This is a genomic window from Luteimonas sp. TWI662, assembly GCF_039673825.1.
GTDB lineage: Bacteria > Pseudomonadota > Gammaproteobacteria > Xanthomonadales > Xanthomonadaceae > Luteimonas.
Genome location: NZ_JBDJMI010000012.1, coordinates 1 through 55,599, shown reverse-complemented (window position 1 = coordinate 55,599; position 55,599 = coordinate 1). Strand labels below are relative to the sequence as shown.

Sequence of the window (55,599 nt, the reverse complement as noted above, 5' to 3'; positions counted from 1 at the left end):
CGAGCACGGCTTTCCCCTGATCACCAGCTCGCTGGGCATTTCGCGCTGGAAGAACATGGCGCAGATCAACGACTGCGGCCATCGTGCCGCCGCGCCCTACGATGGCCTGAGGTACTGGGACTACAACTGGCGCAAGGGAGGCGGATCGTCGCGGATGATCGACATCAGCAAGCGCGAGCGGTTCTACCAGCAGGAGTACTGCGGTTGCGTGTACTCGTTGCGCGACACCAACCGCCATCGTCGGGCGCAGGGCCGCGAGCGCATCCGCATCGGCATCCAGTTCTACGGCGATGCCGAGGATTGAGACGCGCCGCGCGGCGCGACGGGCCGGCAATGCGCTACTGTCGCCGATCACCCGAAGGAGACCCACCATGCGCCTTGTCCTGGCCGCCTGCGCCGCCCTGGCCATCGCGCTGCCCGCCGCCGCCGCCGACCGCATCACCGGGCGGACGTTCGCGACCCGCAGCGAAGTCCTCGCGCCGCACGCGATGGCCGCGACCTCGCACCCGCTGGCGACCCAGATCGCGCTCGACACCATGCGTGCGGGCGGCTCGGCGGTCGATGCCGCGATCTCGGCCAACGCTGCGCTGGGGTTGATGGAGCCGACCGGCAACGGCATCGGTGGCGACCTGTTCGCGATCGTCTGGGACCCGAAGACGCGGCGCCTGTATGGCTATGACGGGTCCGGGCGCTCGCCGCAGTCGCTGACCCTGGCCGAGTTCGCGCGTCGTGGCCTCACCGATATCCCCTCGCACGGCCCGCTGCCGGTCACCGTGCCCGGCGCGGTCGACGGCTGGTTCGCGCTGCATGGCCGCTTCGGCCGGCGCGCGATGGCCGACAACCTCGCACCGGCAATCCGCTACGCGCGCGAGGGCCATCCGGTGCACGAGGTCATCGCCTATTACTGGGGCCGGTCGGTGCCGCGACTGTCGCGGTGGCCCGGCTTCACCGAGCAGTTCACGATCGATGGCCGTGCGCCGCGCAAGGGCGAGACCTGGCGCAACCCCAATCTCGCCAATACCTTGCAGGCGATCGCCGACGGCGGTCGCGACGCGTTCTACAAGGGGCAGATCGCGCGCACGATCAGCGACTACTTCGCCGCCAACGACGGCTTCCTGTCGTACGAGGACCTCGCCGCGCACACCGGCAACTGGGTCGAGCCGGTGTCGACCAACTACCGGGGCGTCGATGTCTGGGAGCTGCCGCCCAGCGGGCAGGGCATTGCGGCGCTGCAGATCCTCAACCTGCTCGAACCCTACGACCTCGCGTCCTACGGCTTCGGCAGTCCGGAACACGTGCACCTGTTCACCGAGGCCAAGAAACTCGCGTTCGCCGATCGCGCCCGCTGGTATGCCGATCCGGCGTTCCATCCGGCACCGGTCGCACGGCTGATCTCCAAGGACTACGCGCGTGAGCGCGGGCAGCTGATCTCGATGGACCGCGCGCTGCGCGAGGTGCAGCCCGGCACGCCGCGCCAGCTCGACGAAGGCGACACGATCTATCTGACCACCGCCGATGCCGACGGCATGATGGTCTCGCTGATCCAGTCCAACTATCGCGGCATGGGCAGCGGCATGGCGCCGCCGGGCCTGGGTTTCATCCTGCAGGATCGCGGCGAGCAGTTCGTGCTCAAGGCCGAGCATCCCAACGGCTACGCGCCGGGCAAGCGGCCGTTCCACACGATCATCCCCGCGTTCGCGACCCGCGACGGCGAGCCGTGGCTGAGCTTCGGCGTGATGGGCGGTGCGATGCAGCCGCAGGGCCACGTGCAGATCCTGATCAACATGATCGACTTCGGCATGAACCTGCAGGAGGCCGGCGATGCGCCGCGGATCCAGCACGACGGCTCGACCGAACCGACCGGGCAGAACACCGCGATGACCGACGGTGGCGAGCTCGACCTGGAAAGCGGCTTTTCGTACGAAACCGTGCGCGCGCTGATGATGAAGGGCCATTCGGTGCGCTTCTCGCACGGCCCCTACGGCGGCTACCAGGCGATCATGAAGAACCCGCACGGCGGCTGGATCGGCGCCAGCGAATCGCGCAAGGACGGTCAGGCCGCCGGCTACTGAGCGAAGGTCGACGCCCCAAGTCACCTCCCCCGCTCGCGGCAGTGTTCGACACACAAATGTCGCGCGCGCCCCCGGGGGAGGGAGCGCAGCGCTGCGGTGCCGAAGGACCGAAGATCGCGCCACCTCCCCCGCCTGCGGGGCGAGGTCGACGCGCGCAGCGCGGCGCGTGGGGGGCGGGGCATTTCCCGACATCCAAACGACGTTTCCTCGTGGCCGATCGCCCCCACCCCAACCCTCCCCCGCACGCGGGGGAGGGAGCACGGCGCTGCAATGCCGAAGATCGTGGCACCGTCCTGCACGCGGAAGAGAGGGCCGCGCCGCAGCGCCGGCGATCGCGACACCTCCCCCGCTTGCGGGGGAGGTCGGCGCCGCAGGCGCCGGGTGGGGGCATCCCGCGATCCCCACCGCGTATCCTGCACCGATGACCGACATCCGGAAGTCCTCGATGCGCCCCATGCTGCTCGCCGTCCTGATCGCGACGTGCGCGGCCCCCGCCGCCCAGGCGCAGGCGCCGTACACCCGCTTCGACGAGGCGCCGCAGGTCGAGGCCCCCTCGCAGGCCGAACAGCGCGCCTGGACCGATTGGCTGCAGCGCAGCGCCGCCGCCCTCGCCGAGCGCGGCCAGCCGCGCGATCTCGCCCTGGCGGCGATGCTGCGCTCGGCGACCACGATGGCGGGCGATGCCCTGCGCGATGACGACGACGCGCCGTCGGCGGCGGCGCCCGTCGACGCGCAGGCCGACGCCTGGCGCCGCAGCGCGGCGGACACGGCCGGTGGCGACGCGCTCGCCAACGCACTGCTGATGGCCGGCGGCGACGCTCCGCTTCGACTGCGCGCGGCGCAGCGCTGGCTCGGCAGCGACCCGGAGAATCTCGCGCCGCTGCTGTATCGCGGCGGGCGTGTCGACACCCTGCTGACCGATGCACGCGGCGCCCGTCGCTTCGACCTGGGCATGCTCGAGCAGGTCCGATGGATCCAGGCCGCACTGCTGCGCCACCCGCCGACTGCGGCCGAACGCGCCGCATTGGCCGATGCCGGCGACGACATCGCCGACGAGCACGCGGCGACGATCGCGATGTCCCTGTGGGCCGCGTTCCCGCCGCCGGGCCTGGCGCCGATGCGGCAGGCCTGTACGCCGGACGCGCTGCGCGGCGACGCCGCCCGCCTGCGCGATTGCCGCCATATCGGCACGCTGATGGCCGACACCGCCGACACGCAGCTTGGTCGCATGCTCGGTCTCGACCTGCTGGCGCGCACCGCGGCCACCGCGGCCGAGCGGCGCGATGCGCAGTCGCGTCAGCGCACGCTCGACTGGCAGATGCTCGAATGGGGACGCATCGCCGGGTCGCAGCCGCGCGACGGCGCCGCGCAACTCGTGCGCCTGCTCGCCGACCCGTCGATCCGCAGCGAGGTCGCGCTGGTGGAGCGTTTGCTGCAGGAGGCAGGCGTGTCGCCGACGCCGCCCGCGGACTGGCAACCGATGCGCTGATCCATCGCGTCGCGTGCGCGTGGTCAGTCGCGTCTGATCGCACGCCCGCGCACGGTGTGCGCGTCGAACACGAACGCGTAGGTCAGACGCACGGGCACGGTGACGGCGACTGCGTCGTCGCCGCGACAGTCCGGATCGGCATCGGCGGCCGCCACGTCGGGAAACGTACAGGCCGCCGCACAAGGCCCTCCCTCGCTTGCGGGGGAGGGTTGGGTGGGGGCGATGGCGTCGAGAGGACGCTGGCCTGCCGCGAGCTGGCGGTGTCTCTCTCGTCCGGGACGGATTGTTACAACCGCTGCGCCTTGCCGGCGGCCAGCGCGTCATCGAGCAGGCGCGGCAGCGCCGCTTCGATCTGGCGGCTGGCTTCAGCCTGGCGTTCCCCGAGCGCACCCTGGCGACGGCCCAGTTCGGCTTGCTGCTGCCCCAGTGCGCGCTGACGTTCGGCGAGGTCGCGCTGGCGGGCGGCGATCTCGTCCAGGTCGCGCTGATCGCTGGCGGGCACGTCACCGTCGCCGGCCAGCGCGCGTTGCGTGGCGGCGGTGGCCAGGCGGGCCTGCCGTTGGCCGAGCACCCCCTGTTCGGCGCCGAGCCGGCCTTGCTCCCCACCCAGGCGGCCTTGCTGCGTGCCCAACTCGCTCTGTTCGCGGCCGAGGCGGGTGACGGGCTCGAACAGCGTGTCGAACCGGCGCAGGGTGGCGGGGTCGCGGATCAGATAGCGGTCGTTGCCACGCCGCAGCCACAGGGCATCGCCGCCGCCGGTCTGGCGCCTCGCGTCCTCGAAATCGTCCGTCGAGCCGCTCATGACGAAATCGGCGCCGCCGCGGGTGCGCACATAGGCCTGGGGCGTCCGGCCGGAGATCTGGACCTGACGGGTGCCGGACGTCGTCGCCGAGGCGACCGATGACGCGATTGCCGGCGCGGCGGCGGCCAGGGCCTCGGACGTCGCGGCGGCCGTGATTTCGGCGATCTCGGCCGAACTGAGTGCGGCTTCGGCCGCCTGCGCCGCCGAGGTGGCGATCTCGGCGATCTCCGCCGGGCTGAGCGCGGCGGCCGCTGCTGCGCTGATCGCCGGGCGCGCAGGCGTTGCAGGCGCTGCCGGTGCCACCGGCAGCACGGGGCGCGTGGGGGTTGCGGCCGCGGCCGGCACCGGGGGGACCGCGGAGGCGGCCGGCGCGGCGACCAGCCGCAATGGCAGCACGCCAGCGACGGCGACGCCGAGCAGCAGCAGTGATGCGCCCAGGCGCGAGGAGGAATGCGTGGTCTGGAGCATGGTCAATCTCCGCTTGAGGCTCAGGAAGGTGGGCGATGCGCTGGCCAGGCACGCAGGCCGGCCAGGTGTGACGCCCAGGCGCACCAGCAGGCGGCCGTAGCCGTGTCGGCAGCGATGGTCGCCGGCGACCACCGCAGCGTCGCAGGCGGCCTCGCGGGCGATGCCGTACTCGCGCACGGCCAGATGCACCAAGGGATGGAAGAACAGCAGGTGGCGCGCCAGCGTCGGGACCCAGCCCAGCCACAGGTCGCCGCGGCGCAGATGCACCAGCTCATGCGTCAGCGCCATGTCCAGTTCGTCGCTGTCGAGCGCGGTCTGGTCGGGCAGCAGCAATGTCGGGCGCAGTGCACCGACCAGTTGAGGCGAGGCAATCTGTGCGGAGATCCGCAGCACCGGCGCGCGGCGCAGGCCGTGGGCCTCGCACGCCAGCGCCAGCGCCTGGGTCAGCGAGGCATCGGTGCAGGGACGCGCGCTGCGGACCAAGGCGCGGGCCTCGCGCCAGCCGCGCAGCGTGCCGACGGCCATCACCAGGACACCGGCGGCCCACAGCGCCGCGATTGCGATCGGCCACAGCGGCGCGACGACCTGCGGTGCCTGTACGGCGACGATTGCGACGCCGCTGGCGGGCAGGTCCAACGCCGGCATCGCCGGCGGGGCTGCGGCCGGCAGCCACGGCAGTTCCATCCGGCCGACGGCCAGGCCCAGCACGGCCTGCAGGCCCACCAGCCACCACAGCCAGCACTGGCTGGCGGCGGACAGCCGCGGCAGCCAGCGGCACAGCCCCCAGACCACGGCGGCGAGCACCAGTGTGTGCAGGCTGGTCGCGGCCAGGCGTTCGAGCAGTGTCGCGATCATGGTGTCCATGCTCAGTCCTCTCCGCGCTCGGATTGCAGGCGTGCGACCAGTGCCTCGAGTTCGGCCAGTTCGTCATCGCTGACCTTGCCGCGCTTGGACATGAAGGCCACGAACGGGCTGACCGAGCCCTGCAGGGTCTTCTCCACGAAGGCCGCGACCGCGCCCTGGACCACGTCGTCCTCGCCGCGCGTGGCGGCATAGCGATAGACGCCGTCAACGCGGTGGCGCCGCAGATAGCCCTTGGCGCGCAGCCGCTCCATCATCGTGAGAACGGTCGAGCGCGCCAGGCCGCGCGCCTCGCCGAAGTCGGCGGCGACCTCGCCGACCGTCGCGTCGCCTTGCTGTCCGATCGACTGGAGCAAGGCGAGCTCCTGGTCTCCGATCGTGGATCTGGCCATGGTGGTGTTCCCTGTTGACTACAGATGTCGTCAGGCTAGTCGTGACGACAGCTGTCGTCAAGCATGACCGATGGCATGGGCCGACATTGCGCGCCTGCGGATTGGCCGGGGCTCCACACACGCCCGTCCGCTTGCCGGTGTACGCTGGCCTCGACCGGACCTGCGGAAGACGTCGATGAAGACCGTGCTGGTGGCCAGTTCCAAGGGCGGCGTCGGCAAGACCACGATCGCCACCCATCTCGCCGCGCATGCGGCGCTGGCGGGCGAGTCGACCGTGCTGATCGACGCCGACCCGCAGCATTCGTCCACTCGCTGGGCCGAGCGCCGCGCCGGCCTCGACAGCGCGGTGCTGCCGATCGACGGCAGCGCACGGCACCGCAAGGTCCTGGCGGCAATCCCCGAGGGCACCACGCGGCTGATCGTCGATGCCACCGCCGGTGCGATGGCCGACGATCTCGACGCCTATCTGGAAGCCGCCGACGCGATCGTGGTGCCGGTGCTGCCGTCGGCGCTCGACATCGATGCGACAGTGGGCTTTCTCAACTCGCTCGCCCGCCACCCGCGCGTGCGCCGCGGCAACACCCGCGTGGGCCTGGTCGCCAATCGGCTGCGGCCGTGGACCAACGCGTCGCAGCAGGCACTCGACCTGCTTGCGCAATGGCCATATCCGGTGGTCGCGCAACTGCGCGACAGCCAGGCCTACGTGATGCTCGTGGGGCTGGGCCGCAGCCTGTTCGACTACCATTCGGCGCAGGTGCGCGAGCATCAGGACGATTGGACACCGCTGCTGAAGTGGCTGAAGAAGTAATCGCGCACCCGATCCCGACCCGACGACGAGACCGCCACGCCCATGCGCGAACTGATCCTGCTCCGCCACGCCCACGCCGACCCTGCGCTGCCCGGACAGGCGGACATCGACCGTCCGCTGTCGGCCGAGGGTCTGGCCGAGGCCGAGGCGGCTGGGCGCTGGCTGCGCGACAAGGCGCTGGTCCCCGATTGCGTGCTCTGCTCGCCGGCCAGGCGCACGCGCGAGACGCTCGAAGCGGTGCTGGGCGTGGTCGGCTATGTCGATCAGCGTCTGGAACCGGCGATCTACGAAGCCACACCCGGCACGCTGGCCGGCCTGGTCGACGACCATCGCGAGGTCGGGCGGCTGCTGCTGGTTGGCCACAACCCGGGCTTCGAACGGCTTGCGGCGTTGCTGCACAGCGGCCAGTCGGGCGACTACCGCGGCATGCCGCCAGGCGGCATCGCGGTGTTGAGCCTGCGCGACGACGCCGCGGTCGAGCCGGGCGTCGCCGACCTGTCGGCGTTCTGGTGGCCCTGACCGTCACGTTCGGAACGATGTCAACGACACCGGCGTGCATTGCGTGTGCAGGTCACAGGCCTTCGCCGGTTGCACCGTGGCTGCTGTCGGCCGGTCTGTGGCTGTCGGCGATCGCGGCCGTGCCGGCGTTGGCCGGCGAGACCCGCGCGCTGGTGCTCGACACCGCGCGCTCGGACATCGGCTTCCAATTGCGCACGCGCTGGGGCCAGCAGCTCGAAGGCCGGTTCGACGATTGGCACGGCGAGATCGTGTTGCTGCCTGACGGCCACCATCAGGTGCGCTTGACGCTGCCCACCGGCGGCGTGGAGATCGTCGGCAGCCGCAGCTACACCCGCATTACCCGGGGTGCCGGTTTCTTCGATGTCGAACGCCATCCCGAAGTGAGGTTCGTCTCCGATCCCTATCCGCCGACGCTCGCCCGCGAGGGGGGCGCGATGACCGGTGTGCTGAGCATCCGCGGGATCGCCCAGCGCGAGACGTTCCGGATCGCGCCGGCCGAGTGCGCGCGGCCGGCCGTGGACTGCGACGTCGTCGGCGAGGGCGATGTCCGCCGGAGTCGTTACGCGATGGACCGCTGGGGCTACGCGCTGTCCGACCAGGTCCGCTTCACACTGCGGATCCGGGCGGTGGAGCCGCACTGATGCGCTGGATCGGACGTGCCTTGCTGCTGGCGGCGACGCTGGCCACCGGCGCCTGTACGACGCTCACGTCCGCGCAGCGCGAGCGCGCGGCGCAGATCGCGCTCGAGGCGCGCGACACCACGATCGTGTGCGAGCGCGCCGACGCCTGCGCAACCCCGTCGCCGTTGCGCGAACTGGGCGTGCGCGCATTCGCGCGCAGCGCGCCGGAGGCGCCGCATCATGCCGCGCTGCTGCTCGAGTACGGGCAGGATGCATTGATCGCGCGGCTGGACCTGATCCGCGGCGCGCAGCGCACGCTCGATGTGCAGACCTACATCTTCGACGAGGACGATTCGGGTCACCTGGTGCTCGAGGAGCTGTTGGCCGCCGCCCGTCGCGGTGTGCGCGTGCGGCTGCTGGTCGATCAGCTCTCGGCGCTGCGCACCGTCGAGACCCTCACCGCCCTGGCCGGTGCGCATGTCGGTTTCGAGCTGCGCATCTACAACCCGGTACTGGGCCGCGCGCGCATCAGTTATCCGCGCTACGCACTGGCTGCGGCGTGCTGCTGGCGCCGGCTCAACCAGCGCATGCACAGCAAAGCGCTGCTGGTCGACGGTTTGGTCGGCATCACCGGTGGCCGCAATTACCAGGACGACTATTTCGATTGGAACGACAGCTTCAACTTCCGCGATCGCGATGTCCTGGTCGCCGGCCCGGTGGTGGCCGACATGGCCGAGAACTTCGAGGCGTTCTGGCAGTCGTCGCTGAGCACGCCGGTCGAGCAGCTCACCGATGTCGGTCGCCAGCTGCTGCGCGGCGGCGTGCCCGATGTGTCGTTCCTGGACTATGCGCGGCCCGAGCGCGTGGCTTCGGTCTCGGCCGACGCCAGCGACGCGGTGCTGGTGCAGCAGCGCCTGGCCGCGGCCGCGCTCGAGGTGGGCGAGGTGGAATTCATCGGCGACCTGCCGGCCAAGCACAAGCGCGACCACGAGCGCGCGCAGGACGCGACCGCCGCCACGCCGCGGCTGCGCGAGCTGATCGAGTCGGCCGACCAAGACGTGCTGCTGCAAACCCCGTACCTGGTGCTGTCCAAGCCGGCCGAGCACATGTTCGCGGACCTGCGCGAGCGGCCCGATCCGCCGCAGGTGACCGTGTCGACCAACAGCCTGGCGGCGACCGACTCGTTCATCACCTACGCGCTGTCCTACAAGTACAAACGCCGGCACCTGCGCGATTTCGGCTTCCACATCTACGAGTACAAGCCGTTTCCCGAGGACGCGCCGATCGACCTGGAAGCGACCGGCGCGGTCGGGATCTCCTGGAACGCCGATGGCAGCGTCAACATCGAGCGGAGCGGAGCGGAGGGCGTGGCGACGACACGTGAGGCTGCGCTGGCGGCCAGGCCGGCCAGTGCGCCACCGCTCACGCGCGAGTACTCGGCGCTGCGCTACGCCGGCATCGGCGTGAACCGGCGCGTGCCGCTCAACCGCGCCGGGGTGCGGGTCGGGCTGCATGCCAAATCGATGGTGATCGACGATCGGGTCGGCGTCGTCGGCACGCACAACTTCGACCCGCGCGGCGACACGCTCAATACCGAAAGTGCGATCGTCATCGCCGACCCTGCATTCGCGCGCCGGCTGGCGGCGAGCATCCATCGTGACATCGCGCCGGCGAACTCGTGGACCATCGCCCGGCGCGACAAGCCGGCGTTCTTCTCCGGCATCGATTACACGATGGCGAAGATCTCCGAGCGATTGCCGGTGTTCGACCTGTGGCCCACGCGCTATGCGACCAGCTACGAGTTCCAGCCCGGACCCGATTGCCCGGCGCCACTGTCGCCCGACGATCCGGGCTTTCGCGCCTGCTATGCGCCTGTCGGCGATTTCCCCGAGGTCAACCTCGGCTGGCGCAGCCTGCTGACCCGGATCTCGACGGCCTTCGGGGCGGGTCTGGTGCCGATCCTGTAGCGAACGCAGGCCACGGCGCGCCCGCCGTGGAGACGTCTTGCGCGGGCCGCGGGCGTGACGTGCGTGCTCTGATCCCGTTGGGATGCCCCGTGCGTCCGCAACGTGCGCCGCGCCCGGCTTGGAGGGCGCCTTGCTCGTGGCGCGGACGTGCCGGATGGCCGTCTTGAATAAACGAAAGCTGAACAATCGCTGCGGCCGGGCCGAGTATGACGTCCGGCACATGGTGTTCTCGAACGGTGGTGTTGTAGTCTACCAACACACCGAATCACAACCACACCGGAGCACGACCATGCAGACCCAGACCGCCCCCGCCCGCACCGCCCCCAACGCTGCCTATGTCCGTCCGTTCGGCATCGGCTACGGCCGCAGCAGCGGTTACGGCACGCCGCGCAGCTACAGCCAGTCGTCGGTGCCCAGCCGCTTCCGCGTGGCTTGACCGGCTCTTCCGCCTTCGTCTCCTGGACCTTCGCCATGACCCGCATGCTCGCCATCGTTGACGCTGCCGCCCGCCTTGCCCCGATGTCTTCATTGCCGCGCCAGATCGGCCGCGCGCAGGCCGCCCGCCGCTGGCGCGGTACCGGAGCCCGCGGTCGCGATGCCGGTTCGCTGCCGCAGCGGTTCCGTTTCGCCTGATCCGCCGGACCGACCGCGACGTCCAGGCCGCGCGACGCCGACCCGTCGCTGACGCCCGGCCGCACCGCAACGCAGCGGTGCATGCGCCACGTCGAGGAACGGCCTAAGCTGGCGCGTTCCCGCCCGGAGTTCCGCGCCGCATGTTCCGCAGCGACACCACGGTCGAGCAGCTCAACGCGCTGTCGGCCAATACCGCGATCGTCGCGCTCGGCATCGTCTTCACCGAGATCGGCCCCGATTACCTGTGTGCGACCATGCCGGTCGATGCGCGGACCCACCAGCCCTACGGGCTGCTGCACGGCGGCGCATCTGCGCTGCTGGCCGAGACGATCGGCAGCACCGCCGGCGGCCTGGCCGCGCCCGAGGGCTGCGGCGTCGTCGGCATCGAGATCAACGCCAACCATCTGCGCGGTGTGCGCAGCGGCACCGTCACCGGGACCGCGCGCGCGCTGCACGTGGGTCGCAGCACGCAGGTCTGGGACATCCGCATCGAAGATGCCGACGGTCGGTTGGTCTGCGCCTCGCGGCTGACGCTGGCGGTGATCCCCAAGCCGTGAGCGCGTCCCTGCCCGGCAGTGGCGCGTCCAGGACCGGTTTGGGTATGGTGCGCGCATGACGTCCTTCCCCATTCATGCCGGCACCGGCGGCCCGTCGGTGCGCGCTTTGCGCTATGCGTATCGCGTGCCGATGCTGCTGTGGCACGTCTTCGTGCACTTGCCGCTGGTGCTGTTGTCGATGGTGCCGCCGATCGGCGCGCGCACGCTGCGCAGCGGTGAGCGGATCGATCACCGGATGATCCGCTGGTGGCAGGGCGGGCTGATGCGGGTGTTCGGTTTCCGGATGCGTCGGATCGGCACCCCGTTGCCGGGTGCGACGCTGTTCGTCGCCAACCACGTGAGCTGGGTCGACATCGTCGCGCTGCACAGCCAGCGGATGATGGGCTTCGTCGCCAAGCGCGAGATCGCCGGCTGGCCGGTGGTGGGCTGGCTGGCCGCGCGCGGGGAGACCATCTTCCACCAGCGCGGCAACCAGGAGTCGCTGGGCGGGGTGCTGCAGGAAATGCTCGCGCGGCTGCGCGCCGGACGCCCGGTCGCGGTGTTTCCCGAAGGGCGCACGCGTGGCGGCACGCATGTCGGCCCGTTCCACGCGCGCATCTTCCTGGCCGCGGTCGAGGCCAATGTCGCGGTGCAGCCAGTCGCGTTGCGCTACGGCGTCGGCGGCGCGGCGCAGACGATCGTGGCGTTCCGTGAGCGCGAGTCGTTCTTCGCCAACTTCCTGCGTTTGCTGGGCGAGGCGCCGCGGCAGGCCGACGTGATCTTCCTCGAGCCGATCCTGCCGGGCGAAGGCGAGGGCCGGCGCCGGATCGCCGATGTCTCGCGCGAGCGCATCGTCGCCGCGCTGGAGGCGGCGGGATGAGCGCGGCGCATCCGTCGGCGACGGCGGATGCGGACCGGCTGCCGGGCGCCGATGGCGGCCTGCGCGGCAGCGACTACGCGCCGCCGGCTTGGCTGCGCAGCCCGCATGTGCAGACCGTGCTGGGCAGCAGCCCCTGGCGCCGCCGACGCGGCGCCCGGCTGCTCGCGGCGACCGGCGCGGTGACCACCGAGCATCTGGTCGACGGCGGCGAGGGCGTGCGCCTGCACGGTCTGCATTCGGTGGTGCCCGGCACCGCGTCGCGCGGGCTGGCCCTGCTGCTGCACGGCTGGGAAGGCAGCACCGAATCGAGCTACATGCGCCTGACCGCGGCGCGGATGCTCGAGCGCGGTTACGAGGTGTTCCGGCTGAACTTCCGCGATCACGGCGGCAGCCATCACCTCAACGAGGCGATCTTCCATTCCAACCGGATCGACGAGGTCGTCCATGCCGCGCTCGACGTGGCGCGGCGCTTTCCTGCCCGGCCGATGGTTGCGGCCGGCTACTCGCTCGGTGGCAACTTCGTGCTGCGCCTGGCGTTGCGCGCGCCGGCGGTCGGCCTGCAGCTGGCCGGCGTGGCCTCGGTGTGTCCGGTGGTCGATCCGGCGCGCACGATGGTGTACATGGAGCGCGGTCATCGGCTGTACCTGCGGCATTTCGAACGCACCTGGCGTGCGTCGCTGCGGCGCAAGCGCGCGCTGTTCCCCGACCGCCATGCATTCGACGATGCCACCTTGCGCCTGGGCATGCGCGAGCTGACCGAGTGGCTGGTCCAGACCCACACCGATTTCGGCACGCTCGACAACTACTTCGATGGCTACTCGGTCGCCGGCGACCGCCTGGCCGGCCTGCAGGTGCCGACGGACATCCTGATGGCGGCCGACGATCCGGTGATTCCGCTCGACGCGTTCCACACTCTGGCATTGCCGGCGCATGCCCGCATCGAACTCAGCCGCTGGGGCGGGCACTGCGGCTTCCTGCTCGACGCCCACCTCGACGGGTTCGCCGAACGCTGGGTCGCCGCGCGACTCGACGCACATGCCGACGCGGCACGCGAGACGGGCACCCGCACCCGCCTGGCGAGCGCGATCGGCAGCGACCTGGCGCCCGGCGCCGGTTGAGCGGCGCCGCGCAGATCACTTCCCCGCATCGCGGACGTCGGCGCGCGCAGCGCGACGGACGGAGGCACGCGCTCCGGCCGTCAGCAGATGGCCCGCTACAATGGCCGGCCCAGCCAGACGGACGGCGCCACGCCGGCACCAGCATGCAGCAACAGATCCTCGATGCCCTGCGCCGCGGCGCCCACGATGACGCCGCCGCGCTCGCGCGCCAGGCCCTGGCCGATGCGCCCCGCGATGTCGGCCTGTTGCGCGCCGCCGCGCTTACGTTGCGCACGGCTGGCGACCGCGATGGCGCGCTGGCGGCGATCGACGCCGCGCTCGCCGATGCGCCCGACGAGGCCGAGCTGCACTTCCAGCGTGCGGGCATGCTGCTCGACGCACGCGACATCGAGGCCGCGCAGGCGGCGTTGTCGCAGACGGTGTCGCTCGATCCCAACCAGTTCGGCGCCTATGTGATGCGCGCGCAGCTGGCGATCGGCCGCGGCGATCTCGACGAAGCCGAGCAGCAGCAGAAGCTGGCCGAGCGCGTGGCGCCCGAGCATCCCTGGACGACGATGCTCGCCGGCGCGATCGCCTCGCGCCGCGGCGACCACGACCGCGCCCTGGGCCTGCTGTCGCATGCGTCCGGCCAGGCGCCGGACGACCTGCAGGTGCTGCACGCGCTGGCCTTCGGCTATCTCGCGGCCGGGCACCTGGCGTTCGCCGAGCAGGCGTTCCGCCGCGTGATCGAGAAGACCGGCCAGGCGCCGCTGCGCGGGCTGCTGGCGCAGATCGTGCTGCAGCAGGGCCGTCCGGCCGACGCCGCCGACGTGATCGCCGAACTGCTGGCCGATCCGGCGCAGGTCACCCCGGCGTGGCAGACGCTGGGCGGCGAGCTCGAACTGGAGGCCGGGCGCCCCGAGCGCGCCGCGCCGCTGCTCCACGCCGCGTTCGCCGCGCATCCCGAGTCGCGCCGTGCAACCAATGCGCTGGTCCAGCTGTGGAGCAGGACCGACGCTGCGGACGATGCCCGCAGCACGCTCGATGCCGCGCTCGCCGCCGCGCCCGAGCACGATCACCTGTGGCTTGCGCGGCTGGCGTTCGAGCCGTTCGCCGGTGAGGCCGCGCGCAGCATCGTCGAGCGCTGGAACGCGCGACGTCCCGATCATCTGCCGGCGTTGCAGGCGCGCCTGTCGCTGGAGACCGGCGCCGGCGACATGGAGGCGGCCGAAGCGGTCGCGCGTGCGGTCACCGCACTGCAGCCCGGCCATGGCGCAGCCAATGAGTTCCTGTTCAACCAACTGCTCGCACGCGACCCGGATGCGGCGGTGACCTTTGCCGAAGGCCTGCAGGCGACCGCGCACGACGGCGCCCGCCTGATGCTGCGCCGCTGGGTCGGCCTGGCCCAGGACGCGGCCGGCCGCTACGCCGATGCGGTCGCGACCTGGACCGCGGTCAGCGTCGAGGCCAGCGCCGCGGCGAGCGCACCGCCCGAGCCGACGGCTGCGCCGGCGCAGTGGCCGGCGGTCGCCGAGACTTTGGCGGCGCAGCCTGCGGCGGTGTTCCTCTATGGCCCGCCCGGCGCCCAGGTCGACCGCGTCGCCGGCCTTCTGCGGCACGCGGTGCGCCAGTTCCGCGCCGACCGGTTCGCCGGTCCGGTCGCCGACGCCTTCCAGGACACGGGCGTGCCGGCCCGGCTCGCTGCGGGCGAATTCACCGCACGACAGATCGTCGACAGCTGGCGCACCCAGTTGCCGGCACGCGACGCCGGCGAGGGCGCGATCGTCGACTGGCTGCCGTGGTGGGACAACGCCTGGCTGCTGGCGCTGCGGCCCGAGCTGCCGCAGGCGCGCTTGCTGCTGGCGCTGCGCGATCCGCGCGACATGCTGCTCGAATGGCTGGCGTTCGGTACCGCGCTGACCATGCGGGTGGACGACGCCCAGGGCGCGGCCGACTGGTTGGCCCGCCACCTGGCGCAGTTCGCCGACCTCATCGAGCAGCAACTGATGCCGGTCACGGTCGTGCGCACCGATGCGCCGACTGCCGATCCGATGGCGGTCGCGGCCGCGCTGGGCGAGGCCCTGGCGCTCGACGGCTTCCCGGTGCCGCCGCCGCAGGCGCTGGGTGCCGATCGCCTGCCCGCCGGACGCTGGCGCGCGTACACCGACGCGCTGGCCGGCCCGATCGCCGCATTGACCCCGGTCGCGGTGCGCTTGGGCTATCCACAGGCCTGACCGCTGCCCCGACTTCCGCCACGCAGGAGACGACACCATGCGCATCCACAGCGACAGTTTCGCGCCCGGCCAGCCGATCCCGGCGGCGTTCGCGGCAGGCACGCCCGACGGCTTGGGCGGCAACCGCAACCCGCACTTGGCCTGGGACGAGGTCCCGGCGGGCACGCGTTCGTTCGCGCTGCTGTGCCTGGACCCCGATGCCCCGACCGACCCGTCGCTGGCCGGTCGCGACGATATCGAGATTCCGGTCGAACATCCGCGCGGCACGTTCGTGCACTGGGCGGTGGTCGACCTGCCGGCCGAGCTGCGCGCGATCGAGGCAGGCAGCGCCAGCGACGGCGTGACGCCGGGCGGCAAGCGCCGACCGCCTGGGCCGGCGGGCGCGCGCCAGGGCCTGAACGACTACACCGGCTCGTTTGCTGGCGATGCCGACATGGCCGGCGACTGGTTCGGCTACGACGGCCCGTACCCGCCGCCCAACGACCTGCGCACGCATCGCTACTTCTTCCGCCTGTTCGCCCTCGATGTCGAACGTCTCGACGTGACCGAGCGCTTCACCGCAGGCGACGTGCAGCGTGCGATCCAGGGCCATGTGCTGGCCGAGGCGACCGTGTGGGGCAGCTATGCGCTGCATCCGCGCGCCACGCCGGCCTGAGGCCCGCGCGGGCACCCCGGCCTCAGGCGGGGATCGGCGTATCGGGGCGCGCGTCGTTGCGCACGCCCCGATACCGTCGCGCTCAGCGTGCGACGGTCTCCGACTCGACCACCATGTCGAGCACATACGCCTGCGCCGGCGCATCGGCCGGCGGGTTGGCCACATCGAAGCGTTGCACGCGCACGACGTTGCGCGTGCCGTCTTCGTGGGTGAAGCCCTCGATCTCCTGGTACAGCGGCGCCCACGGCGCGTCGCCGGCCTCGCGCACGCCGTTGGCGTCGTAGCGCACTTCGCGCACCTGCAGGCAGCGGTGGTCGGGGATCAGCGGATGGCTGCAGGCCACGCGCTCGGGCGCGACCTCCAGGAACACCTGCTCGCCCGCGCCGCCGTAGCGCGTGGCGGGCGTGGGCGTGCCCTCGAACGTCAGCACGTCGCCGCCTTCGGTCTGCAGTGTCAACCGCGGGGCTTCGCCCTCGGCGATGGTGATGTGATGGGTGCCGGGCAGGCGCTGGCCGATCTCGCGCTCGAGCGTCTGCAGCCGCGGGTCTTGGCAGGCCATCATCGTCGAGATCACCTGGTCGACGGTCATGCGGTCGTCGTCGAGCGCGACGTTCGCGCTCATGTTGTTGCAGGCGTTGCAGACCTGGACGCCGCCATCGCGGAAATCGAGCTGCAACGGCGCACCGCCCTCGGCCAGCAGGCCGTCGATCCGTGCCCCGGTGCCCGAGCGGGCATCCACCAGGCGCCAGTGATAGGCCCCGAGCGTGGCCGTGTGGTCGGCCGGCGCAGCGTCGGGCAGGTCGGCGGCCGCCGCCTGCGCATCCGGCGTCGCGGCGGCATCGGGCGGGGAGGTGGCCGGCGAGCAGGCGATCAAGGCGAACGGCAGCAGCAGCGACAGCGCACGACGCATCGGGGGTCTCCTTGGCGGACGGACGGATGCGCGCAAGCTTAACCGGCCCGCCTGTACGCACTGCGTGGACGCCGGAGCGGGCAGGGCCCGCGGTTCAAACATCGCGCGGGCCATCGGGTGACCGATATCACCGTCCCCACTTGGGGGTCGGGGCGCATCACACGCCTGGGGAGGCGCGGGCGTCGCCGAGGCCTCAGACCCCCGACGGCATCAATAGCAGCAGGCCCAGCCCGAGCGCGATGCGGTAGAGCGCAAAGCCGGTGAAGCGATGGCGCTTGATGTAGCCGAGCAACCACTTGACCACGATGAAACCCGTCACCATCGCGGCGACGAAGGCGATCGCGACATCGCCCCAGGCCTCTTCGCCCAGGCCCTGGTCGAGCCACAGTTCCATGAACGCGTAGCCACTGGCCGCGAACATCGTCGGAATGCCGACCAGGAACACGAATTCGGTCGCCGCCGACCGGCGGCTCAAACCGGCCAGCATTGCGATGAAGATCGCCGCCGCCGAGCGCGACGTGCCCGGGAACACGCCAGCCACGACCTGCGCCAGACCCACCAGCACCGCGACCGTCCAGGTCACGTCGCTGCGGTCGGGCCTGCGCTCGGCCAGGCGTTCGGCGACGATCATCCACAGCCCGCCGATCACCAGCGCCCAGGCCACCGGTGTGACGGTCTCGGGCAGCTCCCAGCCGGCCATGCGCACGGGCAGGCCGACCAGCGCGGTGACCAGGAACGCCAGCGCCAGCTTCATCGCGTAGTCGCGGTTGGCGCGTTCGCCAAGGCCAGTGGTCAGGCTCCAGATCCGCTGGCGGAACACCAGCGTGATCGCGACGATCGCGCCGGCCTGGATGATGATGTTGAAGAAATCGGAGCGGGCGCCGAGCCAGTGCTGGGCGATCAGCAGGTGACCGGTGCTGGAGACGGGCAGGAACTCGGTGAGCCCCTCGATGATGCCGAGCAACAGGGCGGAAATCGGGTCGGACACAGGGACTCACGGTGCAGCGGTGGGGGCGGGCAAGCATACGCGCCCGGTCCGGGCGGGGCCAAACCCGGGCCGCGCGCCGGATGCGGGAACGGCCCTGCGCGGTTCAGTCCCGCACGCCCGCCGCCGGCTGCTTGAGTTCGCGATAGCGTGCTATCGCCGCCCGCAGATCGCCGCCGAGCGCGGCCTGGTCGGCCAATTGCTGTTCCAGCACCGCAGTCTGGCGCTCCAGATCCGCGCGCTGGGCGCGGATGCCCGCGACCAGTGTCGCGTCGACGGGCGCGTCGCGCAGCTCCAGATCGGCGGCCTGGCGCAGCAGCGACAGCAGGCTCGCGCGCAGGTTGGCGATGCCCAGGTGCGAGGTCTTGATCGCTTCTTCGACCAGCACGATGCGCTCGCCGTAGGCGCGCCGCAGGTCGGCTTCGGTCGCGTAGGCCTCGACCATCGCCAGCTCCCGCCGCTGCAGCACGCCGCGCGCTTCGGCCTCGCGCTGCGCCTGCGCCTGCGCGGCCTCGGCCGCGCTGCGTTCCTCGTCGGTGAGCGCGCGGCCGATCTCAGCGGTGCGCACGCCGCTGCGGGCGTCGATCTCGGTGCGCGCCGCGTTCACCGCCGAGGCGGGCAGGGCATCGCCGCAGACCCGCCGGCCGCCTTCGTCCCAGCAGTACACCTTGCGGTCGGGCGCCGCGGTCTGCGCCGCTGCGGTGGTAGCGGCGAGCAGCAGCGTGGCTGCCAAAAGTCCCTGCAACGTCATCGTGTGCCTCCCCCGGCGGCGCTGGCGGGCCCTCAGCGCGCCGGGCCGCTTCCGTACTGCGACCGGTAGGCCAGCAGGCGCTCGCGCTCGGCGTCCAGTGTCGCGTTTTCGCCCGCGAACGCAAGCAGATCCGACAGCCCGGCGATCGACACCACCGGCACGCCCTGCGCATCGGCCACGCGCTGGGCGGCCGATCGCGGATCGTCGTCGGTCAGGCGCTCCTGGCGGTCGAGCGCGATCGCGATGCCTGCCACCTGCCCGCCGGCCGCGTCGATCAGTCCCAGCGCCTCGCCGATCGCGGTGCCCGCGGTGATCACGTCGTCGACGATCAGCACCCGGCGGCCATCGAGCGGTGCGCCGATCAAGGTGCCGCCCTCGCCGTGGGTCTTGGCCTCCTTGCGGTTGAACGCGATCGGCAGGTCGCGCCCGCGGCGCGCGTACTCCACGCCCAGCGCGCTCGCCAGCGGAATGCCCTTGTAGGCCGGTCCGAACAGCAGGTCGAAGTCGAGCCCGGCCGCCTCGAGCGCATCGGCGTAGCAGCGCGCCAGCGTCGCCAAGGCTGCGCCCGAGTCGAAGCGCCCGGCATTGAAGAAGTACGGGCTGACGCGGCCGGACTTGAGCGTGAACTCGCCAAAGCGCAGCGCCTGCACGTCGAAGGCGAGCTGCAGGAAACGGGTGCGGTGGTCGGACATCGGCGGCCTGGTGGGGAGGGCGGAAAGCCGAAATGGTAAGGCAACACGCGGGCCCGGCCGCATCGGGGCGCCGTTGCGTGCGATCAATGCCGGCCACGGCCCTGGACGCGCATCCTCGCAGGCGTCATGGAGATGGAGCAGGGCGATGCGGACAGGATGGGTGGTGGGCGTGGCGGCTGCGGTCGCCCTCGCACTGGGCGCGGGCAGTGTCGCACTGGCGCAGCGCGACGACGACGACGGCTTGCGCGCTACCGCGGCGGCGCTGTTCGGCACGGTGGGCGCGGTGCCGACCCAGGTGCGCGGTGTCACGATCACCGAGGAACGGCTCGAGCTGGGGCGGATGCTGTTCTTCGAGCCGCGGCTTTCGCGCAGCCACATCATCAGCTGCAACACCTGTCACAACATCGGGACCGGCGGTGCCGACAACGTGCCCGTCTCGATCGGTCACGGCTGGCAGCGCGGGCCGCGCAACTCGCCGACGGTCTTCAATGCGGTGTTCAATGCCGCGCAGTTCTGGGACGGTCGCGCGGCCGACCTCGCCGAGCAGGCGAAGGGCCCGGTGCAGGCGAGCGTGGAGATGAACAACACGCCCGAGCGCGTGGTCGAGACGCTGCTGAGCATGCCGCGCTACGTCGCGCTGTTCACCGCCGCATTTCCCGGCGACGCCGCACCGGTGAGCTTCGACCACATGGCCCTCGCGCTGGAAGCCTTCGAGGCCACGCTGGTGACCCCGCACGCGCGCTTCGATCGCTGGCTCGGCGGCGAGGCCGATGCGCTCGATGCCACCGAGCGCCGCGGCCTGCGGTTGTTCGTCGACAGTGGCTGCGCGGCCTGCCACAACGGCGCGAACTTCGGCGGCCAGGCGTACTTCCCGTTCGGCGTCATCGCCCGCCCCGGCGCGGAGATCCTGCCCGACGGCGACAAGGGCCGCTTCGCGGTCACCCAGACGGCCAGCGATGCGTACGTGTTCCGTGCCGCGCCGCTGCGCAATGTCGAACTGACCGCGCCCTACTTCCACAGCGGACAGGTCTGGGACCTGGAGCAGGCGGTCGCGATCATGGGCACCAGCCAGCTCGGCCGCGAACTCGGAACGGCCGAAGTGGCAGCCATCGCCGCATTCCTGCGCACCCTGACCGGCCAGCAGCCCGACATCGCCTATCCGCTGCTGCCGCCGAGCACGGCGACGACGCCGCGGCCGGAGTAGGTGCGCTCTTGGGAGCCGCGGCGATTGGGCGGTGCGGCGGCGATCGGGCGGACTGCCGGTCGTGCGTCGGTTACCCTTCGCGCCATGAGAATCATCAGTTTCAACGCCAATGGGCTGCGCTCGGCCGCCCGCAAGGGGTTCTTCGACTGGTTCGTCGCGCAGGACGCCGACGTGCTGTGCGTGCAGGAGACCAAGGCCCAGGAGCACCAACTCGCCGGCCCCGAGTTCCTGCCGGCCGGCTACAAGGCCTGGTTCCGCGATGCGACCACCAAGAAGGGCTACAGCGGGGTCGCGATCTATGCCCGGCGCGAGCCCGACGAGGTGTGCACCGCGCTGGGCTGGGCGCCGTTCGACGATGAAGGCCGCTACATCGAGGCGCGCTTCGGCAACCTGAGCGTGGTCTCGTTCTACATCCCGTCCGGCTCGTCGGGCGATCTGCGCCAGGGCTTCAAGTTCGAGGTCATGGACTGGTTGCGGCCGATCCTCGACGAATGGCTCGCCAGCGGCCGCGACTACGTGCTGTGCGGCGACTGGAACATCGTGCGCAGCCGCAACGACATCCGCAACTGGACAAGCAACCAGAAGAACTCAGGCTGCACCCCACCCGAGCGCGCCTGGCTCAACGGCATGATCGCCGATGCCTGCGGCGACGGCCTGTGCGATCCGCCGGCAACCGGCTGGCTCGACGCGCTGCGCGTGCTGCGGCCCGAGGCCGCCGAGTACACGTGGTGGAGCAACCGCGGCGCGGCCCGTGCCAACAACGTGGGGTGGCGCATCGACTACCAGTTCGTCACGCCCTCGCTGCGCGAGCGCATCCAGGCCGCCGCCGTCCATGCCGAACCGCGCTTCTCCGACCACGCGCCACTCGTCGTGGACTACCGCGCGTGAGCGCTGCTGCGCCGGCAAGCGCCGGCAAACCGTCGATCTGGCGGGCCTTCACCCAGCCCGCGGCGTGGACGATGTTCCTGTTCGGCTTCGCATCCGGCCTGCCGTTCCTGCTCGTCGCCGGCACGCTCGCCTATTGGCTGCGCGAGGGCGGCATGGAGCTGCGCGACATCACGATGATCGCCAGCGCCGGCATGGCGTACTCGTTCAAGTTCCTGTGGGCGCCGCTGGTCGACCGCTGGCGGCTGCCGCTGCTCGGGCGCCTGGGCCAGCGCCGCGGCTGGCTGCTGCTGGCGATGGCGGCGGTGATGGCGGGGTTGCTGGGCATGGCCGCCGTCGGCACCGGACCGCTGGCGCTGTTCGTCGCGCTGACGCTGCTGGTCGCGTTCTCCGGCGCCACCCTCGACATCGCAGTCGACGCCTATCGCGTCGAGATCGCACCGGCCAACGCGCAGGGCGCGCTCGTGGCGACCTATTCGCTGGGCTACCGCATCGCACTGATCGTCACCGGCGCGCTGGCGCTGGTGTTGGCCGACCACGTCGCCTGGCCGATGGTCTACCGGGCGATGGCCGCCTGCATGCTGCTGCCGATCGTTGCCTGCCTGCTGGCGCGCGAGCCCGACGTGGTGCGCGTGCGCGCGCAGAACTGGGCGCAGGGGCTGCGCGAAGGCGTGGTCGAGCCATTTGCGGATTTCTTCCGCCGCTTCGGCGGGAAGGTCGCGCTGGCGATCCTGTTGTTCATCCTGGCGATGAAGATCTCCGACCAGGCGCTGATCGGGGGCATCATCGGCCCGTTCTATCTCGATCAGGGCTTCAGCAAGACCGAGATTGCCGCGGTCACCAAGGTGTATGGCATCTGGATCGGCATCGCCGGTGCGTTTCTGGGTGGCGTGGCGGTTGCGCGCTGGGGGGTGCAGTGGCCGCTGTTCGTGGCCATCGTGCTGGGCGCGGCGAGCAACCTGCTGTATCTGGCACTGATCGGCGCCGACGGCGACCTGACCCGGCTCACGATCGTGATCTCCGGCGAGAACCTGGCGCAGGGCTTCCTCGGCACGGTGGCGGTGGCGTACATGTCGGCGCTGGTCAACCAGCGCTACACCGCCACGCAGTACGCGCTGTTCTCGTCGCTGATCATGTTGCCCGGCAAGCTGCTGGGGTTCTTCTCGGGCTGGATCGTCGAAGTCACCGAAGGCTATGCGGTCTACTTCGTGATCACTGCGGTCGTCGCGGCGCCGGCGTTGCTGCTGTTCTTCTGGCTCAAGCCGCGTGTGCGACTCGGCGAGGACGCCGCGGCCGGTACCCAGGGCGACGCCAGCGCATAGGTCTGGCGCCGCCGTATCGCGGTGTCAGCCTTGCGCGTCGGCGAGCGCACGCTCGGTCGCCGGGGGCGTATGCAGGCAGGCGTCGGGGTCGCCATCGAGGCCGGCCGGCATCTGGCAGGTGCGCGGCGCGAAATCGAGCGTGCTCTGCCAGCCGATCCGGCGGTCCGGACGCAAGCCCACCTGCACGTCCACGTCGCGGATCACCACGCGCGCGGTCTGCGGCGCGCCGCCTGCGACTGCCCAGCCGTCGAGTTCGTGGGCGAGCGTCGGGTCGAGCAGGCGATTGTCCTCGAGCAGGCCACGCACCTGGTCCAGGGCCGCGGTGTGCTCGCCGCCGGCGCCGCTGGGCTCGATGTTGACGCTGGCGAGCATGCCGTCCTGCTGGCGGAACGCGACCCGTTCGGCCGGCACCGTCAACAGTCGGCCGTCGGGCAGCCGCAACGTGACCTGGCGCGCCTGCGCGATCGTGTGCTCGCTGGCGAGCGCGCCGTCGCGCTGCGGCCAGGCCAGGTCCACCTGCTCGGCGACGGGCGCCGACAGGTCGATGTGCAACGGCTTGACCAGTGCCGGCGGCGTGTCGATCTTCGCGCAGCCGGCGGCCAGCAGGCTGGCAAGAAGCAGGGCGGTTGCGCCGTGGCGCAGGCGGGGGCGGCTCGTGAAACGCATGGCAGACATCCTGTGGAGGGAGACAGCGGGGACCTGGCCGGGCCCGTCTGTGCGGACTTCGGCCGTCGTTGTGGCAAGGCAGGGCCGACGACAGGCGCGTTGCGCCCGCGATGGCGTTGCCGGTGATCCCCCGCGGCGGATGAGACCAGCGCCGGAGTTAAGGGCGCGTCGATAATGCGTTGGCATCGCCGGACGGCCGCGCGTTCCTTGCCGGGGCTACAGCATCGGCCGCCATTGCAGCGACAGGCACGTCCAGGTTGCAGGATCGTAGATCGCGTCGTAGCTCGGCATGGCCGGCCTGCGGTGAATCGGATGCATCCAGATCGCGAACACCTGCAGGACGACGTGTCCGCCGTCGCAGCGGATGTCCTGGAACCAAAAATCGGCCTGCGGGTGAGCGTCGGGCAGCTGCGGATAGGGGGTCTCGATCCTGCGCAACGGCGTGCCGCATGGTGACAGCACGAGGACGTTGTCGGGTCCGTGGGCACGGTAATCCTGCAACACCACCAGCGACGCCCCATCCGGTGCGCGGATGATCGCCTGTGTCTGCGCCCACAGGCGCGTGTGTGGCGGTGGCCCTGCGCATACCACTCGAACGCGACGACGGCGTAGTCGGACGATGGCGCCTGCGCCATCAGCGGCACGTCGGACAGAGGGCGCTGCGGCGAGCGGCGCCGCCCGTTGTGCAGCACCACCTGCAGGTCCTCGATCATGCCGTGCTCGGACGCGCGTGCCATGTCGGATGGATCATCCCGCACGCTGGCTCAGCAGTTCGCGCAGGGTCTGTTTGCCGGCGGCGTCGAGCGCGCCCTCGCGCTGGCGGGCCAAGAGGTCGTCGATGCGCTGCTGCAACACCTGCCGGTCGAGCTGGGCAACGACGTCGCGCAACTCGATCTCCCAGGTCGCCTCGTCGCCCGGCAGCGACTGGCTGGCAAGTTTCTGCAGCGCCGTCGCCTCGTCGCGGCCGTCGAAGTGGGCAAGCAGCGAGCCGGTGCTGATGTCGGGGCGCACGCTGGCGACCGCGATCAACTCGGTCAGCAGGTCGATGCCTGGCTGCTGCAGCGCGACGAACGGATACGGCGGTGGCAGCGTCGCGGCCATCGCGGGCTTCTGCAACAGCAGCGCGATCGCGTGGCGCACCAGACTGCGCCGTGGCGCCGGCACCGCGCGTCCACCGCGCGGCATGCGCGCGGGCAGCGCGGGCGCCGACGCCGCAGGCCGGCCCAGTCCGGTGAGCTCGGTCAATCGCTGACGCATCAGATCGGCGAAGGCGCCGTCGGGAATCTGCGCCAGCATCGGTTTGGCGCGCTCGGCCAGTCGGGCCTTGCCGTCGAGCGTCGACAGCGCGATGCCATCGCCGATGGTGTCGAAGAAGAACGTCGACAACGGTGTGGCCTGCGCCAGTCGCGCCTCGAAGCCCTGCACGCCCTCCTGGCGCACGATGGTGTCCGGGTCCTCGCCGTCGGGCAGGAACAGGAAGAACGCCTGGCGGCCGTCGCGCATGCGCGGCAGCACCGATTCCATCGCGCGCGTCGCTGCGCGCCGACCGGCGGCGTCGCCGTCGAAGCAGAAGTACACATCGGCCGCATTGCGGAACAGCAGCTCGGCGTGGTCGGGCGTGGTCGCCGTGCCCAAGGTGGCGACCGCCTGCGGCAGGCCGTGCTGGAACAGCGCGACCACGTCCATGTAGCCCTCCACGACCACCAGCCGCTCGATCTTCTGGTTGGCCTGGCGCACCTGCCACAGGCCGTAGAGCTCGCGGCCCTTGTGGAACAGCGGCGTCTCGGGCGAGTTGAGGTATTTGGGCGAATCCTCGGCCGCCAGCACCCGGCCGCCGAACGCGATCGGCCGGCCGCGGCGATCATGGATCGGAAAGATCACCCGGTCGCGGAATTTGTCGTAGCTGTGCCCGCGTTCGTTCTTCGACAGCAGGCCGACCTTCTCCAGCACCGAGATGCGGCGCGTGTCGTCCTTGCCCAGCGCATCCTTGAGCGCCGAAAAACCGTCTGGCGCGTAGCCGATCGCGAACTGCTCGCGTATCGCCTCGTCGACGCCGCGACGGTCGAGGTAGGCGCGCACCTTGTCGCTGCCGGCCAACTGCCGCCGGAAGAACCGGGTCGCGGCCTCGAGCGCCTCGTACATCGGCGCGCTGTCGGGCCGCGCCTCGCGTTGTGTCGTCTCGCGCGGGATCTCCATGCCGGCGCGCTTGGCCAGTTCGTCCACCGCATCGAGGAACTCGAGACGGTCGTAGTTCATCAGGAACGAGATCGCAGTGCCATGCGCCCCGCAGCCGAAGCAGTGGTAGAACTGCTTAGTCGGCGAGACGGTGAAGCTGGCCGAGCGTTCGTCGTGGAACGGGCAGCGCGCCGCGTACTCCTTGCCCTGCCGCTTGAGCGGCACGCGCGCATTGATCACCTCGACGATGTCCGTCCGGGCGAGCAGGTCGTCGATGAAGGCGTCGGGGATACGGGCCATGTCAGGAGCGCATCAAGCGTTCGAGCAGCAGCGTCTGCAGGTCGCGGCGGCTGTCCAGGACCGCGACGATATGCACCGTGTCAGTGCCCGGCAGATAGAGGATCCGCCACGGCTTGACGACCAGTTCCCGGTACTGCGAGAGACCGGCGTCGCCGAGCTCAGGCACGATGCGCCCCCGCTCGCTGTGGCGTTCCAGGGTCGCGGCACGCTGCTGCAGCGTGTCCAGCATCGCCAGCGCCGCATGCGGATTTTCGGCGGCGATATAGTCGACGATGGCGGACAGATCCTGTTGGGCGGTCTGCGTCCAGTGGACCGCACGTTCAGCCATGCCCGGCGTCCAGCCGGGCGCGCAGCTCGGCGAAGACCTCGTCTTGCGGCTGGGTGCGACCTGTGCGGATGTCGGCCTCGCCCTGGGCGACCAGCTTCATCATCAACAGGCTCTGCTGCTGGCGCTGGTAGCTCTCGTAGCTCTGCACCACGGCGGCGCCGCGCCCGTTCTGCGTCAGGATCACGGCCTGCCGGTCTTCTTGCAGCTGTTTGAGCCACTGGCTGGCCTCGGACTTGAAGTCGCTCAGGCTGATGACGGATTCGGTCATGGCGATCGCCCTGCAAGGACTGAATTTGGTCCAATTATAGTCCGATCGCGTCTCGCTGCGCGTGCGGCTGTCAGCCCGCGCTTGCGTTCGTTCCGGCGGCCTGCCGCTCGGCGCGTTTGCGCAGCGCGCGGTCGACCGATGCCCGGCGCAGGCGCTCGTCGACGACCGCGGTGATCAGCGCGCCGACGAAGAAGATCGTCGCCGCGTAGTACATCCAGATCAGCAGGATCACCAGGGTGCCGAACGAGCCATAGGCGCTGCCCGGCGCGGCGTGGGTGATGTACAGCCCGATGGCCCAGCGCCCGAACACGAACAGCACCGAGGTGATGAGGCCACCGAACAGCGCCTGGCGCCAGCGCACGCGTCGATCGGGCAGGTAGTGGTAGAGCAATGCGAACGCCAGCGAGTAGAGCACCAGCATCAGCGTGTTGCCGATCAAGGGCAGCACCGTCGGCACGTTGGCGAAGATCACCTCGACCGCGGTGGTCAGCAGGGTCGAGGCCAGCACCAGGAAGCCGAGCGCGAACACCACGCCCGCTGAGAACACGCGCTTGCGCAGGAACGCCTTCAACCCGCCGGGAATGTGGCCGCTGTCGGTCTTGAAGATCAGGTTCAGCGTGCCCTGCAACTGCGCGAACACCACCGTCGCGCCGACGAACAGCAGCAGCGTGCTCCACAGGCCCGCGAGCGAGCCGACATCGGGCTGTTCGTTGGCGTTCTGGATGACCGTGCCGGCCACCGTCCGCGCGCCTTCGCCGGCGAGCTCGCCGATCTGCTCGAGCAGGGCATCCTGTGCCGGGGGATACAGCGAGGCGGTGATCCACAGCACCAGCACCAGCAGCGGCGCCAGCGAGATCAGCGTGTAGAACGACAGCGACGCGGCCTGGGTCAGCAGGTCCGCGTCGACGAAGCGCTTGACCAGCGTCGCCGGCACGCTGTCCTCGACGCGTTCGACCGTCCTGTCCAAGCGCCGGCGCGCGCGCGACCAGCGCGTATGCGGCACAGGGGGAACATCGGCGGTTTCGGGCGAGGACGGTGGGGGGCTGGGTACGTTCATGCGGTCGGTCGTGATCGGGGCCGGGCGTGCGGTCTGCGCGGAGCTGTCCGTTTCCGGCGTGGCCGTCACTCTAAGCGCGCGGCGGTATGGGCGCGTGATGAACACGCCGCATGCGCGCCGCCGCTCAGCCGATCACGCGTTCGAACGGCGGCAGCGCATCGAGGATGCGCTTGCCGTAGCGACGGGTCAGCAATCGCGAATCGAGGATCACCACGCGGCCGGTGTCGCTGGACGTGCGGATCAGCCGGCCGGCGAACTGGGTCAACGTGCGCAGAGCGTGCGGCACTGCGATCAGGTTGAACGGATTCAGGCCACGGGCCTCGAGCCATTCGCCGAGCGTCGCGGTCTGCGGGTCGGTCGGCACTGCGAACGGGACCTGGGTGATGACGACCGTCGTGCAGGCCTCGCCGGGCAGGTCGAGGCCCTCGCCGAACGAGTTGAGTCCGAACAGCACCGAGCCCTTGCCGGCGGCGACGCGCTCCAGGTGCGCGGCGACGACCTGCGATTTGTTGCCCGCGCTCTGGAGCTGGATCGCACCGCGTCGCGAGGCCGGCATCAGTTCGGCGACCTTCTCCATCTTCCAGCGCGAGGTGAACAGCACCATGCTGCCTTTCTTCCAGTCCAGTTCGCGTGCCAACCAGTCGGCGACCGCCTTCGGATGCCCTTCGCGGTCGTCGGGCGGCACCGGGAACGGCGGCACCACCAATTGCGCCTGCCGCGGCAGGTCGAACGGGGAGGGCAGCGACGCGGTCTCGGCGTGCTCGGGCAGGCCGGTGTCGATCGCGAACGACTGGAAATCGCCGCCGCCGGTCAGCGTGGCCGAGGTCATGACCACCGAATCGACCTCCTTCCACAACAGCTTGCGCAGCACATGCGCGGCCGAGACCGGCGAGCAGTGCAGCGCGAGGTCGCCTTCGCGCGTCGCGGTGACCCAGCGCGCCATCGGCGGTGCGCCGTCGCGGTCTTCGCGGCGCCAGCCGGCCCACAGATCGTGCTGCTGCTCGACCATCTCCAGTGCCATGCCCAGGCTGCGTTGCAGCTTCTCGCGCGCCGGGTCGTCCTGCTTGGCGCGCGCGACCGCCTGCTGCGCGGCGTGCACCCAGTTGAGCAGTGCGCGGGTGTCCTCGGCCAGCGTCTCGATCGCCGGTGCCCAGTCGGCCGGCAGCCGCCCCAGCGGCGCGCGCCACATCGGTTCACGCTCGCCCGGCTCGGGTTGCCAGACCCGGTCCACGTCCAGTTGGAACGCCTTGAGCGCCTTCGACACCCGCGCCGCCAGGTCGATCGCCTCGTTGGGCAGCAGTGTGCCGATGCGCTCCTTGTCGACCAGGCGGTAACTGCCCGCGATCAGGATCTGCATGCGGCCGGTGCGCTTGGCCATGTCGGCCAGCGGCAGGCGCGCGGCGCCCTGGTCGATCGCGACGTTGGCCACGTGATGGCCCTCGTCGAGCACCAGCAGCATCTCGCCGGGCGGTGCCAGCAGCGGCTGGCCGTTCTCGACATCGCCCATCGCCAGCGACGACAGCAGCAGCGCGTGGTTGGTGACCACGATCTGCGCCTCGCGCACGGTGGTGCGCGCACGCAGCACCGGGCATTGCTGGGCGAAGCTGCAGCGCCGCCCAGCACAGCCCGACGCCGGCGTGGTGATACGCGAGCGCAGCGCCGGCGACACCGGCTCGGGCGCGGCATCGAGATCGCCGTCCCACAGCCGGTCGGCATGCGCTTCGAGCAGGCGGTGCGCGGCATCGACCTCGTGCGGCGCCAGCGGGCGATCAAAGAGCTGGCGCTCGAAGTCGCCGCCCTCGTCCGGCCCGGCGTCGCCCGGCAGCAACGTGCCCTGGCTGTGCTCGGCATGCAATTCGGCGGCGTTGCGGGTGCACAGATAGCGGGTGCGGCCCTTGGCCAGCGCGACCTTCGCCTCCAGCCCGGTGGCGGCGAGGAACGCAGGAATGTCGCGCTCGACCAACTGCGACTGCAACGCGACCGTGCCGGTGCTCACGACGAGCTTCTTCTTCGTCGCCAGCGCGATCGGCACGCCGGCCGTCAGGTAGGCGAGCGACTTGCCGACGCCAGTCGGTGCCTCGGCCACGCCGATGCCGCCCGAAGTCGCGAGCGCGCGCGAGACCAGCCCGATCATCGCGCTCTGCGAGCGACGCGTACTGAAGCCGGGCGTGTTGGCCTGGAGCTTCGCGTACGCGGCACGGATGTCGGCCTTCAATGCCTCGGTGAGGACGCGCGGCGGCGCATCGGCCGCGGGCCGGGCCGGCGGCTGGAGTTCGGGTTCGCCCATGCGCGCATTGTCCCACGGCCGGTCGCACCGATTGAGCGGGCCGCCGCGCGGCCGGATATGAACGAGGGCGTCTGCGGGCTGCTAGAGTGCCGTCGGCAAAGGCGGACAAGGACCGCGATGGCATCGAACCCGGCATTGGACGCCTGCGTGCGCGACGCGCTGGCGCATGGCGCGACCCGTGCGCAGACCGCGGAGGCACTGGCGGCCGCCGGTTGGCCGCAGGCGCAGATCGACGGTGCGCTGCGCGCCTGGTCCACGGTGCCGTTCGTCGTGCCGGTGCCGCGGCCGCAGCCATCGCTGTCGGCGCGCGATGCGTTCTGGTATTTGCTGCTGTTCGCCACGCTCTACGTCTGGGTCTGGCAACTGGGCAGCCTGACATTCGACCTGATCGCTTACGCGTTTCCCGATCCCACCGATCCCGAGTATCGGGTGCAGCGGATGGGCGCGTCGATGCGCAGCGCATCGGCCGCGCTGCTGATCGCCTTTCCTGCGTTCGCCTGGCTCGCGCATCAGCTCTCGCGCGAGTTGGCGCGTGATCCGCTCAAACGGCTGTCACCGGTGCGACGCTGGCTGACTTACATAACGCTGTTCCTGGCGGCGGCGGTGCTGATCGGCGATGCGATCGCGCTGGTCTACAACGTGCTGGGCGGCGAGTTGACCGTGCGCTTCGTGCTGAAGGTCGCGGTCGTCGGCGCGATCGCCGGCGCGGTATTCACGTTCTACTTGCTCGATCTGCGCGGCGACGAGGCGGTGTCGTGAGCGCGACGATGTTGGGCCGGGCGTTGATCGTCGCTGGCGGCGTGGCGAGCGTGGCCGCCGTTGCGACCGCGCTGTTGCTGATCGGCTCGCCGTCCGCGCAGCGGCAGGCACGCATGGATGCCGCGCGTGTGCACGACCTGCGGCGGATCGAGCAGGCCGCCGCGCACCAACTCGAACGCGACGGTGTTCTGCCCGACACTTTGGCGGCGATCGATGCGCCCGACCTGCGCCGCGCGGACCCGGGCACTGGCGCTCCTTACGGCTATCGCGTCCTCGCGCCCGGCCGTCTGCAGCTGTGCGCGCATTTTGCGACCGACAACCGCGATCCGTTGCGCCAGGTCGAACCCGGGCTGCGCGCCGAGTGGCCGCACGGAACTGGCGAGGGCTGCTTCGAGCGGCGGGTCGAGCTGCCGGCAGCGCAGGCCGTGCCTGCCGACTAGCGCTGTTGTGCTGAGCGGCCGGCGACCGCCGGACGCGTGCGACTGCGCTCAGTCGGTCTCGAACAGCGGCTGCCCGTTCGAGGCCGACACGCCGCCGTCCACCGGCAGGTTCACGCCGGTAACGAAACCGGCGTCGTTGCTGGCCAGAAACAGCACCGCACGCGCGATATCGACCGGCTCGCCGAGTCGGCCGAGCGGCATACAGTCCAGGAACGCCCGCACGGTGGGCGGATGCTGTTCATCGTGCCGACGCTGGCGCTGACCGTCCTGATGACTTCCGACGAACGCATGCCTGCAGGGTCCGGACACCTGGCCGACCTGCAGGCGCTGCCTGAGGGGATCGTCGCCGAGCGGGCGGCTTGACGGCGAGCGTTGCATGGCTGCGACGATGCATCGTGGCGGTGCCGCTTCCGTGCATCGGGGGCCGCGCCCATCGTGAGGCGTGATCCCGCTCCCAGGTGCATCCCATGTCCCCGCTGCCCGCACTGTACGTCTCCCACGGCTCGCCGATGACCGCGCTCTCGCCCGGTCGTGTCGGCGTGCGGCTGGCCGAACTGGCGCGCGACCTGCCGCGACCACGCGCGATCGTCGTGGCGTCGGCGCACTGGCTGGCGGTGCGGCCGCGGGTCGGCGGTGCCGCGCAGCCGGAGACCGTCCACGACTTCGGCGGCTTTCCGGAGGCGCTCTATGCCCTGCGCTATCCGGCGCCGGGCGCCCCGGCGCTCGCGAAGGACATCGCCGCGCGCCTGGCGGGGGCCGGGCTCCCTGCCCAGGTCGATCCACAGCGCGGTCTCGATCATGGCGTCTGGGTGCCGCTGCGCTTGCTCCATCCCGAGGCCGACATCCCGGTGGTGCCGCTGTCGATCCAGCCCGCACTCGGGCCGGCGCATGCCCTCGCGCTCGGTCGCGCGCTGGCGCCGTTGCGCGCGCAGGACGTGCTGGTGGTCGGCTCGGGCAGCATCACCCACAACCTGCACGACTGGCGCGGCAGTGACGGCAGCGAGGCGCCGTATGTGCGGCCGTTCACCGACTGGATCGAAGCGCGGCTGCGCGCCGACGATCTGCCGGCGTTGCTTGATTATCGTCGGCAGGCGCCGTTCGCGGCCCAGGCGCATCCGACCGACGAGCATCTGCTGCCGCTGTTCGTGGCGATGGGCGCGGCCGGCGGCGACCGGCTCGGCGCACAGCGCATCGAGGCTGGCATCGACATGGGGTTCCTGGCGATGGACCTCTACCGCTTCGATGGCGCCAGCGGGGCCTGAGGCGCGGCCCACCGCCAGGCGCGCCAGGCAGCGCGGTCGTCGAAGTGCGCCGCGTAGTGCGACTGCACGTGCCGGCTGATCCAGGTCGACAACCCACGGCCGGCGTGCGCTGCCGCGCACAGCGCCGCGAAGTGCCGCGCGCCGATGTCCCGCCGCCTGTACACGTAGACCGGGCCGTGCCCGAACTCGACCGCGATCGCGTCGTCGTCGATCGCGTAGGCGGTGACGCCGCTGTCACCGTGGCGGTTCGCGTACCGTTGCAGGGCCGGCCCTGTCATCGTGCGGCCGCAATGCGCCGGGCGTCGGATGCGCGCCGGCGGTTGTGGCTCAGGCCACCGCCGACTGCAGCGCGGCGGTCGCGGCCTCGACGCTGGCGATGAGTTCCTGCTGGCGGAACGGCTTGCCCAGGATCGTCAGGCCCGCGTCGAACTCGGCCATGCTGGTGTACCCCGAGACGATGACCACCGCCGTTCCCGGCAGGCGGTCGCGCACGGTCCGAGCCAGCTCGGCGCCGGTCATGCCGGGCATCAGGTGGTCGGTGACCAGTACGTCCGGCGCCAGGCCGCTCTCGAGCGCGGCCAGCGCTTCCTCGGCCGAGCCGGCCTCGATCACGCGGTATCCCATGTCGTCGAGCGCATCCGCGGTGCACATGCGCACGGCGTCCTCGTCATCGACCACGAGCGCGGTCCCGCGGTGTTCGTCTGTCGTATCCACGTCATCGTCCTCGTTGCTGTCTGCGTTCGCGGCCGCGCGGCGGGTGCCCACCGGTAGCCAGAGTTCCATGGTCGTGCCCTGCTGGGGGGCGCTGGCGATCGCCAGTTGGCCGCCGAGCTGCGAGGCCAGGCCGTGCGCCATCGACAGGCCCAGGCCGGTCCCGCGGCCGATGCCCTTGGTCGAGAAGAACGGCTCGATCGCGCGTGCGCGCGTCGCCTCGTCCATCCCATGGCCGGTGTCGGCCACCGAGACGACGACATAGTCGCCCGGGGCCAGCCCTTCGGCATGTGTCTCGTGATCGATCTGCGCATTGCGCGCGCCCAGCGTCAACACGCCGCCGTCGGGCATCGCATCGCAGGCATTGACGCTCAGGTTGAGCAGCGCCATCTCGAGCTGGTTGGGGTCGGCGATTGCGGGGGGCAGGTCGTCTGCGATGTCGAGCGTCAGCCTGATGCGCGGGCTGCTGGAGCTGCCGATCAATTCGGCCATGCCCGCGACCAGCGGGCCGACCTCGACGTCGATCGGCTGCAGCGGTTGCCGCCGCGCGAACGCGAGCAGGCGCTGCACCAGCGTCGCGGCGCGTTCGGCCGAGCGCTGGGCGACGGCGACCATGCGCTCGCGGCGCTCCGGACGCGCATCGGGGTCTGCGGCGAGTTCGAGCGCGCTGAAGATCGGCGTGAGCAGGTTGTTGAAGTCGTGCGCGACGCCGCCGGTGAGCTGGCCCATCGCCTCGAGCTTCTGCGACTGGCGCAACGCCTCCTCGACTCGCCGCCGCTCGGTGGTGTCGATCGCTTCGGGGACGACCGAGATGATCCGCCCGTTGGCGTCGCGAATCGGCCGGATCGACAGATCATGGGTCCGCCGTCCCGACGCCAGTTCGACTTCGATCTCGGCGCGCGCGGTGCCGCCGGCGGTCGCCTCGTTGAACAGGTCGCGTACGCGCTCGGGCACGCCCGGCGTGTTGCAGAACCAGGGCGTTTCCCACAGCGGCCGGCCGACAATGTCGTCGAAGTGCGCGCCGATCGCGTCGAGCACGGTGCGGTTGGCGTCGGTCAGCGTGCCGTCGGGCGTGCACATCGCTTGCAGCTGGTAGCTCGTCTCGAACAGGGTACGCAGCTGCGCCTGCGAGCGTGTCAGCGCGTCGGCGGCGGCCTTGATGTCGGTGACGTCACGGGCGCTGCAATAGGCGCGCCCGCCCTCGGGCGTGGCCACCCATGACAACGTACGCAGGCCGCCGCCGCGCGTCCGCCACCGGTTCTCGAAGCGCAGGACCGGCTTGCCGGCGCGCAGGGTGTCGAGCACGCTGCGGGTGACGTCGTGGTCGTCCGTGTCGACGAACGCCCACCACGGCCGGCCGGCCAACTCCTCGGCGCGCCAACCCAGCACCTGTTCCCACGCTGGATTGGTCGTTTCCATGCAGCCGTCGGCATCGATGACCGCCAGCAGGTCGGGCGTGACCTGCCAGGTCAGCGAGCGCTCGCGTGCGCGGGCGACGACCTGGCGTTCCAGGTCGCTGTTGAGTGTGCGCAGCTCGGCCTCGCGTTCGCGCAGGGCGTCGTCGGCGAGCGCGCGCGCGGTCACGTCCACGCCCTGCACGAAGATCCCGATCACGCCGCGCTCGTCGGTGATCGGCTGATAGACGAAATCGAGATAGCGCTCGACCGATGGTCCGCCCACGGTGGCTTGCACGACGAAGCGGGCGCCGCTGGCCGAGAACGTGCGGCCGGTCGTGTAGACATCGTCGAGCAGCGCCTTGAATCCCTGCTCGACGGCGTCGGGCAGCGCCTCGGCGACGGTGCGGCCGATCAGTTCACGGTCGCCGACCAGTCGCCGGTAGCCGGGGTTGGCCAGCTCGAAGCGATGTTCGGGACCGCGCAGCAGCGCCATGAAGCTCGGTGCCTGGTCGAACAGCCGGCCCAGGCGTTCGGCCTCGGCGGCGAGTTGCCGCTGGGCGAGGACCTTGTGCGTGGTTTCGGTGGTGATGTTGAGAAAGCCCGGGATCCGTCCCTGCTCGTCGCGCACCGGGGTGTAGGAGAACGTCCAATACGTTTCCTCGGGATAACCGTGGCGCAGCATCGTCAGCGGCATGTCCTCGTGCGAGGTGGCCGTGCCGCCCAGCGCTTGCTCGATCAGCGGCAGGATGTCGTCCCAGACGTCCGGCCAGATCCGCGCGATCGGCCGGCCCAACGCATCGGCCTCCTTGGCGCCGAGCATCGGGGCATAGGCGTCGTTGTAGAGGAACGTCAGCTCCGGGCCCCAGGTCAGACACATCGCGAACCGGGAGTCGAGCATCAGCGCCACTGTCGTGCGCAGCGACTGCGGCCAGTGCTCCAGCGGTCCCAGCGGCGTCGTCGACCAGTCGAACGCAGCGATGCGTCCCGCCATCTCGCCATGCGAGGGCAGGAAATCGACGGTGGCAGCACAGGCGGCAGGCGGGTTCAACAGCGGGGCGCGCAACTCGGGACGGGCCGCATCCTGCCACAGGCACCGGTCGTGAGGGGATGACGACCGCGACACGGCGCAGCCCCCGGGCCGGTGTCGTCACCTGCGTCGGCGCGCCGAAGGCGCGTCACCGGCGACCGGTCCCGCCAGCAGGCGGTCCTGCAGCGCGACCGCATTGCCGGTGGCCTGACCGGCGGCGGTGTTGTCGAACACGACCCAATGGCGGCTCGCCGGGCGCTCGCCGATGGCCGCGGCCAGCGCATCGATGGCCGCGGCGTCGTAGGCGCTGCGGTAGATCTGCGGCGCGCCGTGCCAGCGCCAGTAGGCCAGGGTCGAGTCGCCGCCGGGCCGGGCATCGGCGCCATGCCGTGCCGGGTCGGCGGCCACGCGCGCCACGCGGTGGCGTTGCAGCAGCGCCTCGGCCCGCGGCGTCAGCCAACTGGCATGCCGGACCTCGCAGGCCAGCCCGCCTGCCCACCGCCGACGCAGCATCGCCAGGAACGTCGTGGCGCTGCGCGCATCGAACGCCAGGCTGGGGGGCAGTTGCACCAGCAGGCAGCCGAGCCGCTCGCCCAACCCGGTCGCCGCTTCGAGGAAAGCGTCGAGCAGCGGGCCGCAGCTGCGCAGCCGGTGCGTGTGGGTGATCGTGCGCGGCAACTTCGCGCTGAAGCGAAACCCTGCCGGAACGCTCGCCGCCCAGCGTTCGTAGGTCGCCCGTCGGTGCGGTCGATAGAACGAGGAATTGATCTCGACCAGGTCGAAGCGCGTGGCGTAGCGCGCCAGCATGCTGGCGCCGTCGTCGAACAGTGCGGCATCGCGCGAGGCGATCGACCAGCCGGCGCAGCCGATCCGCGGTGCGGCCCGGGGCGGATGGACGCAGACCTGGGCCATGCCGATGTCCTCGCAGGCGCCTGACCGGACGCTACGCGCGGCGACCGCGTCAGCGCTTGGGCTTGGGATAGGGACGCTCTGCCAGCAGGCGCGCCAGGTGCGCGGCGTTGCTGGCAACCGTGCGGATGGTCTCGTCGACCTTGTCGGGAATCGGGTCGAGATCCTTGAAGTCGGTGCTGCCCATCGCCTCGCCGACCCAGTACGGCGGCGCGCCGCCGGGCAGCGTGAAGCCCACGTCGGCCAGGCCCTGATAGAGCTGGGAATGGACGAAGTGGGCGCCATCCTCGTTGCCGACGACGGCGGCGATGGCGACCTTGCCGAACGTCGGATAGACGCCGTCGTCGTCGATCTCGCCGAGCACTGCGTCCAGCCGTTCGAGCACGCGCTGGGCCAGGCTCGAGGGATGCCCCATCCAGATCGGCGTGGCCAGGACCAGGATCTGCGCGTCCATGATGCGGCGGCGCAGTTGCGGCCACTGGTCGCCTGCGCCCTCGTCGGCGGTCACGCCGGGGCGCACATCGAAGTCGGCCACGCGCGCGCTGTCGGTGCGCACGTCGTGCCGCGCGAGCGCGGCCAAGACAGCGTCGAGCATTCTTTGCGTCGAGGAGGGGGCGTCGCCTGACTTGAGCGTGCAGTTGAGGCCGAAGGCGGAAAGCGTCATGGGGCGACTCGCAGAGCGGGCGGTCGCGCCACTCTCGACGTCCGGCCGTACAGGCGGCGTCGTCGGTGCCGACCTGCATGAACGCGCATGCACCGTCGCCCGATGCCAAGCTTCGGGTTCATGCTGCGATGCAACATAATGCCCGGTCGTCCTTGCCGGAGACCTGCAATGGCCAGCGCCTCGCCCGCGCCGCTGCCCAGCCACGCCGCCACACCGATCCTGTTCGCGCTCGCCCTGGGCGGGTTCGCGATCGGCACCAGCGAATTCGCGATGATGGGGCTGATGCCCAATCTGGTGCGCGCATTCGGCGTCAGCGAACCGGAGGTCGGCCATCTGATCAGCAGCTATGCGCTCGGCGTGGTCGTCGGCGCGCCGTTGTTGGCGATCCTCGGCGCGCGCCTGCCGCGGCGCACGTTGCTGCTGGCGCTGATGGGCTTCTATGCCGTGGGCAACCTGGCCACTGCGCTGGCGCCCAACTACCTGGCCATGCTGGTGGCGCGTTTCGTCGCCGGCCTGCCGCACGGCGCCTACTTCGGCACCGCGGTGCTGGTCGCCGCGTCGATCAGCCGGCCCGACCAGCGCGGCACGGCGGTCAGCCGCGTGCTGCTGGGACTGTCGATCGCGATCCTGGTCGGCAATCCGCTGGCGACCTGGCTCGGGCAGTTGTCGAGCTGGCGCTGGACGTTCGCGCTGGTGGCGGCGATCGCGCTGCTCACTGTCGTTTTGGTGGCGCGTTTCCTCGCGCCCGATCCCGTGGCACCCGGGCAATCGCCGATGCGCGAGTTGCGCGCGTTCAACCGCTCCCAGGTCTGGCTGGCGCTGGCGATCGGCGCGATCGGTTTTGCGGGCATGTTTTGCGTCTTCAGCTACCTGGCGCCGACGCTGATCGAGGTGACCGGCGTCGCCGAGACCTGGATTCCGGTGGCGCTGGCGGCGTTCGGCGTCGGGGCGATCATCGGCAACGTGGCCGGCGGCTGGCTGTTCGACCGGCTGCAGTTCCGCGCCGCGGCGGTGATCCTGGGCTGGTCGCTGTTGGTGCTGCTGCTGTTTCCGTTGGCGGCGCAGGCGACGTGGTCGATCCTGCCGGCCGTGGTCGCACTCGGCACGATGGGGGCACTGGCGCCGGTCCTGCAGACCCGGCTGATGGATGTGGCCGGCGATGCGCAGACACTGGCGGCGGCGTCCAACCACGCCGCGTTCAACACCGCCAATGCGCTCGGTCCATGGCTGGGCGGACTGGCGATCAGTGCAGGCCTGGGCTGGACCTCGACCGGGTGGGTAGGCGCAGCGACGGCCACGGCCGGTCTGCTGATCTACGCCTGGGCGCGGCGCGACGAGCGGCGGCAGCCGGTGGCGACCGCGGGCTAGCGGATCGCGCGCTGCGTGCGGCCTTCACGTTCGCGGCGCTGGCCGACCTCGACACTCGACGCCGACCCCCGACATGCGGAGTACCCGATGGCATCGCCCAGCAAGGCCGACGAGGACGCGAAGACGATCGCGTCGCTGATCGACGATATCGACATCACGATGTTCACCACCGTCGCCCGCAGCGGTGCGCTGGTCAGCCGTCCGCTATCGACGCAGAAGGCGCAGTTCGACGGCGAGCGGATCTGGTTCTTCGTCGCTGCCGACAGTCCGAAGATCGACGAGATCGCGCGCAATCCCAACGTCAACCTGGCCTATGCCTCGCAGCGCCGCAACACCTATGTGTCGGTCTCGGGCCAGGCGCGGATCAGCGGCGATCGCGCCAAGGTGGTGGCGTTCTGGAACGATGCGCTCAAGGCGTATTTCCCGGGCGGTATCGACGATCCGAATCTCGCCCTGGTCGAGGTCGAAGCCCACACCGCCGAGTACTGGGACGCGCCCGGCACGCTGATCGGCAAGGCGATCGCGTTCGCCACCGCGCGGGTGACCAAGCGCAAGGACGCGATGGGCGAGAACCGCATCGTCGACCTGCGCGGCGAGCGCAAGACCTCGCGCCCGCCGCCGTCGCGCAAGGCGCGCGGCAATCAGGCCCGGACGACATCGAAGGCGTCGTCCACGAAGCGGGCAGCCGCCAGCGAGTCCGCGACGCACACGAGCACGGCGAAAAAGGCGGCGCCGCAGCAAGCCACGACCAAGCAGGCCGCCAGGACGGCGAACGCAGCCAAGACGAGCGCGAAGAAGACGGCCGCCGTCAGGACGACCGGCCGGACGGCCGCGACCAAGGCGCCGGCCAGGAAGACGGCCGGCACGTCCAAGCGTCCGATGCGCTGAACCGGCTTCGGCGCGGGGGCTGCAGCCCGGCCGCAGCAGCGGCACACTGCACGCCCCCAACCCCGATCCGTCCGCCCATGTCCCTGCCCGAGACCGAGTTCGATCCCGACGACAATTTCGCGTTCCTCGCCGATGGCCGCACCGATGCCGAGGACGACCCGGAGGCCGACCTCGAGGCGATCGCCTGGCAGTGGCTGCTGCTGATCAATCCGGGCGACGAGGAGGCGGCGCGCCAGCAATTCCTTGCCTGGCAGGACGCGCTGCCGACCGACCCGGACGCCGATGCAGTGCGCGAGGCGCTCGGAGCGGTCACTGACTGGCGGGCCAGCTTTCGGATTGCCGAGGACGACCGTGTCGCGCTGATCGAGGCGCTGGTGGAACTGGCCGCGCGGTTCCGCGTGGAGATCGATTGGGACCTGGAAGACCCCACCGATGCCGACGCACTGGTCGATGTCCCGCCGTCGGCACTGCTTGGTGCCGCCTACGATCAACTGCGAGTCGCCGGCTATACGCTGTGGACCTGGGAGACCGGCGACGACACCTTCGCCGGGGCGATGGCCCTGCGCGACGACGACGATGGCGTGCGCACCCTCGGCCATGCACTGGGACTGGACCTGCGCCCCGGCGCCTGAACACGCGGCCCGTACCCTGTGCACACCACCGTCCCCGATTCGGTGCTAGCGTCTGCATCATCGCCAGCGCGTGGAGGGTGCGATGGACGAGATCGTCGGTGGACGTGCGCAGCGCTGGGCCGTGCCCACCGCGTTGCTCGCGCTGGCCTGTGGGTCGCCGGCCTGGGCCGGCGATGGTGCCGCAGCGGTCCAGGCCGATGCGGTCGCCACGGTGGCCATCGAGCCGCAACCGTGGGCGCAGCCGATCGGGGAGTCGTGGCCGATCCGGCGCGCCTCATCGCTGAAAGCCGAGTACCGGCGCATCCGCGCATTGCGGATCGAGCAGATGCAGCCTGAGTACGAGCGCCGTAGCGCGCAGGCTGGCCCGGATGCGGCGCAGGCCTGGCGTGACGCCACGCTGCGCGACATCGCCCGCCAGGATCTGCGCGACCTGCGCGCACGGCTGGATCGCTGACGCAGCCGCCTACGCTGCGATCAGCGTGGCGCTGCGGTGTCGTTGGGATCGGCGCCGTCGACCGCGGCCTGCGCATCGGTACGCGCCTGTGCATCCGGTGACAGGCCGGCGTCGCGTCGATTGCGGCCGGGCGCGAGAGCCAGTTCGACGAGGATCGGGAAATGGTCCGAGCCGATCGCCGGCAACCGGCGCATGCCCACCAGGGTGAAGTGCCGGCTGTGGAACAGATGGTCGAGCGGCCAGCGCAGGCCCGGCAGGCGTGCGTGGAAGGTGTTGTACATGCCGCGCCCGATACGGGGGTCGAGCAGACCGCTGACCTTGCGGAACAGGCGCGTGGTCCGCGACCACGCCACGTCGTTGAGGTCGCCGGCGACGATCACCGGGTGTTCGGCTTCGCGTGCTGCGCGCCCGACCAGCACCAGTTCGGCGTCGCGGTCCTGCGAACTGTCGGCTTCGGTCGGGCTCGGCGGGCGCGGGTGCAGGGCATGCAACACGACCCGCTGGCCGTTATCGAGCTCGAGCGTGGCATGCATCGACGGGATGTCGTCCTCGACCAGATAGCGCACCTTGGCATCGTGCAGCGGCAGGCGCGTGTACAGATGCATGCCGTACAGGTTGTCGAGCGGGCAGCGCAGCGCATGCGGCAGCAGGTCCTCCAGGCCGTCGAGCGCGCGCTCCCAGTGCCGGTCGGTCTCCACCGCAATCAACACGTCGGGGCGGTGTTCGCGCACCAGCGCCACCAACGGCGCGGTGTCGCGGTTGTGCATCAGCACGTTGCTGGCGAGTAGACGGATGCGCGGGCGCGCATCGGCGGGCGCATCACTGACCTCCGGCCGCCGCAACCGGGTGTAGGGCACGATCCACCAGGCCTGCCAAAGCACGCAGCCGGCATTGACGACTACGATCGCGGTGGTCCACGCATCGTCGATCGGCTGCAACACCATCTGGGCCACCAGCACGGCGATCGAAAGCACCAGCAGTTGCAGACGCGGGAAATCGAGACCGCGGATCCACCACGCGCCGCTGCGGATGGTGGGCATCAGGGTGGCGATCGCCAGCACCATCGTGGCGGTCGCGAACACGGGAGTCAGCATGGACGGGCCGGCGGGAGGGAGGCCGGACTATCCGCGATGTCGGCCCGCGCCGATGTGAATGCGGCGCGGGCCGATGGCACTGGCAGGCATCGGCGCCCGGCAGACGGCCGTCAGCGCGTGCCCGCGTCGCCTTGCGTCGGCGTACCGGCACCGCGCTGCGTGCCGGACGCCGGCTCGCCATGGCGGTGGCCGGTGTCATGCTGGCGCGCCGCGGTCGACAGCGGACCTGCCGCGCCGGGGCCGGCTGCGGGCGGCACGTAGGTCGAGGCCCCGGTCGAGGAAGCACTGCCCGATGCATCGCGGCCCGAAGTGGCCGGGGCCGTGTCGCCCCCGGGCTGCCAGCGTCCTGCGTCGCGCACGCGAAGGCGATTCTCGACATCCTTCACACCCGCGCAGCCTTCGGCAATGTCCTCGATGCGGTGCTTGGTCCAGCGCTGCTCGACGTGACCCTCGAGCGTCACGATGCCCTCGTGGACCCGCACCGAGACCTCGCGGGCATCGATTTCGTCGCTGTGGGTGAGCCGTTCGCAGATGTCCTCGGTGATCCGCGCATCGGAGCGGACGTAGCCTTTCGGGCCGACGCCACGCCAGCCGCGTCCCGGCGCTCGCCCGGCATCGCCGCGCGCTGTCGCCCGGCCGACACGGCCCTCGCGGTCGTAGGCACCGAAATGCGCGAAATCGGGCGCGCCGCCCAGGTGGTCGACCTCGTTGAACCAGTGCGGGGCGCGATGCCCCCAGTCCGATAGGTGGTCGTCGCCGTCGCGCAGGTCGCCACCGCCACCCCCAGCACCGTAGGCGCGGCCACTGCCGCCCCGCGCGTCGTCGGGATGCCGGTCGCGTGAAAACTGGGTGTAGGGCGCACCTGCGCCGTAGCCCTCGCCAGGGTGATCACGGGCGTCGTGGCCGCCGTGCGGACCCTGCTGGCGGCGCCAGGCGTGCTGCTGGGCTCCTGCCGGATCGCCGTAACCGGCGTCGCCGCCGGCTTCGCCGCGATAGGGCGCGTCGCGGTAGGCGCGGCGTCCACTGCCGGGGCCGGGGCCATGGCGACCTTCGTCGCCGTCTCGGGAAGCCATCTGGTCTCTCCTCTCGCTCAGCCAGCGCCTGCCGGCGTCGATGTAGCGCGCACCCGTGGCCAGCAGCTCTTCGCCGAAGGCCTTCATTTCCGAGGTGCCGGGGATGTCGTCTTTGCGGTCGTGCATCGCAGTCTCCTCGCCGACGGGCGGCGATGGCGGCGGCGCACCGGAGGCGGTGCCCGTGGAACGGCCGAAAGACACCCGTGTGCGGGATGCGCCGCCCACCTGGGCGGCCGGCCGTGCGGCATTTCCTTGAGATCAGGAGCGCCCGACGCCGCGGTGGCACGGGCGTCGGGGCGATGCCGTCACGCGACGGTGCGCGCGGGCGCGTTCGCGAGGCGTCAAATTCCCGCGGCAATTCCGTGGCGCGGCGGCGATCGGAACGCTCGTCCTCAACGGCCGAGTGCGGCCATACCGGCTTGCGGGTAGCGCGTGCCGGCGGCGGCATCGGGCGGGAAAATCGCATCGATGCGGGCCAGGTCGTCATCGGTCAGCCCGATGGCGAGCGCGGCGATGTTCTCGTCGAGAAAGCCCACGCGCTTGGTGCCTGGGATCGGCACGATGTCCTCGCCCTGGGCCAGCACCCAGGCCAGCGCGAGTTGGCCGGGCGTGACGCCGTAGTCCTGCGCGATCGCCTGCACTTGTTCGACCAGCACCAGATTGCGGTCGAAGTTCTCGCCCTGGAAGCGCGGCGAATGGCGGCGGTAGTCGTCGGCCTCGAAGTCCTCGGGGGTGCGGATCGTGCCGGTCAGAAAGCCCCGGCCCAGCGGGGAATAGGCGACGAAGCCCACGCCCAGTTCGCGGCAGGCGGCCAGCGCGCCGGTGGTCTCGGGGTCGCGCGACCACAGCGAGTACTCGCTCTGCAATGCGGTGATCGGATGCACCGCGCAGGCGCGGCGCAAGGTCTGCGCGGACGCCTCCGACAGGCCGAGATGACGGACCTTGCCCTGCTCGACCAAGCGCGCCATCGCGCCGACGGTGTCCTCGATCGGCACCTGGGGATCGACACGGTGCTGGTAGTACAGGTCGATCGTCTCGATGCCCAGCCGCGACAGGCTCGCCTCGCAGGCGGCGATCACGTACTCCGGACGCCCGTCGACGCTGCGCGCCTGCGGGTCGTCGGGATTGAGCCGGATGCCGAACTTGGTTGCCACGAACGCGTCGTCGCGGCGGCCCTGCAACGCACGGCCGACCAGCGATTCGTTGGTGTGCGGGCCGTACATGTCGGCGGTGTCGAGCAGGGTGATGCCCTGATCGAGGGCATGGTGGATGACGCGGATGGCATCGGCGTCGCTTTCGCGTCCGCCGTAGAACGCGCTCATGCCCATGCAGCCCAGGCCGATGGCCGAAACGGCGGGGCCGCCGAGGCCGAGTTGACGGGTCTTCATGCTGTGGCTCCAGGGTCGGGGGAAAGGGGAGGCGAGGGGGCGGCCGCGGCGTCGCGTGCCGCCTCGGCTTCGCGGTCGGCGGCGGTCACGGTCTCGGCGCCGGGCGAGCGGGTATCGGCATGGTCGGGCGCCGGCTGCGCAGGCCGTGGCCGTTGCGCGCCGACCTCCTCGACGTCGTTGCGCAGTCGCGGCAGCGCTTCGGGATGATGGGCGGCCAGGAACGCCAGCATGCCTTCGCGTACCGCGCAGCGCAGATCGAACAGCTCGCCCGAGTTGCGCGCGCTCACCAGCAGGCGGACCTCGATCGTGTGCTTGTCGGTCTCGGTGACCTGGGTCACGCACACGCGGCGGTCCCAGCGCGGATCGGCCTCGCACAGCCGCTGCAGTTCCGCGCGGATCGTCGCGATCGGCGCGCGGTGGTCGAGCCACAGGAACGCGGTGCCGAGCAACTGCGCGCTGGTACGCGTCCAGTTCTGGAAGGGATTGGAGATGAACCACTGCAGCGGCACCACCAGGCGACGCTCGTCCCAGATCCGCACGACCACGTAGGTCGAGGTGATCTCTTCGATGCGCCCCCATTCGCCTTCGACGATGACCACGTCGTCGAGCCGGATCGGCTGGGCCAGTGCGATCTGCAGGCCGGCGATCAGGTTGCCGAACACCGGCTGGGCGGCGATGCCTGCGACCAGGCCGATGATGCCGGCCGAGGCCAGCAGCGCGGCGCCGACCTGGCGCACCTGCGGAAACGTCATCAGCGCCAGCGCCACGCCGACCAGGATCACCGTGCCCTGCACGACGCGGCTGATCACGCGGGTCTGGGTCTGGATGCGCCGCGCCGCGAGGTTGTCCTCGATGTCGACCGGATGCTCGCGCAGGATGCGCGCTTCGATTGCGCCGACCACGCGGGCCAGCAGCCACGTCAGGCACAGCATGCCGCCGATCCCGAGCCCATGACGCAGCGACCGCACCAGGTCGGGGTCGAGCGGCGTGTAGTTCAGTGCGATCGCCAGGAACAGTAGCGGCAAGGCGATCGCGGCTGGGGTCGCGACCATCTGGGCGATGCGCGCGCGCAAGTAGTCCTGCGCATGGCGGCGCGCGGTGCGGCGCAGCGCGCGCAGCGCCCAGTGCACGATCAGGCCCAGCAGCAACGCCGCCGCCAGCGGCCAGGCCACGGCGGACAGGTAGTTCCAGTCCAGCGTCATCTCGCCTCCGCGTCGGAACATGAAGCGGCGATCCTGCCCGAGCGTGGGTCGATGGCATGTGGAGTGGGCGGCGCGTGCATGCTGCGGGCCGCCGCTGCGCTTCAGCCGCGTTGTCGCATCCGGCGCAGCAGGGCAACGACCAGCCAGAGGCCGACCACGATGTACGGCACACAACTGGGCACCCACATCAACAGCCCGGCCAGTTGCTGGTCGCGCAGTGGATCGAGCCCCACCAGCAGCGCGCGATCGGTGTAGACCGGATACAGCAGCCGCGGTGCGAAGGTCAGCAGCGCGCCGAGGAAGCCCATCTGCATCATCACCGCCACCAAGGCGACGAGCCCGCCGACGGCGCCGGCATCGGGGGCGCGCAGCCGCCGCCACACCGCCGCCCAGAACCACACGCCCGCGACCAGGAAGCTGGCGTGCATCGCGCGGTGCAGGGCGGTATCGGCAAGGGCGGCCGCGGTCGCCCCCGGCAGATGCCACAGCCACATCGTCGCGCCGTGCATCACCGCCGCCGGCGCGAGCGCTGTGGCCAGCGACGACAGCGGCCGATGCAGACGGCGGTGCAGACGCGCGGCCCAGCGCCCCGGCAACGCGGCGGCGGCGATCGCGAACGGGCGGCCGGCCAGCAACAGCGGCGGCGCCAACGCGAGCAGGGTCATGTGCTGGGCCACGTGCGCCGACAGCGCATAGGCGGCGAATGCGTCCAGCGGCCAGACCATCGCCGCCCCCAGCGCGAGCATGCCGGCTGCGAACGCGCCGACTTCGCCACGCGACACGCCGCGTCCGATGCCGGCGCGGTGCCACAGCCGCGTCAGCCCGCGTGCGTACAGCACGGCGAGTGCAAGCAGCGGGAGCAGCGTCCAAGGCGACAGCGTCCATGCGCTGGCGAGTGTGGGCGGCGGCCCCTCGGGCACGGTGGCGATCGCCGCCGTGGCGGCGCAGGCGGGAATGAGGACCCAACAGCGGCGGATGAAGCGCGACATCGCCGGCAAGCCTAGCAGCGGCCAGGTCGCGACGATGGGGGCCGTCGGTGCCTATCGATGCGGCGCGGACCGTCGCCCACGTCGGCTTGACCGACGACGCCCTAGGCTGCCTGGATCCCCGCCCCGGAGTCGCCGGTGTACTTCTGGCTCAAGGTGCTGCACATCCTCGCGATGACGGTCTGGTTTTCCGGGCTGTTCTTCCTGCCGCGATTGTTCGTGGCGCGGCATCGCCGCGAGATCGATGCCGATCCCGCGTTCTGGAATCCGGTCACCAATACGCTGTTCTTCCGCGTCATGACGCCGGCCGCGCTGGTGACCGTCGTCGTCGGCGGTGTGTTGATCGCGTTCGGCCCCAGCGGCGCCTGGCTGGTGCTCAAGCTGGTCGTCGTTGCCGCGGCGGTGTTGCTGCATCTGTACTTCGGCCTGCTGCTCTACGAACTGGGCCAGGACCGCGACCACCATGGGCCGATGTTCTACCGCGCGATCGGCTGGGTACCGCTGGTGCTGCTGCTGTCGATCGCCGCGCTGACCGGCGCCAAGCCGCGCACGGTCGGCGATCTGCCGCCACCGCCGCAGGCGCCGGCCTCTTCCAACTGATCGCCGAACACAGGCGTCACGGCGGGCGGGCAATCTGTCCGCCGGTGCGCCCCGATGCAGGGCGCACCGGGGCCCGTCACGGGCTGGTGTTGGCCTGCAGCAGGCGACCGATCTGGGTATGCGACGGCGAACTGGCCAGATCGAGCGGCATCACCAGCTTCGGATTGGGATGCGGGATCGCCCGGGCAGGCGTCTGGGGCGTCGCTTCTTCGAGCAAGGCGCCGGCATCGTCGACGCTGGTGGTGATCGGCAGGTCCGAAAGACCGAGCCGGTCGCGCACAGTGTTGGCTCGCTCGCGCAGCGCCGCGTCGGCCGGCGCGCCCTGCAGCGGCGGGGTCGCGGCCTGCGGATCGGTCTGCAGGTGTGCGCGGATCGCCGCCAGTGCCTGCTGGCGTTGCGGATGCAGCAACCCCCAGACCTCCTCGAGCAGCGCCTTGGCATCGATCTTGGGGAACGGCAGGTGCGTCGGCCCGGTCATCACGATGCGCGGTGCGAGCCGGCCGACCGGCTGTACATCGCATTCGGCCAGGGCACGATAGACGACCTCGCTGCAGATCATGTGGCTCGGGTTGTCGTGGATCAGGTGGTCGAGCGCTTCGCGCACGACGATGCGTGCCAGCCAGTTCTGCGGCCACTTGCCGCGGACCGCGACGACCACGCCGAGAAACGCCAGCGCATCGACCGGATAGGGAATGCCGAGCATCGACTCGGCCTTGGCCAGCACGCTGGCCCGGTCGGCGTCGTCGAGCGGACTGCCGTCGTGCGCGAGCGGACGGTAGGCGTCGAGCAGCACGATCTCGGCGGTGTCGACCAGCCGCTGCGCCAGCGGATACCGGCGCACGCCCGAGGCGGCGGCCTCGATCAGGTCGCCCTGGTCGGCGACGATCGCCGCATGGCTGTAGATGCTGTCGCCGCACCAGGCGATCAGCGTGGACAACTGGCCACTGCTGAGCATCAGCAGGATGTCGCCTGGCAGCAGGTCCTGTTCAGTGGCGGGGGGCGGTGTCGGGGCGGCGTTCGTCTGGGTCATGCGCGGGCGTCCGTGTAGGCGGCAGGAAGGGCAACGGGGGCTGGGGCGGACGTGACGCGATCGCGGCCGCCGCTCTTGCTGGCATACAGCGCGGCGTCGGCACGCGCGAGCAGCGCTGCCATCGACTCGCCGGCCGCGAACTGCGCCACGCCGATACTCAGCGACAGCGGCAGGGTCTGCTCCCCGGCCGAGAGCGGATGGGTGCGGACGGCCGTGCAGATCGCCTGCGCCGTCGCCTCGGCCTGCACCAGGTCGGCGCCGGGCAGGACGGCCAGCAGTTCGTCGCCGCCGTAGCGACCGAGCGCGTCGCGCTCGCGCAGGCGGTTGCGGGCCCGGGCGGCGACGATGCGCAGGCATTCGTCGCCCAACGCATGGCCATGGCGATCGTTGATGGCCTTGAAGCGGTCGAGGTCGATGAACGCGACCGACAGCGGCGTCGCGCGCGCGTCCGCCAGTGCGATCTCCTGGGCCAGGCGCTGCTCGATCGCGCTGCGACTTGCCATGCCGGTCAGCCCGTCGACCATCGCCAGATGGCTGGCGCGGTCGCGATCTCGGCGCAGCTCGACCATCGCATCGGCCAAGCCCAGCGTCAGCAGCAGGCCGGACGTCGCCAGGCCCAGGTCCATGCCGCTGCCCACCCACGCCGGTGCATTCCAGGCGCCCATCAGTTCGAGCGTGCGCAGGATGCAGAACCCCAGCAGTGGCAACCAGGCGATCGACAGGATCCGCGCCTCGCGCTGGCCGCGCCAAGCCTGGACCCAGGCGATCAGCAGCAGGATCACCGACGACACCATCAGTCCGAGGTTGCCCAGATAGGACAACAGCCGGCTGTCGAACAGCGCGTGCCCGCACGCGATCGCCGCCATCGCGCCGGCGCACACGCGCAGCACGATCGCGATCCTGGGCAGATGGCGGTCCACGTCGAGATAGCGCGCCTGGAACAGGATCGCGAACAGGCCGCCGAGCGAGGCCAGGACCCGCTGCGGCTGCAGCGAGCGGCCGAACGCCGCGTCCAGCAGTGGGATGTCGCGGGCTTCGCCGCCCAGGACCAGCAGGTAGATCAGCACGCAGGTCAGGTTGGCGGCGAAGTACAGGTGCGCACGTTCGCGCAGGCGCAGCCAGAAGGCCGCCGCCAGCAACAGCAGCACCGTCGTCGCGCCCAGGCTGAAGGCCCGCCGGTAGGCATAACGCAGATCATCGCGCTGCACTTGGGCCAGCGGCGCGATGTCGACCGGCATCGGAATCGAGCCTTTGGCGATCACCCGCAGCCAGACCGCATCGCCCGCGCGCAGGCCGTCGGGCAGGTCGATCACCAGCGCGCGCGGCGAATAGCGGTCGTCGGCATACGCACCGTAGACCCCGTACCGCGAGGGCGCGGTCGCGCCTGGCGGCCAGGCCTCGATCTCGTTGAGGAATGGCGTGGACAGCAGCAGCTTGGGCGCCTCGTCGGCAGGGAAGTCGATCCGGCTGGTCAGCTTCCACCAGACGCCGCCGCGCTCGCGCTCGAACAGCACGTCCGGCCGGTTGGGCCGCAGCGCATCGGCCGTGTCCACAGGCGGCGCATCAATGCCGGCCGTCGTCTCCAGACGCTGCAGCGTCCATGCCTGCGCGCATGCGGCGGTCGCGCACGCCCACAGCAGGACCGCCGCTGCCCAACGAGCCACCATCCCCATGCGCCTGTGCCGCGTGCTCCCCGTGAGTCGGGAGAATATCGCAGGCTCCGCGCTCGCGCAGGGCCTTCAGGGGGGCGTGCGCGTCGATCCGCATTCAGTCTGTTGCGGCAGGGCTGCACGATCGGCGTGCCGGCGCCACGACGATCGGCCGTCGTCACGCCGTCGGTGGTTTCTTCTCCATATCGCGGCCTTTCGGCGTCTCCGGCTCCTCATCGCCGTACACACCGACGCCATGGCGGAAGCTCAGCGTGCCGCCGAGCCAGCCGGCGACGGCCACCAGCAGCGCCATCACCGCCGACGACAGCAGGCCCCAGGGCCAGACCGCGGCCACCGGGTCGGGCAGGCGCAGCCACACGCCAAGCGCCGCCATCGCCAGCACCATCACCGCGACGATGAAATGGTTCCAGGCCGAGACGTGTCGGCGCACCACACGGATCGACATCATGTCCATCGTGCCGACGATCCCGGCGAGCACGCCAAATCCCAGCCCGCCGACGTTGAGCCAGAACGCCAGCTCCGCCCAGAACGGCGTGCGCAGCCACAGATACAGGCCGTCGGCGACGACGACCATCGACAGGAATGCGATCGGGAACGTCACCAGCATCGGGTGGATCGGGTGCTTGGCGATCGCCAGCACGCTTTCGACCGTGTGGCTCTGGGTCCGTGGGACGGGCTGTTTCAGATCCTTGCGCATCGGGTCCTCGTTGGGCGCGTCAGGCGCAGGTGGGCAGCAGCGCGACCGGCAGCGCGGTGAACCCCACCCCGATCGCGGCGACCAGCGCGACGAGCGCGGTCAGCAGAGGCAGGAAGTGCCGCCGGTCGCCGGCAGGGCGGGTCGGCGCGGCCATGCGTCGCGCGCGCCAGGCCGCACGGCCGGACCACGCGATGCCCAGCAGCGCGAGCAGCGTCAGCCCCCACAGCGCCCAGGTCATGGCCTCGAGTCCGGCGACGGGCGTGCGGCCCAGTCCGCGTGCGCAGGCCAAGCCCTGCAGGCTGTAGACGACGACGAAATGCAGTGCCCAGACCGCCAGCGGCGCGGCCATGCGGGTCAGGCCCAGGCGATCGTCGGGCCGGTTCATAGCCACCTCGGGAACAGATGCAGCACGCCCCAGACGACCACGCCCTGGCCGACCGCATACCGCCAGAAGCCGGCGGCCACGCGCGACTCCAGGCTGCGCACGGCGTCGACATGGCCGCGATGGATGCGCAGCGCGACGAAGCCGCCGATCAGCATCGCCACGACCACGTGCACCGCGTGGAAGCCGGTCAGCGTCCAGACCACCGACGCGTAGGCGTGGACCTGCGGCGCCCCGGTCGACTGCCAGATCGCCGGCAGGTGCAGCGCAAGAAACCCGGCGCCGGCAACGAGCGCGGCCGCGTGCCAGGCGATCGCGCTGCCGCGGTGTCCGGCGCGCAGCGCGCGCGGCGCGGCCCATGCCGACAGCAACGGCACCGCCAATGCCGCCAGCGCGGCGAGCGTCGGCGTCCAGGCCGCGAGCTGCGCCCCGCCAGCCGGCCACGCCGGAGCGTTGAGCCACAGATAGAAGTACGCAAAGACCAGCGAGGCGAACAGCGAGCCATCGATCAGCAGCGTCGCCACCAGCGCCCACCAGCCCGGCGCGTTGCGCGCCGCGGCCTGGGTCGGCAGCGTCAGCCCCGGCGCGACCTCGATCGACGCCGGCGCATGGCGGTCGCCGGTGGTCCAGGCCCAGACCAGAAACAACCCGATCAGCGGCATCAGCATCAGCACCGACAGCCAGTATTGCGAGGTGATGAAGCCGGTCAGCACCGCCCCGATGGACAGCGCTGCGAGCAGCGGCAGCCAGGTCGAGGTCGAGACCCGGATCACCTGCTCGGGGCGTGCCGACTGGATGCCTGTGCCCAGGAGCTCGCGTCGCCCGTCGTGCGCCTCGCCGAGCAGGCCGTCGGTGCGCGCGATCTCATCGGCGATCGCCGGACGGTGCCATAGCGGGTAGCGATCGCCGACCTCGGGTACCGAGGCAACGTTGTACGCCGGCACCGGCCGCGGCAGCGCCCATTCCAGCGTGCCGGCCTGCCAGGGGTTGGCCTCGGCGCGGCGCCCCAGCACGAAGCACAGCGCGACGTCGATCAGGATCGCGATCACGCCGACCGCGAGGACGAAACCGGCCGCGGTGGAGACCAGGTTGAGCCAGTGCACGCCCAGCTCCATCGCATAGCTGTCGACGCGCCGCGGCAGCCCGACCAGACCGGTCAGGTGCATCGGCAGGAACGTCAGGTTCATGCCGATGAACACCAGCCAGAAGCCGCTGCGGCTCAGCGATTCGGAGGGCATGCGTCCGCTCGCCAGCGGCAGCCAGTAGTAGAGCCCGGCGAACATCGGGAACATCAGCCCGCCGATCAGCACATAGTGCAGATGCGCGACGACGAAATGGGTGTCGTGCGCCTGCCAGTCGAACGGCACGAAGGCCAGCATCACCCCGGTCAGCCCGCCGCAGACGAACACCACGAAGAAGCCGACGATGTGCAGCATCGGCACGCGCAGCCATGGCTTGCCCGACCACAGCGTGGCGATCCACGCAAACACCTGGATGCCGGTCGGGATGGCCACCATCATGCTCGCCGCACTGAAGAACGCCAGCGCCAGCAATGGGATGCCGACCGCGAACATGTGGTGCACCCACAGTCCGAAGCTCAGAAAGCCCGTCGCCACCAGCGCCAACACGATCCAGGTGTAGCCCACGATCGGGCGGCGGGCGAACGTCGGCACCACCATCGACACCACGCCGGCGGCCGGTAGGAAGATGATGTAGACCTCCGGATGGCCGAACAGCCAGAACAGGTGCTGCCACAGCAGCGGATCGCCGCCACGCGCGACCTCGAAGAACGCGAAGTCGAACGCGCGCTGGATCTCCAGCAGCAGGCTGGCCAGGATCAGTGGCGGAAAGCCGAACGCGATCATGAAGGCGGTCACCAGCACCGCCCAGGCGAACACCGGCATGCGCGTGAGATCCATGCCCGGCGCGCGCGTGATCAGGATCGCCACGATCAGCTCCACCGCCGCGGTGACCGCCGCGATCTCGGCGAACGTCACGCCGATCAACCAGAAATCCGCACCCTTGCCCGGCGAGTAGGTCGCATCGGTCAGCGGCGTGTACATGAACCAGCCGCCGTCGGGCACGCTGCCGAACAGGAAGCTCGAGTACAGGAACAAGCCGCCGAACAGATAGCACCACCAGCCGAACGCCGAGAGCCGCGGGAACGGGAGGTCGCGCGAGCCGAGCATCTTCGGGATCAGGTACATCGCGAAGCCTTCCATGATCGGCACCGCGAACAGGAACATCATCGTCGTGCCGTGCATGGTCACGAACTGCGCATAGCGCGCCGGGTCGAGCACCTGCAGGCCCGGCCAGGCCAACTGCAGCCGGATGAACATCGACAGCATCCCGCCGATCAGCAGGAACGCAAAGCCGGTGACGATGAAGCGCATCGCGATCGTCGAATGGTTGACCGCGGTCAGCTGGCCGACCAGACCGCGTCCGTTCGACCACACACGCTCGAGCAGTGCCAGGCGCTCGGCGTGGCGCAGGTGATCGCCGGGCGAGGGCAGCACCGGATCGGGCCCCAGGCCGCCGCTCACAGCACGTTCTCCGAGGCGCGGTGACGTGGCGGCGCGCGCCCGGCCGGGGCCTGCGCCGACGGGGGCTCGTCGGCCCGCGCCGGCGGCTGGGCCGCCAGCCACGCGGGCATCGCCGCGGCCTCCATCACCCGCACCGGAAACAGCATGCGTGCGTGCTCCAGGCCGCAGAACTCCGCGCACTGGCCGCGCATCGGCACCGCGGCGTCGGCGCGCAAGCGCAGGACGTTGACGCGCCCGGGGATCGCATCGATCTTGCCGCCGAGCCGAGGCACCCAGAAGCTGTGGATCACGTCATCGCTGGTGATGCGGAACTCGACCATCCGGCCCAGCGGCATCGCCAGCGCGTCGACACTCTCGCCCAGCACCGCGTCGTCGGCATCGCGATAGCGGAAATGCCATTGCCATTGCCGCGCGGTGACCTCGACGACCATGTCCGGTTCCACGCCGACCCCGGTCACCCGCGCGCTGGTCAGGCTGCCGTAGACCAGCAGCGCGGTCAGCACCAGCGTCGGCAGCACCAGGCCGCCCCACACGACCAGGCGTTCGGGCTGCTTCAGCGCCTGGCCGGCCTCGCGGCGGCGCAGCGCACGCCACAACAGCACGAGCACGAGCGCCCAGACCATCGTGAACGCGCCGGCCATCAGCCACCAGCCGAAGGCGATCTGCGCCGCGGCCGGGCCGGCGGGGTCGAGCGCCGATTGCGGACCGGCGCAGCCGGCCAGCGCAAGGCCGCTCAGTGCGACGCCGGCGGCGATGCGGGCGCGAAGGCGCCGTGGTTGTCGGTTCCGATGCTCGATGATGCCGCCCCTAGGAGATACGCGCCGCGGTCGTGTTGATCGACAGACCCGCGCTGCACGCTATCGATCGCGGCGGCCACGCGATGTGAATGCGCTTCTGCGGTGGCCGGGATGTCGAAAGGCGCCGGGCCGCGCGGCGTCGAAGACGCCGCATCGATCTGCGTTCAGCGCGGTGACGATGCCGTCTCACGGATTGAGACATGGACCTGTCACGGTCCGCCGGTGAACCTGACCGACAAGCTCGCTGTGCTCGCCGACGCCGCCAAGTACGACGCCTCCTGTGCGTCGAGTGGCGCGAACCGGCGCGACTCGTCGAAGACCGGCGGCATCGGCAGCACCGAGGGCATGGGCATCTGCCATTCGTACACGCCCGACGGCCGCTGCGTGTCGCTGCTCAAGATCCTGCTGACGAACTTCTGCGTGTTCGACTGCGCCTACTGCGTCAACCGGGTGTCGAGCAACGTGCGCCGCGCACGCTTCACGACCCAGGAGGTCGTGGACCTGACCCTGGATTTCTACAAGCGCAACTACATCGAAGGGCTGTTCCTGTCGAGCGGCATCATCCGCAATGGCGACTACACGATGGAGCAACTGGTCGAGGTCGCGCGCAGTCTGCGGCAGGATCATCGCTTTGCCGGCTACATCCACCTCAAGACCATTCCCGACGCCGCGCCCGAACTGCTCGCCGCAGCCGGCCGCTACGCCGACCGGCTCAGCATCAACATCGAGCTGCCGACCGAGGCCGGCATGTCGGCACTGGCGCCGGAGAAAACCCATGCCGGCATCCACGGCGCGATGGGCGAACTCAAGTGGCGCATCGATGAGGACAAGGAGGCGCGCCGCGCCAAGCGCCAGGCCGCAGGCGTGCGCCGCGCCAAGGCGCCGCGGTTCGCGCCTGCCGGACAGAGCACGCAGATGATCGTCGGCGCCGACGGTGCCAACGATCGGCGCATCCTCGAATCGAGCAGCCGCATGTACGGCACCTATCGCATGCGCCGCGTCTACTACTCGGCCTTCAGCCCGATTCCCGACGCCTCCAAGACGCTGCCGCTGCAGGCGCCGCCGCTGCTGCGCGAACACCGGCTCTACCAGGCCGACTGGCTGCTGCGCTTCTATGGCTTCGATGTCGACGAGATCGCGCCCGAACCTGCCGCCGAGGGCGCGCCGGCTGAAGACGGCACCGAAGCGGGCATGCTCGATCTCGACGTCGATCCCAAGCTCGCCTGGGCCCTGCGTAACCCGACGCGCTTCCCGGTCGACGTCAACCGCGCGCCGCGCGAGATGCTGCTGCGCGTGCCGGGGCTGGGCGCGCGCAACGTCGAGCGGATCATCGCCGCGCGCCCGCACGGCGCCTTGCGCCTGGACGACCTGGCGCGGCTGCGCGTGCCGTTGAAGAAAGTCATGCCGTTCGTGATCGTGCCTGGCCACCATCCCCGCCAGCGCCTCGACGATCCCGTCCGTCTGCGCAGCGAACTTGCCCCGCAACCGCGCCAGGCGAGCCTGTTCTGAGGGCCTGCGATCCAATGGACCTTCTGCGCCACGCAGGCCCTCGCGTTCCAATGGGCGCTTCAGAGCGTGCAAGACGCCACGTACAGGGGAGGGTTGGGTGGGGGCGCTCTGTCCGATCGCAGCGTGTCGTGGGCGTGCCCCCATCCCGGCCTTCCCCCGTCAGCGGGGGAAGGCGACGAGCGCATCGCGGCGGCGAACGCGCCTGTGCCGCCCTCCCCCGTGCACGGGGGAGGGTTGGGTGGGGGCGCTCGGAC

General features: G+C 70.9%; 54 protein-coding genes and 3 pseudogenes (1 of these 57 only partly in view). 27 read left to right on the top strand and 30 right to left on the bottom strand.

Annotated elements, in window-relative coordinates; all coding sequences use genetic code 11:
* From ABE488_RS10180 to ABE488_RS10170, 3 genes are all read left to right on the top strand, one after another.
* Positions 1 to 304, top strand: the 3' portion of a protein-coding gene (locus ABE488_RS10180) for an epoxyqueuosine reductase QueH (protein WP_346444423.1). The gene continues 365 nt to the left of window position 1, outside the view; 304 of the gene's 669 nt are visible here — the last part of the coding sequence; the start codon falls outside the window, past its left edge; it ends in the stop codon at positions 302 to 304.
* A 67-nt stretch (positions 305 to 371) separates the two neighbouring features.
* A complete protein-coding gene (gene ggt, locus ABE488_RS10175) occupies positions 372 to 2,072 on the top strand; it encodes a gamma-glutamyltransferase (RefSeq protein WP_346444421.1) in 1,701 nt (566 codons plus the stop codon).
* Positions 2,073 to 2,493: 421 nt separating this feature from the next.
* Positions 2,494 to 3,561 (top strand): hypothetical protein, encoded by a 1,068-nt coding sequence (locus ABE488_RS10170; protein ID WP_346448200.1) that lies wholly within the window; start codon positions 2,494 to 2,496, stop codon positions 3,559 to 3,561.
* A 23-nt stretch (positions 3,562 to 3,584) separates the two neighbouring features.
* Here the strand turns inward: ABE488_RS10170 and ABE488_RS10165 are convergent, their stop codons facing one another.
* The 3 genes from ABE488_RS10165 to ABE488_RS10155 form a co-directional block, all read right to left on the bottom strand.
* Positions 3,585 to 3,716, bottom strand: a complete 132-nt coding sequence (locus tag ABE488_RS10165) for a hypothetical protein (RefSeq protein WP_346444833.1) — start codon at positions 3,714 to 3,716, stop codon at positions 3,585 to 3,587.
* Positions 3,717 to 3,847: 131 nt separating this feature from the next.
* Complete coding sequence (locus tag ABE488_RS10160; RefSeq protein ID WP_346448199.1) at positions 3,848 to 5,695, bottom strand: M56 family metallopeptidase; 1,848 nt, start codon at positions 5,693 to 5,695, stop codon at positions 3,848 to 3,850.
* Between the two features lie 2 nt (positions 5,696 to 5,697).
* On the bottom strand, positions 5,698 to 6,084 hold the full coding sequence (locus ABE488_RS10155) for a BlaI/MecI/CopY family transcriptional regulator (RefSeq protein ID WP_241944957.1): 387 nt from the start codon (positions 6,082 to 6,084) through the stop codon (positions 5,698 to 5,700).
* A gap of 175 nt (positions 6,085 to 6,259) precedes the next feature.
* Here ABE488_RS10155 and ABE488_RS10150 point away from each other — a divergent pair, with 175 nt between their 5' ends.
* From ABE488_RS10150 to ABE488_RS10100, 11 genes and pseudogenes are all read left to right on the top strand, one after another.
* The gene (locus ABE488_RS10150; RefSeq protein ID WP_346448197.1) at positions 6,260 to 6,892 is read left to right on the top strand and encodes a ParA family protein; all 633 of its coding nucleotides are present in this window, start codon (positions 6,260 to 6,262) and stop codon (positions 6,890 to 6,892) included.
* 42 nt (positions 6,893 to 6,934) lie between these two features.
* Positions 6,935 to 7,411, top strand: a complete 477-nt coding sequence (locus tag ABE488_RS10145) for a histidine phosphatase family protein (protein ID WP_346444828.1) — start codon at positions 6,935 to 6,937, stop codon at positions 7,409 to 7,411.
* 17 nt (positions 7,412 to 7,428) lie between these two features.
* Positions 7,429 to 8,052, top strand: coding sequence for a YceI family protein (locus tag ABE488_RS10140; RefSeq protein WP_346444826.1), 624 nt, complete (start codon positions 7,429 to 7,431; stop codon positions 8,050 to 8,052).
* On the top strand, positions 8,052 to 9,998 hold the full coding sequence (locus ABE488_RS10135; RefSeq protein ID WP_346448195.1) for a phospholipase D family protein: 1,947 nt from the start codon (positions 8,052 to 8,054) through the stop codon (positions 9,996 to 9,998). The genes ABE488_RS10140 and ABE488_RS10135 overlap by 1 nt, the downstream gene beginning before the upstream one ends.
* Positions 9,999 to 10,287: 289 nt before the next feature.
* Positions 10,288 to 10,434, top strand: coding sequence for a hypothetical protein (locus ABE488_RS10130; protein ID WP_346444822.1), 147 nt, complete (start codon positions 10,288 to 10,290; stop codon positions 10,432 to 10,434).
* Positions 10,435 to 10,469: 35 nt separating this feature from the next.
* On the top strand, positions 10,470 to 10,631 hold the full coding sequence (locus ABE488_RS10125; RefSeq protein WP_346444820.1) for a hypothetical protein: 162 nt from the start codon (positions 10,470 to 10,472) through the stop codon (positions 10,629 to 10,631).
* Positions 10,632 to 10,771: 140 nt separating this feature from the next.
* The gene (locus ABE488_RS10120) at positions 10,772 to 11,188 is read left to right on the top strand and encodes a hotdog fold thioesterase (RefSeq protein ID WP_346448194.1); all 417 of its coding nucleotides are present in this window, start codon (positions 10,772 to 10,774) and stop codon (positions 11,186 to 11,188) included.
* Positions 11,189 to 11,243: 55 nt separating this feature from the next.
* Positions 11,244 to 12,047, top strand: a complete 804-nt coding sequence (locus ABE488_RS10115) for a lysophospholipid acyltransferase family protein (RefSeq protein ID WP_346444816.1) — start codon at positions 11,244 to 11,246, stop codon at positions 12,045 to 12,047.
* A gap of 59 nt (positions 12,048 to 12,106) precedes the next feature.
* Positions 12,107 to 13,081 (top strand): annotated as a pseudogene (locus ABE488_RS10110) (alpha/beta fold hydrolase); the annotation flags it as partial.
* A 227-nt stretch (positions 13,082 to 13,308) separates the two neighbouring features.
* Complete coding sequence (locus tag ABE488_RS10105; protein ID WP_346448193.1) at positions 13,309 to 15,378, top strand: tetratricopeptide repeat protein; 2,070 nt, start codon at positions 13,309 to 13,311, stop codon at positions 15,376 to 15,378.
* Positions 15,379 to 15,415: 37 nt separating this feature from the next.
* Positions 15,416 to 16,033, top strand: coding sequence for a YbhB/YbcL family Raf kinase inhibitor-like protein (locus tag ABE488_RS10100; protein WP_346448191.1), 618 nt, complete (start codon positions 15,416 to 15,418; stop codon positions 16,031 to 16,033).
* Between the two features lie 82 nt (positions 16,034 to 16,115).
* On the opposite strand, the gene ABE488_RS10095 is transcribed toward ABE488_RS10100, so the two are convergent.
* The 4 genes from ABE488_RS10095 to pyrE form a co-directional block, all read right to left on the bottom strand.
* On the bottom strand, positions 16,116 to 16,943 hold the full coding sequence (locus tag ABE488_RS10095) for an META and DUF4377 domain-containing protein (protein ID WP_346448190.1): 828 nt from the start codon (positions 16,941 to 16,943) through the stop codon (positions 16,116 to 16,118).
* Between the two features lie 193 nt (positions 16,944 to 17,136).
* Entirely contained in the window at positions 17,137 to 17,931 is a 795-nt protein-coding gene (locus ABE488_RS10090) for an undecaprenyl-diphosphate phosphatase (protein ID WP_346444808.1), read from the bottom strand.
* A gap of 103 nt (positions 17,932 to 18,034) precedes the next feature.
* Entirely contained in the window at positions 18,035 to 18,679 is a 645-nt protein-coding gene (locus ABE488_RS10085; protein WP_346444806.1) for a hypothetical protein, read from the bottom strand.
* A 32-nt stretch (positions 18,680 to 18,711) separates the two neighbouring features.
* Positions 18,712 to 19,371: an orotate phosphoribosyltransferase gene (gene pyrE, locus ABE488_RS10080; RefSeq protein ID WP_346448188.1), complete on the bottom strand. Its 660-nt coding sequence runs from the start codon at positions 19,369 to 19,371 to the stop codon at positions 18,712 to 18,714.
* A 145-nt stretch (positions 19,372 to 19,516) separates the two neighbouring features.
* Between pyrE and ABE488_RS10075 the strand changes: the two genes are divergently transcribed.
* The 3 genes from ABE488_RS10075 to ABE488_RS10065 all read left to right on the top strand — a co-directional run bounded on the left by ABE488_RS10075 (position 19,517) and on the right by ABE488_RS10065 (position 22,782).
* Positions 19,517 to 20,575, top strand: a complete 1,059-nt coding sequence (locus ABE488_RS10075) for a cytochrome-c peroxidase (protein WP_346444802.1) — start codon at positions 19,517 to 19,519, stop codon at positions 20,573 to 20,575.
* A gap of 84 nt (positions 20,576 to 20,659) precedes the next feature.
* Positions 20,660 to 21,463: an exodeoxyribonuclease III gene (locus ABE488_RS10070; RefSeq protein ID WP_346444800.1), complete on the top strand. Its 804-nt coding sequence runs from the start codon at positions 20,660 to 20,662 to the stop codon at positions 21,461 to 21,463.
* 71 nt (positions 21,464 to 21,534) lie between these two features.
* On the top strand, positions 21,535 to 22,782 hold the full coding sequence (locus tag ABE488_RS10065) for an MFS transporter (RefSeq protein WP_346444839.1): 1,248 nt from the start codon (positions 21,535 to 21,537) through the stop codon (positions 22,780 to 22,782).
* A 24-nt stretch (positions 22,783 to 22,806) separates the two neighbouring features.
* Here ABE488_RS10065 and ABE488_RS10060 read toward each other — a convergent pair whose 3' ends face one another.
* From ABE488_RS10060 to dinG, 7 genes are all read right to left on the bottom strand, one after another.
* Positions 22,807 to 23,448, bottom strand: coding sequence for a hypothetical protein (locus tag ABE488_RS10060; RefSeq protein WP_346444798.1), 642 nt, complete (start codon positions 23,446 to 23,448; stop codon positions 22,807 to 22,809).
* Positions 23,449 to 23,664: 216 nt separating this feature from the next.
* Positions 23,665 to 23,886: a hypothetical protein gene (locus ABE488_RS10055; RefSeq protein WP_346448186.1), complete on the bottom strand. Its 222-nt coding sequence runs from the start codon at positions 23,884 to 23,886 to the stop codon at positions 23,665 to 23,667.
* 309 nt (positions 23,887 to 24,195) lie between these two features.
* The gene (gene dnaG, locus ABE488_RS10050; protein WP_346444794.1) at positions 24,196 to 25,923 is read right to left on the bottom strand and encodes a DNA primase; all 1,728 of its coding nucleotides are present in this window, start codon (positions 25,921 to 25,923) and stop codon (positions 24,196 to 24,198) included.
* Between the two features lies 1 nt (position 25,924).
* Entirely contained in the window at positions 25,925 to 26,251 is a 327-nt protein-coding gene (locus ABE488_RS10045; RefSeq protein ID WP_346444792.1) for a type II toxin-antitoxin system RelE/ParE family toxin, read from the bottom strand.
* Positions 26,244 to 26,519: a type II toxin-antitoxin system Phd/YefM family antitoxin gene (locus ABE488_RS10040; RefSeq protein ID WP_346444790.1), complete on the bottom strand. Its 276-nt coding sequence runs from the start codon at positions 26,517 to 26,519 to the stop codon at positions 26,244 to 26,246. Before ABE488_RS10040 ends, ABE488_RS10045 begins: the two co-directional genes overlap by 8 nt.
* A gap of 70 nt (positions 26,520 to 26,589) precedes the next feature.
* Entirely contained in the window at positions 26,590 to 27,576 is a 987-nt protein-coding gene (locus tag ABE488_RS10035; protein ID WP_346448185.1) for a YihY/virulence factor BrkB family protein, read from the bottom strand.
* A gap of 124 nt (positions 27,577 to 27,700) precedes the next feature.
* Positions 27,701 to 29,863: an ATP-dependent DNA helicase DinG gene (gene dinG / locus ABE488_RS10030; RefSeq protein WP_346448184.1), complete on the bottom strand. Its 2,163-nt coding sequence runs from the start codon at positions 29,861 to 29,863 to the stop codon at positions 27,701 to 27,703.
* A 117-nt stretch (positions 29,864 to 29,980) separates the two neighbouring features.
* On the opposite strand from dinG, the gene ABE488_RS10025 reads away from it, so the two are divergent.
* Both ABE488_RS10025 and ABE488_RS10020 read left to right on the top strand, forming a co-directional pair.
* Positions 29,981 to 30,622, top strand: a complete 642-nt coding sequence (locus ABE488_RS10025) for a DUF5671 domain-containing protein (RefSeq protein ID WP_346448183.1) — start codon at positions 29,981 to 29,983, stop codon at positions 30,620 to 30,622.
* Complete coding sequence (locus ABE488_RS10020; RefSeq protein WP_346444782.1) at positions 30,619 to 31,062, top strand: hypothetical protein; 444 nt, start codon at positions 30,619 to 30,621, stop codon at positions 31,060 to 31,062. The genes ABE488_RS10025 and ABE488_RS10020 overlap by 4 nt, the downstream gene beginning before the upstream one ends.
* A 48-nt stretch (positions 31,063 to 31,110) precedes the next feature.
* Here ABE488_RS10020 and ABE488_RS10015 read toward each other — a convergent pair whose 3' ends face one another.
* Positions 31,111 to 31,284: an SDR family oxidoreductase gene (locus ABE488_RS10015; protein ID WP_346444780.1), complete on the bottom strand. Its 174-nt coding sequence runs from the start codon at positions 31,282 to 31,284 to the stop codon at positions 31,111 to 31,113.
* A 9-nt stretch (positions 31,285 to 31,293) separates the two neighbouring features.
* On the opposite strand from ABE488_RS10015, the gene ABE488_RS10010 reads away from it, so the two are divergent.
* Both ABE488_RS10010 and ABE488_RS10005 read left to right on the top strand, forming a co-directional pair.
* Complete coding sequence (locus tag ABE488_RS10010) at positions 31,294 to 31,425, top strand: hypothetical protein (protein ID WP_346444778.1); 132 nt, start codon at positions 31,294 to 31,296, stop codon at positions 31,423 to 31,425.
* 104 nt (positions 31,426 to 31,529) lie between these two features.
* Positions 31,530 to 32,324, top strand: a complete 795-nt coding sequence (locus tag ABE488_RS10005) for a class III extradiol ring-cleavage dioxygenase (protein WP_346448181.1) — start codon at positions 31,530 to 31,532, stop codon at positions 32,322 to 32,324.
* A gap of 50 nt (positions 32,325 to 32,374) precedes the next feature.
* On the opposite strand, the pseudogene ABE488_RS10000 reads toward ABE488_RS10005, so the two are convergent.
* The 4 genes and pseudogenes from ABE488_RS10000 to ABE488_RS09985 all read right to left on the bottom strand — a co-directional run.
* A pseudogene (locus tag ABE488_RS10000) lies at positions 32,375 to 32,587 on the bottom strand (hypothetical protein); the annotation flags it as partial.
* Between the two features lie 64 nt (positions 32,588 to 32,651).
* Entirely contained in the window at positions 32,652 to 35,480 is a 2,829-nt protein-coding gene (locus tag ABE488_RS09995; protein ID WP_346448179.1) for a PAS domain-containing protein, read from the bottom strand.
* A gap of 99 nt (positions 35,481 to 35,579) precedes the next feature.
* Complete coding sequence (locus tag ABE488_RS09990) at positions 35,580 to 36,371, bottom strand: DUF72 domain-containing protein (RefSeq protein ID WP_346448177.1); 792 nt, start codon at positions 36,369 to 36,371, stop codon at positions 35,580 to 35,582.
* 49 nt (positions 36,372 to 36,420) lie between these two features.
* Entirely contained in the window at positions 36,421 to 37,032 is a 612-nt protein-coding gene (locus tag ABE488_RS09985; RefSeq protein ID WP_346448176.1) for an NAD(P)H-dependent oxidoreductase, read from the bottom strand.
* A 168-nt stretch (positions 37,033 to 37,200) separates the two neighbouring features.
* Between ABE488_RS09985 and ABE488_RS09980 the strand changes: the two genes are divergently transcribed.
* The 4 genes and pseudogenes from ABE488_RS09980 (at position 37,201) to ABE488_RS09965 (ending at position 40,374) form a co-directional block, all read left to right on the top strand.
* Complete coding sequence (locus ABE488_RS09980; protein ID WP_346448175.1) at positions 37,201 to 38,400, top strand: MFS transporter; 1,200 nt, start codon at positions 37,201 to 37,203, stop codon at positions 38,398 to 38,400.
* 87 nt (positions 38,401 to 38,487) lie between these two features.
* Positions 38,488 to 38,991: pseudogene (locus tag ABE488_RS09975) on the top strand (pyridoxamine 5'-phosphate oxidase family protein); the annotation flags it as partial.
* Between the two features lie 374 nt (positions 38,992 to 39,365).
* Positions 39,366 to 39,920, top strand: coding sequence for a hypothetical protein (locus tag ABE488_RS09970; RefSeq protein WP_346444767.1), 555 nt, complete (start codon positions 39,366 to 39,368; stop codon positions 39,918 to 39,920).
* An 82-nt stretch (positions 39,921 to 40,002) separates the two neighbouring features.
* Complete coding sequence (locus ABE488_RS09965) at positions 40,003 to 40,374, top strand: hypothetical protein (RefSeq protein WP_346448173.1); 372 nt, start codon at positions 40,003 to 40,005, stop codon at positions 40,372 to 40,374.
* A 20-nt stretch (positions 40,375 to 40,394) separates the two neighbouring features.
* On the opposite strand, the gene ABE488_RS09960 is transcribed toward ABE488_RS09965, so the two are convergent.
* The 5 genes from ABE488_RS09960 to ABE488_RS09940 form a co-directional block, all read right to left on the bottom strand.
* Positions 40,395 to 41,468, bottom strand: a complete 1,074-nt coding sequence (locus ABE488_RS09960) for an endonuclease/exonuclease/phosphatase family protein (protein ID WP_346444765.1) — start codon at positions 41,466 to 41,468, stop codon at positions 40,395 to 40,397.
* A gap of 110 nt (positions 41,469 to 41,578) precedes the next feature.
* On the bottom strand, positions 41,579 to 42,667 hold the full coding sequence (locus ABE488_RS09955) for a BON domain-containing protein (protein WP_346448172.1): 1,089 nt from the start codon (positions 42,665 to 42,667) through the stop codon (positions 41,579 to 41,581).
* Between the two features lie 266 nt (positions 42,668 to 42,933).
* A complete protein-coding gene (locus ABE488_RS09950; RefSeq protein ID WP_346448170.1) occupies positions 42,934 to 43,929 on the bottom strand; it encodes an aldo/keto reductase in 996 nt (331 codons plus the stop codon).
* On the bottom strand, positions 43,926 to 45,131 hold the full coding sequence (locus tag ABE488_RS09945; RefSeq protein WP_346448247.1) for a mechanosensitive ion channel domain-containing protein: 1,206 nt from the start codon (positions 45,129 to 45,131) through the stop codon (positions 43,926 to 43,928). Before ABE488_RS09945 ends, ABE488_RS09950 begins: the two co-directional genes overlap by 4 nt.
* Positions 45,132 to 45,232: 101 nt before the next feature.
* Complete coding sequence (locus tag ABE488_RS09940) at positions 45,233 to 46,120, bottom strand: cytochrome c oxidase assembly protein (protein ID WP_346448168.1); 888 nt, start codon at positions 46,118 to 46,120, stop codon at positions 45,233 to 45,235.
* Positions 46,121 to 46,255: 135 nt separating this feature from the next.
* Between ABE488_RS09940 and ABE488_RS09935 the strand changes: the two genes are divergently transcribed.
* Entirely contained in the window at positions 46,256 to 46,717 is a 462-nt protein-coding gene (locus ABE488_RS09935) for a CopD family protein (RefSeq protein ID WP_346448167.1), read from the top strand.
* 76 nt (positions 46,718 to 46,793) lie between these two features.
* Here ABE488_RS09935 and ABE488_RS09930 read toward each other — a convergent pair whose 3' ends face one another.
* The 6 genes from ABE488_RS09930 to ABE488_RS09905 form a co-directional block, all read right to left on the bottom strand.
* Complete coding sequence (locus ABE488_RS09930) at positions 46,794 to 47,747, bottom strand: hypothetical protein (RefSeq protein WP_346448165.1); 954 nt, start codon at positions 47,745 to 47,747, stop codon at positions 46,794 to 46,796.
* Positions 47,744 to 49,414, bottom strand: a complete 1,671-nt coding sequence (locus tag ABE488_RS09925) for a diguanylate cyclase (protein ID WP_346448163.1) — start codon at positions 49,412 to 49,414, stop codon at positions 47,744 to 47,746. The genes ABE488_RS09930 and ABE488_RS09925 overlap by 4 nt, the downstream gene beginning before the upstream one ends.
* A gap of 160 nt (positions 49,415 to 49,574) precedes the next feature.
* Positions 49,575 to 50,114 (bottom strand): DUF2231 domain-containing protein, encoded by a 540-nt coding sequence (locus ABE488_RS09920; protein WP_346444757.1) that lies wholly within the window; start codon positions 50,112 to 50,114, stop codon positions 49,575 to 49,577.
* A 19-nt stretch (positions 50,115 to 50,133) separates the two neighbouring features.
* A complete protein-coding gene (locus tag ABE488_RS09915; RefSeq protein WP_346448162.1) occupies positions 50,134 to 50,499 on the bottom strand; it encodes a hypothetical protein in 366 nt (121 codons plus the stop codon).
* Entirely contained in the window at positions 50,496 to 53,039 is a 2,544-nt protein-coding gene (gene ctaD, locus ABE488_RS09910; protein WP_346448160.1) for a cytochrome c oxidase subunit I, read from the bottom strand. Before ctaD ends, ABE488_RS09915 begins: the two co-directional genes overlap by 4 nt.
* Positions 53,036 to 53,680, bottom strand: coding sequence for a cytochrome C oxidase subunit II (locus ABE488_RS09905; protein WP_346448159.1), 645 nt, complete (start codon positions 53,678 to 53,680; stop codon positions 53,036 to 53,038). Before ABE488_RS09905 ends, ctaD begins: the two co-directional genes overlap by 4 nt.
* Before the next feature lie 378 nt (positions 53,681 to 54,058).
* Here ABE488_RS09905 and ABE488_RS09900 point away from each other — a divergent pair, with 378 nt between their 5' ends.
* Positions 54,059 to 55,345: a putative DNA modification/repair radical SAM protein gene (locus ABE488_RS09900; RefSeq protein ID WP_346448157.1), complete on the top strand. Its 1,287-nt coding sequence runs from the start codon at positions 54,059 to 54,061 to the stop codon at positions 55,343 to 55,345.
* Positions 55,346 to 55,599 lie beyond the last annotated feature (254 nt).

Excerpts from the sequence above, each read along its gene's own strand:
- ABE488_RS09915 (WP_346448162.1), bottom strand. The coding sequence starts at position 50,499 with ATGAACCGGCCCGACGATCGCCTGGGCCTGACCCGCATGGCCGCGCCG.
- ABE488_RS10150 (WP_346448197.1), top strand. The coding sequence starts at position 6,260 with ATGAAGACCGTGCTGGTGGCCAGTTCCAAGGGCGGCGTCGGCAAGACC.
- ABE488_RS09920 (WP_346444757.1), bottom strand. The coding sequence starts at position 50,114 with ATGCGCAAGGATCTGAAACAGCCCGTCCCACGGACCCAGAGCCACACG.
- ABE488_RS09960 (WP_346444765.1), bottom strand. The coding sequence starts at position 41,468 with ATGCTGACTCCCGTGTTCGCGACCGCCACGATGGTGCTGGCGATCGCC.
- ABE488_RS09945 (WP_346448247.1), bottom strand. The coding sequence starts at position 45,131 with ATGACGCTGGACTGGAACTACCTGTCCGCCGTGGCCTGGCCGCTGGCG.
- ABE488_RS10070 (WP_346444800.1), top strand. The coding sequence starts at position 20,660 with ATGAGAATCATCAGTTTCAACGCCAATGGGCTGCGCTCGGCCGCCCGC.
- ABE488_RS10125 (WP_346444820.1), top strand. The coding sequence starts at position 10,470 with ATGACCCGCATGCTCGCCATCGTTGACGCTGCCGCCCGCCTTGCCCCG.
- ABE488_RS09985 (WP_346448176.1), bottom strand. The coding sequence starts at position 37,032 with ATGACGCTTTCCGCCTTCGGCCTCAACTGCACGCTCAAGTCAGGCGAC.
- ABE488_RS10145 (WP_346444828.1), top strand. The coding sequence starts at position 6,935 with ATGCGCGAACTGATCCTGCTCCGCCACGCCCACGCCGACCCTGCGCTG.
- ABE488_RS10130 (WP_346444822.1), top strand. The coding sequence starts at position 10,288 with ATGCAGACCCAGACCGCCCCCGCCCGCACCGCCCCCAACGCTGCCTAT.
- ABE488_RS09955 (WP_346448172.1), bottom strand. The coding sequence starts at position 42,667 with ATGCACGACCGCAAAGACGACATCCCCGGCACCTCGGAAATGAAGGCC.
- dinG (WP_346448184.1), bottom strand. The coding sequence starts at position 29,863 with ATGGGCGAACCCGAACTCCAGCCGCCGGCCCGGCCCGCGGCCGATGCG.
- ABE488_RS10085 (WP_346444806.1), bottom strand. The coding sequence starts at position 18,679 with ATGACGTTGCAGGGACTTTTGGCAGCCACGCTGCTGCTCGCCGCTACC.
- ABE488_RS10005 (WP_346448181.1), top strand. The coding sequence starts at position 31,530 with ATGTCCCCGCTGCCCGCACTGTACGTCTCCCACGGCTCGCCGATGACC.
- ABE488_RS09980 (WP_346448175.1), top strand. The coding sequence starts at position 37,201 with ATGGCCAGCGCCTCGCCCGCGCCGCTGCCCAGCCACGCCGCCACACCG.
- ABE488_RS09950 (WP_346448170.1), bottom strand. The coding sequence starts at position 43,929 with ATGAAGACCCGTCAACTCGGCCTCGGCGGCCCCGCCGTTTCGGCCATC.
- ggt (WP_346444421.1), top strand. The coding sequence starts at position 372 with ATGCGCCTTGTCCTGGCCGCCTGCGCCGCCCTGGCCATCGCGCTGCCC.
- ABE488_RS10140 (WP_346444826.1), top strand. The coding sequence starts at position 7,429 with ATGTCAACGACACCGGCGTGCATTGCGTGTGCAGGTCACAGGCCTTCG.
- ABE488_RS09940 (WP_346448168.1), bottom strand. The coding sequence starts at position 46,120 with ATGTCGCGCTTCATCCGCCGCTGTTGGGTCCTCATTCCCGCCTGCGCC.
- ABE488_RS10155 (WP_241944957.1), bottom strand. The coding sequence starts at position 6,084 with ATGGCCAGATCCACGATCGGAGACCAGGAGCTCGCCTTGCTCCAGTCG.
- ABE488_RS10025 (WP_346448183.1), top strand. The coding sequence starts at position 29,981 with ATGGCATCGAACCCGGCATTGGACGCCTGCGTGCGCGACGCGCTGGCG.
- ABE488_RS09925 (WP_346448163.1), bottom strand. The coding sequence starts at position 49,414 with ATGGTGGCTCGTTGGGCAGCGGCGGTCCTGCTGTGGGCGTGCGCGACC.
- ABE488_RS10075 (WP_346444802.1), top strand. The coding sequence starts at position 19,517 with ATGCGGACAGGATGGGTGGTGGGCGTGGCGGCTGCGGTCGCCCTCGCA.
- ABE488_RS10120 (WP_346448194.1), top strand. The coding sequence starts at position 10,772 with ATGTTCCGCAGCGACACCACGGTCGAGCAGCTCAACGCGCTGTCGGCC.
- pyrE (WP_346448188.1), bottom strand. The coding sequence starts at position 19,371 with ATGTCCGACCACCGCACCCGTTTCCTGCAGCTCGCCTTCGACGTGCAG.
- ABE488_RS09970 (WP_346444767.1), top strand. The coding sequence starts at position 39,366 with ATGTCCCTGCCCGAGACCGAGTTCGATCCCGACGACAATTTCGCGTTC.
- ABE488_RS10095 (WP_346448190.1), bottom strand. The coding sequence starts at position 16,943 with ATGCGTCGTGCGCTGTCGCTGCTGCTGCCGTTCGCCTTGATCGCCTGC.
- ABE488_RS10135 (WP_346448195.1), top strand. The coding sequence starts at position 8,052 with ATGCGCTGGATCGGACGTGCCTTGCTGCTGGCGGCGACGCTGGCCACC.
- ABE488_RS10035 (WP_346448185.1), bottom strand. The coding sequence starts at position 27,576 with ATGAACGTACCCAGCCCCCCACCGTCCTCGCCCGAAACCGCCGATGTT.
- ABE488_RS09990 (WP_346448177.1), bottom strand. The coding sequence starts at position 36,371 with ATGGCCCAGGTCTGCGTCCATCCGCCCCGGGCCGCACCGCGGATCGGC.
- ABE488_RS10160 (WP_346448199.1), bottom strand. The coding sequence starts at position 5,695 with ATGGACACCATGATCGCGACACTGCTCGAACGCCTGGCCGCGACCAGC.
- ABE488_RS10065 (WP_346444839.1), top strand. The coding sequence starts at position 21,535 with ATGTTCCTGTTCGGCTTCGCATCCGGCCTGCCGTTCCTGCTCGTCGCC.
- ABE488_RS10115 (WP_346444816.1), top strand. The coding sequence starts at position 11,244 with ATGACGTCCTTCCCCATTCATGCCGGCACCGGCGGCCCGTCGGTGCGC.
- ABE488_RS10045 (WP_346444792.1), bottom strand. The coding sequence starts at position 26,251 with ATGGCTGAACGTGCGGTCCACTGGACGCAGACCGCCCAACAGGATCTG.
- ABE488_RS09930 (WP_346448165.1), bottom strand. The coding sequence starts at position 47,747 with ATGACCCAGACGAACGCCGCCCCGACACCGCCCCCCGCCACTGAACAG.
- ABE488_RS10060 (WP_346444798.1), bottom strand. The coding sequence starts at position 23,448 with ATGCGTTTCACGAGCCGCCCCCGCCTGCGCCACGGCGCAACCGCCCTG.
- ABE488_RS10010 (WP_346444778.1), top strand. The coding sequence starts at position 31,294 with ATGCTGTTCATCGTGCCGACGCTGGCGCTGACCGTCCTGATGACTTCC.
- ABE488_RS10100 (WP_346448191.1), top strand. The coding sequence starts at position 15,416 with ATGCGCATCCACAGCGACAGTTTCGCGCCCGGCCAGCCGATCCCGGCG.
- ABE488_RS09965 (WP_346448173.1), top strand. The coding sequence starts at position 40,003 with ATGGACGAGATCGTCGGTGGACGTGCGCAGCGCTGGGCCGTGCCCACC.
- ABE488_RS10170 (WP_346448200.1), top strand. The coding sequence starts at position 2,494 with ATGACCGACATCCGGAAGTCCTCGATGCGCCCCATGCTGCTCGCCGTC.
- ABE488_RS09905 (WP_346448159.1), bottom strand. The coding sequence starts at position 53,680 with ATGGCCGGCGCGTTCACGATGGTCTGGGCGCTCGTGCTCGTGCTGTTG.
- ABE488_RS10105 (WP_346448193.1), top strand. The coding sequence starts at position 13,309 with ATGCAGCAACAGATCCTCGATGCCCTGCGCCGCGGCGCCCACGATGAC.
- ABE488_RS10040 (WP_346444790.1), bottom strand. The coding sequence starts at position 26,519 with ATGACCGAATCCGTCATCAGCCTGAGCGACTTCAAGTCCGAGGCCAGC.
- dnaG (WP_346444794.1), bottom strand. The coding sequence starts at position 25,923 with ATGGCCCGTATCCCCGACGCCTTCATCGACGACCTGCTCGCCCGGACG.